Below are 57,671 nucleotides of genomic sequence, written 5' to 3' on the forward strand. Positions count from 1 at the left end.
GCAGCTTTTACATGGTATAAAGTTACAATCCCGGATGTTAAAGCCGGTATCCGTTCCGAATACTTTTTTTATTCAAAAGGTATAATTATAAGCCGTTTTTTAACATTTTAAGGTGTTGTATGTCCAGATGAAGGCGCAGAGCAGTCTTTTTAAGGACCGAGGGGGCGGTTTTTAAATAAACCCCATTTCTTTTGCCTTGCGTACCAGTTCACGATCATTTCTGCCTTTCACGTTGAAGTATGTCCGCAACTTGGACTTACGGTTCAATAAAGTGAAATTGTTTGGGGGAGCTTGTTTTTATAGGGGTAAAATTAATATAGAATTTTCAATAATCGTTTACATAAAACGATACTATTGTTATCAAAAACGATCTTTTTAGTGTAAAAAGTAGCAATCAAAGCTCTTTTTAAACATTCTATGTCGACTTACTGCCCTTTTAGAGCCTTTTTATGATACATATCGGCAAACTGTATTTCCAGGTATGTTTGGATATCTTCCCTGCTTTTTCCGTTTTCGAGCATGGTGAATACTTTGGAGATGTGCTTGTCCTTAAATTCCTTAAATGGCGGGTCGGCATTTAAAATATTATCAAAATGGATGGTATGCAGTTGTTCCATCATATAGGTATGGGCCACATATCGTTTTTCCCTCACTTTCAGTTCTGTTATATCCTTTGCGTTTTTGGTTTTGGCACTGTTTACCTTTGCCTGCAGGGCAAAATATTCTTTTTCTACCACATAGTTCATTTCCACTGCTTCTTCATAGAGTTTTTTAAGCCCTTTAAATGCCAGTTCGTTATAGGTGTCCAGAAAGTCTTTATGATCGTATAAATACTTCAAGTAATCCATGGCAGCTTCCTTGTATCTCTTGTCGCTATCGTCTTCTGTTTGATAAATAATCCCTTCTAAAAATTTCAAATTGGACTTTATACCTTTGATATTTAAAATGGCCCTGAATTTTTCTTCTTTTGAAACTGCCGACACCTGCGGGCTTATGCTATCGTGTGCCCCTTCAAAATAATATTCGCGATAGGTAAAATTAAATATTTTATCCTTTTTCTTCTTTTTGAATTTCGGGGGCAAATTAAAGGAATAGTTGTAACCCAAAGTGGCCGTAAACTCACTTAAACCTCCTGTGCTTTTCTGATAATTGTTATCCCTGAAAAGCTGTATCAAACTCAAATTGATGTTATGCCGCTCCAACAGCCTGTACCCGGCATTGGCCCGTATGTTGACCATTGATGTTTTCCCGGACGTGTTGTCCGTTGTATTGTATGAAGAAGACAGGCCCGTGTTCAATGTGTTCTTCAAAAAGCTTTTATTTACGCTCAATGTGGGGCCAAAGGTCGTGGCATCTTCCCTTCCTATCGTGTTCAACGTGGCGTTCAGGGCCCCGGTAACGTTCAGTTGTTGTTTTGGGAAACCCATGGTGTAGGCCGTATTGAAATTATGAAAAATAGAAGCGTCGCCTATCCTGACCACTCCGTTCTGTTCATTGGCCACATCGTTTACATTGTAGTTGAAGTTGATGCTTTGCTGCAGGTTCTCTTTTCGGGATATTACATAGTTTATCCCCAGCATGGCCGTTTGCGAGAGCTGTTTGTAATCAAGGGTATCCAGGTTGTTATCCAACAAACTATCGTCGTTGATATTGTCAAACTGGTTCACCTTTACATTGGTAAAGGTCCTGAAGTTGGAGTACGATCCGGTAATGCTCAATCGCTCGTTCACATTGGCCGTTGCGTTCACCGACCCCACCATTCGGCTGGTGGCATTGTCTTTTTTGTTGTTTAAATCGTCCCTTTGGTACCCAACGTTAAACGTAAGGTTCAAAAGGTTGTCCAAGAGCGCCGTTGCCCCGTTGAGGGTGATATTTTCAAAATCGTTGTTGAAATAATAAGACCCTAAAGTTTCGTACCCGGGGTCGATACGCTCGTAGGCGACCCCTACGGAGGATTGGTCGAACGTATAGTTCATACCGGCCCGTAATGCCGTATGATATTCGGTAGACGTTTTACCGTTGAACAACAAACCTGCAAGGCCGCCTTTGCCACCGCTCCCATCCTGAGCCCGTAAATCCTGTGTAAGGGCACTTGAGGCATATTCGGCGAACACGTCAAGATTATTGCTGATCTTATAGGTCCCTTCCACGCTCAACACTAAATTTTCCTTTGGCAGCACTTTTTTCTGTTCCGGGACCGAATCGATGGAATTAATGGCGTCCTTGGCGTAAAAACCAATAACACCTACCGAATATTTCTCGGTTTCGTACTCGGTTTTTAGCCCGTACCCCATTCGCTTGTACGCAGGTACCGTTCGCGGATCCTCATTGTCCGGGGTGGCTTTTAGGAGCCGTCCCGCCATGGCGCTTACCTTAAAATTCCCCTCGGGTGTAAGGTCTACGCCACCTCCGGTAAACTGGTGCCCGTTTAGGGTATAGGGCGAAAAGGCCATGTTTACATCGCCAATATGGGCCGTGATCCATTTGTATTTGGGGTGCAGGCTGAGCCTGTTGAAATTAAAGGGTACCTGATAATCCAGCTTTTTTCCCTGATTGGTAAAACTATAGCTTATCGGGATGGTAAAACTATATAACTGCACATTTAAGCTGCCCTGTAAAAAGTAGGTGAACGGTTCCCGGGCATTGTTTTGGTTGGAGTTGTAGTACACGCTGTTGGCGGATATGTTGCCGGTTACTTTTAGTGGTTTTTCCTGGCCAAATTGTTCCAGATCGACACTTTGGCCCATAGAAATACCAGCCATAAAAAAAAGCAGTATGCAGAGTAGTTGTTGCTTCAAGATAATCTTTACATTATGGTATTATTATTTATTCTGTTTAGGGTTGGTTTATCTTTACAGCTTTTATATTGGTTTATTGATGTTTTATCATATTTTCCTTTTTTCTTCTTATTTGGCACGAGCAAGACGATCGCGCTAGCGGGGGCGGCTCATCTTTTAAACTGTTTTAATTCAATTCCATTTTTCGTTACGTTTTTTGCTCTGCCCCACACTATGCAATCCTGCGGTATTTCACAATTAACCATAATATTCAAATTTTGTAATATTTTCCAACAGCCCTTTTTCTCCTGCGTAATCAATAGCACTGCTATACACATAATCTTCAGCTTTAAAAACAAGACCAGCTTCTACCGGGTTGTTATGTACATAAACGATCTTCTCATTTATAACCTTATTGCTCCACAGTTCAATGGGTTTATTGTCGTGCCTCCAAAACTGGTAATGTTTTACGTTTGAACTTCCATGAGCTGCTTTTTTAAAATTATTCAGTAAGAATTCCCTTCTGCTTTCCCTTGGGTTTTCTTGTATGGCCCGTACCAAAGCCTTGCTCGTAAAACGTTTGAAATCCCCAAGCAACAATTCAGGCTTTTCCCCCTTCCCGTCCCTAAAAACTAAATGTACATGATTGGTCATAATGCACCAGGCTATTATCTCCATGCCTTTTTGTGTTTGGCAAAATTTTAAACTATCAAGCACTATGTCCTTATAATTGTTCCTTGTGAAAACATCCAACCAATAAACTACTGCAAAACTCACAAAATAAAGCCCTTCAGGATTATGGAATTTGTAATTACGGCTCATATTCAATGTTTCTTACTTTAAAATTTTGTTTCCGTTTCATCTTCCCTTCCACACGATGCAATCGTGCGGTAGTGGGGGTATTATTTCATTTTTACCTTTTTATTAGTACTTATCATAATTGTTTATTGATGACGCCTTTTCAACAATTCCAGCCCTAACAGTTAAATTTTATATACTGTCTCTTTGCAACTCATTATGCTTTTTGGTTATTGCATATAAAAAATCTGCTCTTTTCCTATCAAGCATTGTAGTGATTTCATATTTAGGATAAAAATTAGTCATGGCATCTGTTCTTAGAGCAGGTACTCCATAAAAAAGATTATTCTTATCTTCCAGTTCAACTCTCCATTTTGCAGTCGGAACATTTCTCCTGTAACAAGTCCCAACATAACTAGCAATACAATCCCATAACTCTTGTTCATTTTTAAGATTACTCACCGTTTGTATTTTTTCAATAATATAGTTTCCAAGAATATTAAGTGACTGTAATGAATAATCTAATTGAGAAAAAATACTGGGTGGTATTAATTCTTCCAAACGCTCTATTTTATCTGGGATACAAGTTATCCACCATTCAAAATCATTTTCCAATTCCTTTTTATTTTTCATATTATTAGTTAATTAACTTAATTGAGATTTGTGCTTCCTCTAACAATTCTTTTAACGGTTTACTTGGCTCACATCCTTTAAAAATCCATTCTATTTGCCAAAAATCATTATCAATTAAATATTTATCTGCATTTAATTCTCCTTTTATAACTTGGGTGGCATAAACTTTACCTGTCTCATACGATTTAACTTCAACTCCCTTTTTTAAATTAACATCTGCAATGTCCATTCTTCTACTATAACTTCCAGCTTGAACCGTTACTTCTCTTTTTCACCATCCAATAGAGGCCATTACTTCATCCGCCACTTCGTGTGCTTTCGTTGCTTTGGCCATATTTGCATTATACAAGTTGTTCCAATTCTGATAATCTTTAGCTTCAGCACCTCTTTCTATTTTATACTGAGCCCACCTATCCGCTTTATGTTCTATGGTATTTGGAATATATTTATAAGGAGATTCATTTTGAAGATTAGCAAAAACTTCATCAAGCTGTTTTTCAGTAGCATTTGTGACATCAATTATTTTATTTCCGCCCTTTTTAGCCAGAATCAAACTCTTAATATACTCATCATTTTGTTGTTTTTGTATTTCAGTCAGGGCCTCTTCTGTTACATTTTTCTGCCGTACATAACTGCTTGTTAATTGTAGTTCGTCTTCGGCTATCTCTCCTTTTATATTCTTTGCTGCGTAGCTAAGGTTACCGGCATCATCCAATTTGGCTACTACCCCAAAAACATCCCCGCCTGCTTTGAAATATAAAGCACCTGCCCCTGTTATGGCACTGGCAAAGGAATATGCCATAACATTTTCGGTATTGTTCCTGTACCCTGCATATAACATCCCTGTTGGGTCGGCAAAATTGTCAACAATCGGAATCAAGCCTGCTACATCAATTATACCATAAACTATAGGGTCTATCACAGAGAAGTTATCTATATTATAGAAATGTTCCCTGGACAGTGTTCCATTATTAAAGACAATACTAAATTTAACACCATAGGCCCAGCTTTTTGAGGATTTCTCTATAAATTGGTTTACCAAGTCCGCATCGGTCATATAAGGTTCCCTAAACAAACCTACATTTTCAGAGGCTACCGCTTTTTCCTGAACCCAGATGTTGCTATTAACATCTAAACCAGCCTGATTTTCTGCAATTATTCCATCTTCGACTACCTGCTTTATCCTATTTTGGGTCTCAATAATATTTTCTGTATCTAATTCTCTGGTACCGGTTCCCGCTATTGAGAATATTAAATCTGTTTCTAAATTATTCTTATCAATGGCATATTGAGAACGAAAATATTGGATGTTATTAATATAATTTAATCCTTTTACATCAGTATTTGATCTATATTCTAAGGATACCAATTCTCCTGTTACCGATTCAAAATAACGAACCAAATACACCGGTTTCTCGATTTCTTTAAACGCCCCAAGCACATAATTGAACAAATCGGTTGCTTCTTTAAAGCTCTGCGAGGCTATTAAAGATGAAGAACTTTGTACAAACCCCGGTTGGACACAACTAAGAGTTGTCAGACTTGCCGTAGGTGATACATCTAAAAAAGGAACGGTTATAAGTACTGTACGACCGCTTCCTTTTAAATCACTTCCTTCCAGTACTTGTTTCGCAAATTCCTCCCGAGCTTGCAAATTCATTTTTGCGGCCACAGGTTGGAACACCACATAAAAGTCAACTCCTGTTTTTTGTTTTAACAGGTACAGTTTATCTTCTATAACTTCTGCTTTCCCGCTTAAATCTCCTTCTGAAACATTTACCAGGTGATAAAAACTGCCTTTACTCCGTGGAGTTTCAATATCAGTTATGGCATTACGCTTCCCATGTGCAGTATTTAATTTTTTGATTGCCTCTTTTACCCCATATTCATCTACTGTACTGTGTTCCGGAAGATAATCACATATAGTTGATTCAAATGGTTTTTTTATTGAGGTCTCATTAACAATTGCCTCGCCATTTGGCAGTTCCCCATACACTAATTTGTAGAAATTGGTACTGTATTTAAGCAGCTTGTTTATAGAATTATCGGCATGATATGTTTTATTATCTATTTTTAAAATTTCAGTTAGCGCTTCCTTATCAATTGGATTTTTGCCTTTATTGGTGTAGGAAAACAACGACGATACCTTCCACTTAACATCTGCTTTGTTCTTCAATAACGACAACGACTCTACCAATAAAATTTTATAGCCCTTTTCGCTGGATAGTTTATTCTCATAATTGGTTAATAGTGAGTTATCGTGTTGAAACCGGTTTTCTATTTGTTGTTTAATAACCTGAGCATCATACCCTTCTGCAGAAGCTGTGGGTGTACTATCCAAGAATTTTTGATAATAATCTTTTAAATCTTCTTCGGTGTATTTCCCGCTTGCTAGTGTAATGGGCACTACTATGGGGTTTCCGTCTTCAAGTGCTACATACAGCTCAAGTAAATTTTTTGCGTTAATGGTTGTTAAATAGTCATTAATGGTTTTGGCCTGGATTTCATCTATAGCAAGTAATCCCGATTTTATCCGTAAACGTTCGTAATTAACATCGATATCGTTAATCAACGCTTTTAGGTCGGACAGGTTTCCGTCCTTCAAGATAATGTACCATGGCTTTTTTGTTCCTTCTATCGAATTTTCTATGGAAGCGTTTCGCGCTGTCAAATAATTGTATTGTGCCTCAATATTTGCAGGAATATCTTTAGCACATAACAATGTACTATATAGAAAAACCAGTATGTATAATAATTTCTTAACCATTGTAACCTGTTATTTTCGAGGTTACTTTTATAATTTCTTCCTTTATGAATAACCTCGTCTCCATTTTTAAAATTTATTTGCTATTAATCTATTTTGTGCATTTGTTAGAGTTCTATTCACATGGCTGCACTTTTACCTTTGGGTAGTTTTTGTGATTAATCAGTTTATATTGTTGTGCGTATCCTCATAAATATGTAGTGTCTTGCCAGTATCTAACAAGTATAGTTTTCCATCATGATAAACAGGAGTTTCAAACTGTTCATCATTTTCTAATGGGGCATCTTGTACAAAATCAATTTCGGAGGTTGCAATATTTAAAGCTCCAAATTTTGCGTTTTCGCCTCGACCACTTACAAACCATAACTTATTATTGAATATGGCATTTCGGTACACATTGGGGGCTATTCCTTTTGCGTAATATTCTGACATGTCTTTTTCAAAGACAATTACTCCAGTTAAAGGATTAAAAATCTGGTATTGAGACTCTCCATAACCATAACATAAGTTGTTCTCAGGATTAATTAAAGAAGTAATATTATTTTCATGATATGGAATCTGATAACTTTGCTCCCATTTGACCTCGCCAGTTTTAATATTTAGCCCAATTACTTTTTTATATCTATTTACTTCCTTCGTTGCTTTAAAAAACAATACATCTTCTATTACTTGTGGAGGTCCGAATATGGTAAAATCTTCAGGTAGTTTATAATGCCATAGGGGGGCGTTTATGCTGTCGATAGAAAAAACTTCAATCTTATTTTTTTTTGTATAAGATATGCCACTTGTAGAGATCAACATATCATCGTAAAATATAGATATTCCCTTATTAAAGTCAAAAGAAAACTTGTTTTTAAAATCAACTACCTTATGCAAGGTATTACTGGTTTTTTCAACAAGTAAAAACTCTTTTGAGTTTTTTAAAGAGCCTATTATTTGATTAGAGTTTTCAAAATACTTATCAAAGCTATTTGTATTTATGTTGAAGACCTCTAATTCCTCATCTTTATATCTATATATGAAATAGGTAGATTTAAAAAGCTGAAATTCATTTTTAACAAAAATAATATTAGAAGCTAAAATCTCATTCTCGCCTCTTATAAATACAACCTTATTATTTGTAAATATGCTTTCAGCACCTTTAATTTGATTAATCTTTTTCATTAGTTGCTATATAGGTTAAAAATTTCTTCAAGTTGAGAGATTATCTCCTCTCTAAGTTTCATTGGAGTTGGGTTTAACTCTCCTGGCAGGAACTTTCTTGCTAATTGATCTGTCAATGGTAATTCATCAATTGCTTTAAGCATATTCTCTTTAAAATTAGGCGGTGCTTTTCGTCCGTCAAACAGCCATTTTATTTGGTCTAAGTTTTTTGCAATCTCCAAATCTTTTATAAATTGTTCTTTAAAATGACCTGGAGGTACATCCTTTACCGATTTGAATTCGTAGAAAATGAAATTGTCAACATCTGAAAGGTCTATAACATCGACCCTACGTATGTTTTCACTCGTCTTTAGTATTTCCTCAAATTTTATACTTTTACCGGTAAAATCAGTAGCATTATCTCCAAGATATCTTGTGATCCATTCAGCACCCTCACTAAAACTTTCTCCTCTTTTTAAATCGGAAAGCACATATCTAAAATTCTCAATTTTAATTGATTTAGAAGATACCTCATTTCCGAACTTCTGTAGTGAATTAATAATATCGATATATGCTAAATTTTGAGAACCTTTAATAAATGTAAGAATTTCATCATTTAACCCTAGTGCTTTAAATGCTGTACTTTTTCTTAATTCAGCTATGGATGTAAGCGCTTTTATGTCCTTTCGTAATCCTGTTCTCCTTGCATTGTTGAGCAATTTCCACGCCTCTAACAATTCAGGATTATTTTTTATAGCCGTTGCAAAAGCCTTGTCGGTTAAATCCTTGTTTAACAGTTTTAAAGCATCCGTATCTAAGTTAAGGTCTTTTAAAGTTTTTATCAAGCCTTCGGCTTCTTTAGACGAGAATTTTAGTACTTGGTAGGTGCCATCTGCCAACTTTACGGCATAACCTATGTTTTTAACGGTAGTTGCATATACCAACGGTATGGTAGAGGCAAACGAGATGGCCGCATTGCCATATTCTTCGTCTATGGTATACCAGATCCCGTTAGCGGCATCAAAAACCTCACCCAATCCGGGAACCATACCAGCTGCATCTAATGCTATGTGCCCTGCGTCTTTACTAAAGATAGCCCCAAACAGAAAATACAGGTCGCAGGACAGGCAACCACGCGGCGGTTCATTAAAGATGTACCATTGTTTACTTTCGGTATAATACTGCCAACCTACCATGCTCCCGTTTTCGCCTTCGGGAACGGCATATAAATAGGTTAACTCCCCGTTTTCAGCTTGGGTAAAGCGCAAGAAGCCGCCCCTGCCATAAAAATTGTAATACCCCCATAAATATTCATCATAGGCAAGCCTACTTATATCGGGCAGACATTCATTATAAAGGGCTAGTTTCTCATCTTTAACCAACTCCAGTTCGCCGGTAAATGATAATTTAGTTATTAAATCACCTTCTCCTGTTGTATTTATTGATGTTGCTTGATATGTTCCTTTTACTACAAAATAATTACAGTCAAGATAAGGGATACGTTGAATAATGGTAGCTACAACTGTAGTCGATGTTGGTTTTGAAAATTGATAAGGAGCCTTTCCTTTAGAGGTTTTATAACCTGTAAACTTTCCTTCTTTATGGTAGCCTTTGTATAATACCGTATCATTTTTAATAGTAAAGCCACTTAATACCCCATAAGGTACATTTAGATTATTCTCCTTTAAAAAATGTGGGGTAGCATCTTTTGGTAAAATAACGGGGACCCCTGCCGGGGACATATAGGTGATTGTTGATTGATCTGTTGGTATTGGATCATCAAAAGTTTCAAAATCTTCAAAGGCAATTTCTATGTTGGTATCCTCAGCAGTCCTCTCATCAACAGCACTTGCAATTTCATTGAGCCGTTCACTTACAGCTTTTTGATTTGCCAGTTCTTTGTCAACATCCGTATCTTTTGATACAAGATCTTGGGAAAGTTCCAAATCTTTGGCTTCTTTCTTTTCTTCTTCGGTTGCAACAGGGCTGTTAATGATTTTATCGGCTACTGTGCCGTTTATCTGCTCATCAATGGCCTTTACATTGACCCCTATCTGTTCGGCTCCCTCGTCAAATTCTTCTTGGGTAATGGTGCCGTTGGTCAAGTCATCCTGCAATTGTTGCAGGTTTTTTAATTCCTCCTCTCGTTTTTTAAATAAATCTGCTATTACATCCGCCAACTCCCCGATGGCATTGGGTATCTCGGCAACAGCATCAAGTTCATCGCTCACATCGTCCACATTGCCCCAATCGGGGTCATAAGTGGTGTAAAGCGTCCCAGCATACAACTGGTAATCGCTATTGATACGGATGTTACTGAACTCCACCGCTATCTTGGTATCCGCCAAATAAGGCACTACAATATAACCTGCCCCGCTATAAGTTCCGTTTTGCCCTTCCACTTGTTTTACCGTTACCGGGAAGTCGCCGGCGGTGAACACCTCGTTGGCAGCAAGGCTTGGTAGCGGGGTTTTGTTGCTGATACGTATTTCGGGGGCTATGCCACAATTATAGTAACTGTCTGCCGTTTTTATCGGTGTGGTAAATTCCTGTACCGCCGAGTAGGTATACCTCGGTTCCTGATTGGCAACGGGTAGCATACACTGCCCGCCCACACGGAACTCATAGGTGGTGCCCGGCTCCAGATTATAGATGCGTGCCTGCGGGTTGATGGCGTTGACATCGAACCAAACCGCACCGCGCACCCCTTTCTTTTTGTACTGTACCTTATACGCCTGGTGGTCCAGGTTGGGCTGCCAGGTGATTTCCTCGCTGTCGCTGCTGAGCGATTTTGCCAATATAAATTGAGGTGGCTTACAATCAGCAGTATACGTAAAATAAAAGATTTCGCTGTACCCATTGTTCCTGAACACCGAGGTCTCGCTGATACCATCGCTGACCAAGGCGCGTACCCGCCACGCATAGGTCTTGTTTTCCAAAAGGGGCGTTTCCCCAGGGCCGTACAACAAGGTATTGTTACGGGTGGTGGTCCGGTAGAGGTTCGGGCTCGCCAAGAAAGCGGCCTGTGGGCCTATCTGTGTGTCCCATAGTTCCCGGAGCTCAAACTCGTACTGTACATTGGTGGCGTTCAGGTGCCTTGGCGTCCAGTTGAAAACAATGTTCTGCGGGTTCTTTGCCTCTACCAAATCCCCTTTCCTGGGCAGGTTCAAAAACGGTGGGTCGTTGACAATAAGGTATACATTGGCACACCCCAATTGTGGGTTCGACAGCCGTTGACCCGATACCCAATCGAAGACTTCCAAACAGAAACTGTAATTGCCGTCGGGTAACGGATTGTTGTACTGCTGCGGGGTGATGCCCTGCAGGTTCTGCAGTTCGAAATAGGGGCGCAGGTCGATATTGGTGAGCCTGAGCGGTACGCCCCCATCGGCAAAGACGGGATTGGCACCGATGACAAAATCATTGGAACGGATATTGAGCCCGTTCCCTTTGATGGTCAGCCGGAACCGGAGCTGCCTGTTGTATTCGTTCACGTCGGTCATGAGCACGTTGGCGATGAACTTGTCGCTCTGTGCGGTCACGTAATCGGACAGTTTTAAGCTGTAGGGCGGGATAAGCTGCGTGTGTACCTGTACGGGATAGACCTGGGCCAATCCACTTTTTGAAAACAATACGCATAGCAGGACCATTAAAAAGAAATTTCCCTTTTTGATCTTAAAGCCTTGATATTTGAAATTTGTGTTCATAGGTGGATCAGGTTCGTACTGTTAGTTTATGATTATTCTGTTATCGTGATAGAATATTCATTAGTTTCATAAAATTCATCTCCTTGTTCAAAGACTACCCGAATTGAAAATTCTCCGGGATGAAATTCATACTCTGATTCAAGCCCTCTAATTACAAGGTGATCCATTCTATGGTATACATTTAAACCAAAAGGATTTTCATAAGGCCTGTCTCCTAACCTTGAGAAAAATGAACACTTTTGTAAATCAGTTAAATGTTCAACAAAAAAGAAATCATCTGTATCCTTATCCGTAACAAATACTCTTACTTTATTTGATTCGATAAAACCTTGCCCTTCATCACCAGTATTGTCGACATTCATAAATGCTCCGCTTAATGCAATATTGTACGATGGTACATTGCCACATGCATAGTCCACTGCTTCAAGCTTCGTTATTACCGATTCTAAAATTTGCGGTTTTTTATTATAAACAACCATCACGATATTATGTGCCCTGGAATCATCACTGTTTTTTAAGTTGAGCGATTGTTCATTGCCCACTGTATACTCGATATTATATGTCCGATATATCTCATAGGGGTCATCCGGTATCATATTTTCTGGGATTGTAAAATAAAGACTGTCGTTTTCTATCCTAACATTTTCCAACAGCACCGGTTTGGTTGTTACTTCTTCCGGGATAAGCTTCGCATTGATGGCATTGACCTTTGGAGATATGTTTTTCAACTTAATCGCATGTTCAAAGCCTTCATGTGAAGCCACATTGTATTCAGAAAAATTAGAATTTTGTTCTTCAAAAACCACATCAAAGGGTAATGTTGTAAATGCCACTTTTTTATCGGATACCTCTCCTGTTTCTGTATCATAAGCAAAGAACTCATAATCAGTATATGGTTCTAACCCTACTTCTCTGTTCTCATCGTCATAAACCTGATTTATTTTAGTATCATTTTTCTTTCTGTATGCAATAGCAATACTTGATAATCCGTTAAAGTTTCCTTCCTCATAATCCACTGTTGTGGCCGAAACATTTGTAACAGTTATGTCCCAAATCGTTTTATCGACTTCTTTAACATCAGGTGTTTCATCATCCTTTGAGCAAGAAAGTAATAATGTAAACATCAACAGAAATAATAATTTGTTTCTCATCTTTAATTTTTAATTAGATTCTTTTTGCGTTTTTATATCGATCAATATATAGGAATCACTTCCCTCTTTTATAAATGCTGTTATTTTGATAGCCCCTTTACGTCCATCGGCTGTTTCAAATAAAACAATCCTTGGCATCACTTCATCCGTAAAATGTTGGGAGCCCCCATTGGTCTCTTCTATCTCTATATTTTGCAACAAACTGTCATCTTCCATACTATCAAATTCCTGCTCCGATAATGAAGCACTGCAATTGCAACTTTCTTGGGTGTTGATAAACTTGGTATGGGTGGCATTCGGGATTGCCGAAAAAGTAGTTTCTTCGGTGACCTTGTCGGGTGCTATAAATTTGTTAAAGCTAAATGTGCCGTCCAGTCCAAAGAATACGATATCTATTTCTTTTCCTGTTTCGGTCGATACCCCATTTTTTGTATATACTTCGCGAGTCGTTGTGGAGAAAAATGCTCCGATATTGTTATTGTTGTGCGCCGTATTGATGCCCAGTTTTACGTTTTTATGTGTACTCAAATTGGTGTCCGGGAAAACCTCGAATGTTTTGGTAACCTCCTTGGTTTCCTTTCCGTTGGTTACTTTTAAGGTGATGGAATGCACTCCGGGAGTATCAAATGTTGCGGTAGGGGCTTCTTCTGTTGATGTCTGCGGCAAGCCCCTGTCAAAAGTCCATTGATATTCGGTGGCACTGATACTGTTATTGGTCATTGTCAAGGTTACCGGGGCCTGATAGTCGTCATCCTGAAAGGCCACTTCCCAGCCGAAATCGGCTTCCAAATATGGTTTTACGCTAATGGTGCGCTGTTGCGAATAACTTTCAAAGTCGGTACTTGCCTTTAATATAATTATATGTTCTCCGGGCGCTGTAAAAACTACATTTTGAGGATGCTGTGCTGTTGATGTTTCGGGAATCCCTCCTTCAAATGTCCACTCATAAGTACTCGCCCCAGTAGTTTTATTAGTGATATTTACTTCCACGGGAGAAAAATCGTCTTTTACGATCGCCACATCAAAATCGAGGTCAATTCCATCAAAAACGGTTATCGGAAAAGATTTTTCCCCTGCTTCCCCATCTTGATTGCTGGCCTTTAATTTGATAAGGTAATCGCCCCCTTCTTCATAAACAATGGTTCCTGGGTTCCGGCTCGTGTTCATGGTGTTCGATATGCTCCCTTCCAAAGTCCACTGATAGGCATCTGCACCTGTGGTCCTGTTATTGATTTTTACCTGCACGGGAGCCGAAAAATCATCGTTTACCACGACAATATCATAATCCACCTGCACCGGAACCGCCTGTTCTTTGGTGCAAGAGAAAACAATAAGCAATAATATGCCCATGAAATATCTTAGTTTTAATATGATTTTGCTATTAATCACCATTCTATTTTACTGTTTCTTCTAACGAATATGAGATTTCTCCCTCCGGTCGAAATGACTTTTTTTCTTTTCCCTTTAATCCTTCAACATTTAACTTTCCGACTTTACTTTATAATCACCCTTCGTACTTCGTTTCCTTTCGGGGTTTCCAATAACAGGATATAGGTGCCCGAGGCCAATGCCATACTGTAGGGTTCTGAATAAGAATTGCTGTTTATCATATTTCTGGTATCCGATACATCGGCAGTCAATAAACTGATAAGCCGCAGTGCCACATCGGCGGTTTCCGACAGTTCAACCTTTACGGTAAAGTTCCCGTCATTGGGATTCGGATATACCAAAAACTTCTTTAAAAACGGTTGTTCAGCCTCTCCTATATCGTACAGTTCGGTAGGCTCTTCCACCACGATCTGTTTGGTATAATCCTGATAACAGTCGCCTTCAAGTGTCCGCAAACGGACTTCATAGGATCCGGTTTCCTTGAATTTTAATATGATGGCCTCGTTGCTTTCCGAAACAACCGTAACCCCATCGGGTACGTGCCATTCGGTGCCTTCGCCCAACGGACTGCTTACGTTCACCAACACCACTTCTTGACCAACAAAGGCCTGTGAGGTAATCAAAAAGTCGGCATCTATTACAGCGCTACTGGCTTTCACTTCTATTTGATCCTGGCCAACACAACCTAAAGCCGTTGTAATGATGGCGGTGTATATTCCGGCTTCACTTAAGGTTACCTGCGGATCGGCACTTGTAAATCCGTTATCGGATTCCCAATAATAACCCGCCCCTGCATCGTCAATGGCGATATCCAATGAAAATTCTTGATCGTCGCATAAGGTCCTGTCTTTACCTAAATCGATATAAACGGGCTCGGGGTCTTCCAAAACAATTTCTTTGTAGGCAATACAATCTTGGCTGTCGATTACCCGTAACGTGTACTTTCCTTTTGATAGGTTTGAAATAGAATTGGTTGATCCACCTGTATTCCACTGATATTCATACGGCGGGATCCCCCCGGTGATATTCATGCGTATTGCTCCATCATTGCCTTCAAAACAGGTCGGGTCCTTTTGCACGACTACGTCAAACCGTATCCCTCCCGGTTGTGCCACCTCCACATTGCCGCTTACTTCGCAGCCACGGCTATCGGTCACAAAAACGAAATAGTTACCGCCAATCAGTTTTTTGATCTCTTGTGTGGTTTGTCCGTTCGACCATTTAATGGTGTACGGCGGTGCCCCCCCTGTGATGTGTACAGTGGCCGAGCCGTCGTTTCCTGCATCGCAGTTTACCTCAGTCGTTGTAAAACTTACTTCTAACAGATCGGGTTCTTTAAAATAAAAAGTGCTATCGATGGCCTTTGTTAAATTATCGCTGGAGTACCTCCCCATTACCGTTCCCTTGGAATCTTCCACGTTTAGGGCATAATTCCCATCGTTTAAATTAAGGGCAATGCTGTCCAATTGATCTGTTAAATCTTCCCATTGCCCGGCTTCGTTCTGTTTTCTCCAATGATAAATGTACGGGAGTCCGCTCTCGAAAGGAACACCCCCTGTTATGTGTGCTATCAGGGCTCCATCGCTAAACGGATCTTGATATTCATTTGCCGTGTTACACGATATGGGTGTCTCTATTTCGATAACCGCTTCAATGGGCTCATCAATAACAAACTCGCTATTGGCATGGGTACAACCCAGTTTTGTGGTCGCTATCCCATAATTTTTATCCTGGACGGTTAAATAATACGTTCCCGCGGGAATGTTTTTTAACCGGATGACATATGATCCGTCTACCATTTCTGGCGAGGTCTGGGCATTTAACAATGTACCTTCTTCGTCTTCCCAGAAATAGGTATAGGTGTCATCATCAAAAGAAGTCCCCCCGGTAACCACGGCTTCGATCCAGGCATCATTGGCGTCTATGCTTGTTGGCCTGTTATACTGCGGGTAACTTATAGAAACCGGGGCCTCCGGTTCGGTAATCGTTACTTGTGCAATCGCTTCGCAGCCCCTGTCATCGGTGACATGGACTTCATAGGTCTTGGCGCTTAATTCGGTTGCCCGTGCAGTTGTATCCCCATTGGACCATTCAATGTCATAGGGAGCTGTCCCCCCGGTAATGGAAACTTCGGCCCAGGCGTCGCTACCAGCATAACAATATACATTTTGTTGGGTCGTGCTTATTTCCAAAAGTGGTGGTTCCTCCAATGTATAAAGCGTGTCAATGGCTTCTTCCAATTCGTTGTCACTGCCATAATTTCCTAAAACCACCCCGTTGGCATCTTTGATGTTTACGGCATATTCGCCTGCATCCAGATTAACGGCGATACTATCGGTCTGGCTGGTCAACACCCGCCATGTCCCATTGGCATTTTTCTTTTTCCAGGTATAATAGTAACGAAGTCCATCGTTAATCTCGGACTGTAACCACACCCCTCCTTTGGCGTGGGCCGTCAATGCCCCATCAGAATATGAGTTTCCATATTCGTTCAATGCGTTACAGGAAATCACCCTGGTCTCCTCTATGGTAAGTTCCAGCGGATCTGGTTCGTCCATTTCGAACACGGTGCTTGCCTTACAGGCAACGTTACTGGTGGTCTTGGAATAATTGGCATCGGTGACAGTTAGGCTATAAGTCCCTTTGCCTATGTTGTTAAGCTTGATAAAATACCCATCGCTTGCCAAGGAATCGGTTACTTGGGTATTTAGGTTATTTCCGGCCGAATCTGTCCATTGATAATTATATGTTTTGTTCGGTTTTGGTGTTCCCCCGGTAATTTTGTACTGGATGTAACCATCGGTCAGTCCGGTGGCTTTGGGCTGTTTATAGGCAAACACTTCTACCATCAATGGTTTATCGGGTTCATCAATGACAACTTCCCTAGTGGTATAACAGTCGTTAGAGTCATATACGTACAAAGTATAGGTCCCGGCATAAAGGTTCTCTATCCTATTTGTTGTTTCCCCATTACTCCATTCGTATCTGTAGGTATCCCCGTCTTTTAATGTCCCTCCGGTTATACCCGCTTCAATCCATGCGTTGTTCCCTCCATTACAATACACATCCTCTAGGCTAATACTTATTATTATTGGGTCAGGTTCCTGTAATTCGTGTTCAATATTAGTAGGTCTTTCCAAGGCATTGTCTTTATACTCCCCAATGATAATTCCATTTTCATCTTTGATATTGACCGCATATTCCCCAGCCCCAATACCGTCATACGTTCCTACCGGATAAATGCTCTCTTTTTCCAGTTTCGGACTGGTGTATACTGTTTTCCATGTTCCGTTTTCCTTCTTCTTCCATGTGAAGATATACTTCCCCACGCCCCCGGAAGCTGTTGCTTTTAGTTTTCCGTCCGCTGTTTTTAAACTCCCCGTTTCAATATTGGCACTGTTACAGGAAATAGGAGCCGCCACTGAAATCACGACCTTTAATGGGGCGGGCTGTCCTAAACTATAGTCAACTGAAGTTGTACAGCCTTTGGCATCTGTAATGACAGCTTTGTATCTTCCCGCACCGATGTCTAAAAGCCGTTCCGTATAGGTAAATGTATCATCTTTTCCTGAGGTGGAAGAAGATGTAACAGGGTTGTTTATGATTGATCCATCTTTGTACCAAGTATACGTATAACCGATGTTGTTATGGTTCCCCCCACTTGCCTTAATGGAAACGACTCCATCGGTAAACCCATGGGCCGTAGGTTCCTTGGTTTCCCCATTGTATACTATAGAAGCGGTCAACGGAAGGGGTTCGGTGATGGGGATTTCTTGAGAATCTACATCCGTAGTGATATTACCTTCATTGCCCCTTTGTAAAGCATTGCATCCATTGGAGTCCCTTACAAAGATTTTATATGTATCCTCTTTTGCGATTGCAATGGTATGATTCGCTCCACTAGAGAAATTTGTCCAATCTTTTACCAAACGACCTCCTGCGCCATACATTTTATATTGATAGCTTCCGGTAAGCCCTCCTTTGGCTGAAAGCCTTATTTTGCCATTGGCAGCACCATTACAAGTAATGTCTTGTATTTTAGAAGCTGTAAACTCAACCGCTGGTGTCTCTGGAATAACAATGTTGATGTTGTAAGTCCCATCACCTGTATAGAGAACGGCCCCTTCATAACCGGAGTTGGTCACATTACCATCTTCGGGCTTAAATTCTTCGCTATTACTATTTCCATATCTGTTGTAGCCAATTATTTCAAATTTGTAGTTTTTACTTGGAGGAATCCCAACAATATCCAAATAATATTTGCCTCCTGAAGTTTTGAATGCAGTTATATTGTTTTTATTTACTGTAGGGACATAATAAGTTTTACCATTATCAGTAAATGCTCCTTTATCCGTATCGTATAACACATAACTGATAGATTCTCCGGGGCCTATTTGCCGTTCAAAGAACACACGTACATAAGCATCACTATTTTCATAACATGTAGATTGATACACAACATTATTTGTAATGGAGGGTGCTGATTTTCGAATGGTATAGCTTATGGCATCGGTATCATTGTTATCACAAGTATTTATCCGAAATGATATTTCTTTATTGATAACATCTTTAGGTAAAAAAGTTCCTTCCAAAAAATCCTTGGGGGTTATATTAAAACTCTTTTTCCCATTTGTCCATGAAGGCATATTTTTCCAAACGTTCGACGTTCCAATCGAATATTGCCAATTATAAATGCGTGATGCATATACATCAGATCCTGACAATACAGAAATATTGAACTCTTTGTCATAACCAATGTTAGTTTCTCCAGATCGTTTTAAATTTACAATTGGTTTATAGTTAACTGTTAGATCTCCATAAAAAAACTTTGAAAATAAAATTCCTGCATCTTCTTTTGTATATTGTTCCCATATATACACTCCACAATCACCATATATTATCTGATTGATATCAGATTCCCCACTTTCCTTTTTACAATTTCCCCAACTATTCTTAATAATCCTTGTTGCTTTAATCCGTATATGACTAACCTTATCATAAACTATTTTTGGTTCAAATAAATAAGATTCATACTTGTTTTCAGGAGTATCTGTCCTACCCATATATATCTCATCCCCATTCTCTAAATAAACATAAAAATCTATATAGGTTTCTTTACAAGAGTCTTTGTTTTTCATCGCTTTTCCCGACAGTTTAATTTCGTATTGTTGGGAAAAAACTGTCAATACATTTAAAAATGCCAATAAAAGTAATACTCTCTTCATACCATCAATATTTTATATTTACAATTTCCAGTCCAGTTCTATAAAATGTAGTTGTACCGGTTATAATGTGGCTTTCTCTTATTTGTTTTTTCATAGTTTTTGGCTTTTCGTTCATAAGTTCCACAAAGTCAGAAGGCCTGCCTGCAAGGCTTTACGGAGTGGGATTACATTCACTTTTTCGGGAACGGTATGACGCTGCCCGTATCTTTTTATATACACATTTATCAAAGAAGCCATATATATTGGTTTTTTTGCCACTCTAGAAGCTTACCTATTACCCAGTGTAGTATCACTCTGGTCTTGTTGAAACCTTGCCATAAGCTGAATGGAAGCTTCCTGTTTATTATCGGTTTGATAGTAGCCAAACAAATTACCTTATAAGCATAAGAGTATAGTTAAGTAATAGTTTATAATTCATTTGTTTTTTGTTTGGACTTCTTCATTTAAATTTTGGCACGAATAATTATTATCCGTGCCTTATATACTTGTTTCTTTTTATTGTTTTTCATACGTGTTTGTATAAACTTCCTTATAAAGAACTCCTTCATATTCCTCTTTCTCTTCACCAGAAATACTAAGGGTGTTCCCATTGATAGAAAAGGAAACTGTGTCTATTATGTTTTGCTGGTCCTCTGTATAATATATCTTTATCGTGTTACCTTCTATTAGGTAAGTTCCCTCAAAAGGAGTCTCCTCAGCTACTCCATCTATATATTCAGTAGTTGTAACCGAACCATTAACCCTAAAAACTATTTGGTAATAATTATTTTCATCATAGGTTACATTATATTCAGATGTTTTCTCTCCATCTTCATAATAATCTGTATTACTTTGAAGGCTTATCCAAGTCCCTTCTATAGGATATGGATCTTCACCATCATCACTGCTACAGGCCACAAAAGGCATTAAAGCCACCATTAGGCATAAGTACATTACTTTTTTCATCATTTTTAAAATTTTTAAATGTTAAATATTTGTTTATGTGTATTTGTTTAATATTTCTCCCCTAAGGCTGCACTTTTACCTTAAAGGAGGGTTATTGTTGTGTTTTTTTGTTTCTTTTATTTTTTGCTTCGTTATTCTTTTTTTATTGTTATTATTTGTTTACTTTTTTATCTTATTCATGACCGGTACGAGCGTGACGCTCGCGCTAGCGGAGGGGGAAGAAATAGTTGGGTTGCTTGTATTGTCGCTGACAACAAACCAAGGAAGAAAAGTAAATAATATAGTGGTTTCAATAATCTCATTTATTCTTTTTCAAAGATGTGGAGGGTATTATCTTGTGTATGTACAAATATCCGAGCATCATTAATCTGGATACTACCGATAGCTCCATTTTCAGGTTTAAACTCATATTTATACACCAACTCTTTCGTTTCAAAATCTAACACTCCAAGTTTCGCTTTGTTATCTCCAAGAGATTGGGTGAAACAAAACTTACCGTTCATAACATCACAACGGTGGTCGTGAATGCTATGGAAGCCATTTTCTGTAACCAAAGCATCACAGTCCCACTCTTCAAGCTTTAAACTTTTCGTATTAATTCGGCATAGCACATTTTGAAATTTAGTAGTGTAAATAAAATCTCCGTCCTTGAAAATTTCATAGCTTTCTGTGTCAAACTTCTTTAATAGCTCTCCTGTCTCTATATCTAATACAAAAACCCCTCTATTTTCATTTCCATCTATTCCAAAAAACAACTTGTCATCACTGTACAAAATTTGGCTATGTAAATTCGCCTTGTCTGACCCTAAAAGCTCTAAATAGGCTTGTTTCCATTCTTTTCCATCATTAAGATTAGTTACTATTATGGAATTATCTGTTGTTGAAACTAAAGAATTGCTTTTAATGATTATTCTTGGTTTTGAACCGTAAACCTGATTTAGCCAATCTATTTGTTTAGTTGGAAAATGATAGATCCCATATCTGATTTCTTCCTTTTCAAAGTCAAGTGACTTAATTAACAATTCATCATTACTAATTATCAATACTTTGTATGTATCCTTATCAAAAAGAGGTATAGCTTTATTACCTGTTTTAAAATATAGGCTTTCGTTGATTATATATCCTTCCCTCCACTTTTCGACAATTTCACATTTAATATCATCTAACTCAAATTCAACGGAATCATGCCGACAAACAGATAGATACTTGTCTTTATTTAAAAAGTATATCTCGGAGCTTTGTTCTTGGTGAATAAATTTCCATACACCAGATATTTCTGAAACCTTATGTATCATTTAAAAATAGAATTAAAAATGGATTCATTATTGAACTTAGAAATGAATCTATCTGCAAAATTACTTGAGGTCATAAACTCATCATTTGGATAAAAACTTTTTACTTTCTCATATCCTAAATTTTCGATACTTGTTTTATGTTCTGTCATCCAACCAATAAATTTTTCTTTTGATAAACCGGTATCCTCCATTCGCCATTGGATTTCATCCAAACTATTAGCGTTAAATAAATCTCGTTCAATAAACTGTTCCTTGATAGTACTTGATGATATACTTCCAGGTCCTGATTTATACTCGATTTTCAAATTGTTTGGTATACAGTCTTCGCAAAAAACATCTATTCTCGAAGTAGTACCGCGTGCATTATCAATACCAAATTCAAGAGTAAGATTCTTACCCGCTAAATTATCAACGTCATCAGTTACATCTCTAATCATCCAATACATTCCCTTTTTTGCATTATCAGCTTGGGCAGTTCGCTTCATTGTGTTAATTACACTCTCAAAGCCATTTAATGTACTACTATGGTTATCTAGTAGTCGAGTGATTTGATTGGTAACTTCTTCAAAGCTTGCCCCTGAAAAACCTTGGATACTGGCGAGGTCTATATCAGTTATATTACCAGCCTGTTTGAGAGTTGTCATTTTCGGATGAGATCGTAAATTCTGTAATGCTTCTAATGCATTCACATTGGTTTTTAGCCCTGTTCTTCCTGCATCATTTAAGAGTTTCCAGCCCTCGACCAATTTAGGGTTTTTCTGAATTGCTTCCGCAAAAGCCTTATTGTTTAAATCTTTATTAAGAACCTTTAAAGCATCCGCATCTAAGTTAAACCTTTTCAACTGGGCTATAAACCCTTCGGTTTCTTTGGCTGAGAACTTTACCACTTGGTAGGTGCCATCAGCCAGTTTTACAACCTTGCCTATATTTTTCACAGTGGTTGCATATACCAAGGGTATGGTGGAAGCAAACGAGATTGCTGCATTACCATATTCCCCCTCTACAGTGTACCAAATACCGTTGGCGGCATCAAAGGCTTCCCCCACTACCGGGACCATCCCCAAGCCGTCCAGTGCCAAATGCCCTGCGTCTTTACTAAAGATAGCCCCAAACAGAAAATACAGGTCGCAGGACAGGCAACCACGCGGCGGTTCATTAAAGATATACCATTTCCCGCTCTTGACGTGGTACTGCCAGCCCACCATACTACCGTTTTCCCCTTCACCTACGATATATACATAGACCAAGCTGCCATTTTCTGCCTGTGTAAAACGTAAGAAACCGCCCCTACCATATGTATTATACTGACCCCACAAATGTTCATCGTAAGCAATACGGCTTATATCGGGCAAACACTCATTGTAAGTTGCCAAATCATTTTTTACAAGCTCCAACTCTCCTGTAAACGAAAGTTTGGTGATTAGGTCGCCTTCCCCCGTTTTGTTTAAGGCAGGAGCTTGGTATGTACCCTCTACCACAAAATATTGGCAGTCCAAGTAGGCTATCCGTTGGATGATTGTAGCTTTGACAATATTAGATATAGGTTCTGAAAAAGTATATGGGGCTTTCCCTTTGGCTATTTTATATCCTGTGAATTTGCCCTCTTTGTGATAACCGTTATAGATAGAGTCGTTTAAAGTAAACCCGCATAATACCCCATAAGCTACATTTAAACTATTCTTTTTTAGAAAATGAGGCTTAGCTTCCTTTGGTAAAATTACAGGAACTCCTGCCGGGGATATATAGGTAATTGTTGGTTGTTCGCTTTGTAGCTTTTGTAAAACTTCAAAATCTTCAAAAGCAATCTCTTTGTTGGCTTCTACGTCTTCAGGTATATCAGTCGGCGATGGGGCAAAACCAGAAACTAAGTTTTGTTTGATAATTTTATCATTCTTATTTTCGGCGATATCTTGTTTTGCCTTTCTAATAGCCTCCTTTACCTTATCCTTATCACCTATAAATTTTTTAAGGTTTTCCTGTTCGCCAATGCTCAGTCCATTGTTTGGATTGTCCAAGGCTTCCTGCATCAACTCTATAAATATGTTTGCCTGTTGATTGATGTTAATATTTTCCTTGATTCTTGCAATTATCTTATCTAAGGTTTCATCAAGGGCTTGCACAATTTCCTGTACTGCCTCCGGTATCTCGGCAACAGCATCAAGTTCATCTCTCACATCGTCCACATTGCCCCAATTGGGATCATAGGTGGTGTAAAGCGTCCCAGCATACAGCTGGTAATCGGTATTGATGCGGATGTTATTGAATTCTACGGCTATTTTCGTATCGGCCAGGTAGGGTACTACAATATAACCTGCCCCGCTATAGGTCCCGTTTTGCCCCTCCACTTCTTTTACCGTTACCGGGAAGTCGCCGGCGGTGAACACCTCATTGGCAGCAAGGCTTGGCAGCGGGGTTTTGTTGCTGATACGTATTTCGGGGGCTATGCCACAATTATAGTAACTGTCTGCCGTTTTTATCGGCGTGGTAAATTCCTGTACGGCACTATAGCTATACCTTGGTTCCTGATTGGCTATGGGCAACATGCACTGCCCGCCCACACGGAACTCATAGGTGGTGCCCGGCTCCAGGTTGTAGATGCGTGCCTGCGGGTTGATGGCGTTGACATCGAACCAAACCGCACCGCGCACCCCTTTCTTTTTGTACTGTACCTTATACGCCTGGTGGTCCAGGTTGGGCTGCCATGTAATCTCCTCGCTGTCGCTGCTGAGCGATTTTGCCAAAATATACCCGGGGGCACTGCAATCGGCCGTATAGGTAAAGTAGAATATCTCGCTATGACCGTTGTTCCTGAACACCGAGGTCTCGCTGATACCATCGCTGACCAAGGCGCGTACCCGCCACGCATAGGTCTTGTTTTCCAAAAGCGGCGTCTTCCCCGGGCCGTACAACAAGGTATTGTTCCGGGTGGTGGTCTGGTACAAGTTGGGACTTGCCAAAAAGGCTGCCTGTGGGCCTATCTGTGTGTCCCATAGTTCCCGGAGCTCAAACTCGTACTGTACGTTGATGGCGTTCAGGTGCCTTGGCGTCCAGTTGAAAACAATGTTCTGCGGGTTCTCTGCCTCTACCAAATCCCCTTTTCTCGGCAGGTTCAAAAACGGTGGGTCGTTGACAATAAGGTATGCATTGGCGCACCCCAATTGTGGGTTCGACAGCCGTTGACCCGATACCCAATCGAAGACTTCCAAACAGAAACTGTAATTGCCGTCCGGTAGCGGATTGTTGTACTGCTGCGGGGTGATGCCCTGCAGGTTCTGCAGTTCGAAATACGGGCGCAGGTCGATATTGGTGAGCCTTAGCGGAACGCCCCCATCGGCAAAGACGGGATTGGCACCGATGACAAAATCATTGGAACGGATATTGAGCCCGTTCCCTTTGATGGTCAGCCGGAACCGGAGCTGCCTGTTGTATTCGTTCACGTCGGTCATGAGCACGTTGGCGATGAACTTGTCGCTCTGTGCGGTCACGTAATCGGACAGTTTTAAGCTGTAGGGCGGGATAAGCTGCGTGTGTACCTGTACGGGGTAGACCTGGGCGGTCAGCTGGTGGCAGAACAGCAGTAGGTAGATTGCGGTGAACAGTTTGCGGTGGGCAGCCTGTAGTAAATGATCGAAAAGTTGTTGTAACCCTCCCTTCATACCTCTTAATATTTTATATCCACAGTTTCCAATTGTGAAAGCTCCCCTGTTTTTAGGGTTGCCCGTATATGGTAACTATAGGTATTGTTGGGGTTAATGTTTTTATCCTTAAGCTCAGTAATCTTTGCCGGTAACACCTTAAAGGTTACGGGAGGTTGTCCGCTTGCATTCTTATAGATGGTCACCTCGGCAACCGTTTCTTCATTTTGCAGCTTCCAGTGGAGTTCTATTACATGATTTTCCCTATCGGCATAGCCCGACAAGGATTTTATAGATGCTTTGGGTTCTATACTGGTAACCGTAACTGTAATAGGGGTAGAAGGTTCTGATTCCAACCCGTTTTTATCGGTCGCCATTATGGCATAGCGATAGGTTTTGTTTCTGGCTACTGCTTTATCGGTGTATCTTTTTACGGTATCGTTGGTTGAGTAAACAACTTCCCAAGCCGTATCATCACTTATGTTTTTTTTGTATAAGTTGTGGGTAGCACGTTCTTCGGTGCTTGGTTCCCATTGTAGCTGAACCGTGCCATCTACCACTTTGTAATCGGTAAAAATAGGCGATGACGGAGGTACCACATCCGGCTTTTCCAACATTAAGGTCTCTGAAAAACCGGATTGGTTGTAACGTTTATCCACCGCAATAATGTTGTAGTATACTTTACCGTTGAGGGATTTTAACTGCACCGTATCCTTAAAGTTCATGGTTTCAATGGGTGTCACGGTCAACTGTACTGGTTCTTCTTTTTCAATATTTTTTCTGAACACCCGATAACCCAATATATCTTTTTCAGTATTGGCCTGCCACGATACCGTTACCACGCCCAGACTGTCTATGGTGCCTTTCAGTTCTATCGGAGGTGATGGCGGAATGGAATCCACCGGCTGTATCAGGGTGGAAAAAGATTCCTTTATTTGGTTGTTTTCTCCTACTGCTTGTATTTTTATATAATTGGATGGATTCAATTCTGAATACACTATTTCCCTTTTGTGTTTGGGAATGCTATCGAAAATGAGTTCGTATGGTCCTTCGTCCTTATCGGCGCGGGTCATGGTGAACTTTTTGATAAGGGCTTCACCTTCTTTGGGGTATTCCCATTGGATGAGCGCTTCATTTTCATTGTCTGTCCATTCAAAGTTTGCTATTTTGGGGGTGAACACCAAAGTCGGGCTTGCTTCCCCCGATATCACTTCCGAATAGGGCCCTTTTTCCCCAAATGGAGAGATACCGTAAACCCTGTAGTAATATTTTTTGTGGTTTTGTGCCAAGGTATCCACATAGTACATGCGCTTGGCAGGGGCATTGGGCTTGTCGTTCAGGTTGACGATTGGGGTTGGGCTCAGTTCCTTAAAGTTGGTGCCATCCTCAGAACGTTCTACGTTATAAGAGGTATACACGGTTTTAAAAAGTGCGTATTCCCAAGTAAGCATCACATTTTTATCGCCCCAAACCCCATGTAGCCCCATAGGTTTTGGAAGTTCTTCATATTCATCAATTCCTGCCAGCACCGATGCACTTTTAACTATAGCCACTTCTGGCGGAATGGCTGTTTTTATTTGATATACATACTCTTCGCCGGATTTCACCTCGTAATCCACATAGCCCCATCCGGCCTTTACTGCGGCTTTAAAGTTCATGTCGGCGGCATAAAGCCCGAAGGAAAAGCGCTGCTCTATTTCCTGAACGGTATTGACAATTTCTGCCAGTTGCCCTTGGTTTTGTGTGCCTTCCACCTCAAAACCTTCTCCATATAAAGCTTGGGCAATAATGGCTGCATAATCGTTTTCTCCTACTATTTGTTGCCACTCCGCTACGGGATCGGCCTTGATGAAAATAGGGGCCGGGTTGACCTTTTCCAAGGGGTCGACCCGAACCCCGTTTCTTTTGAACACATACTTATCCAAATAAAAACCATAGGTATTGGCCCGTTGCCATTCCAAAGGCCTGTCCACTGCCCAACGCAACAATATTTTGTCCTGTTGGGCACGGGCATGTAGTTGAACTGCAGCCGTATCACTCACTGTAGGGTTGTATTGTGCTTGTGTTATAGACACAAACAGCAATGCTAACAATGTAAGAACTGTTTTTTTATATGGATAAGTAAGGCTTAAATACATTAGGATATTTAATCAATTTTTGTATAGGTGTCAACATTTGTATAAGTATTTTCACCATCTACATATGTTTCTTCCGATGTAAAAGTGTTTTTATTAAAAGTAATTTTTGCAGTGTATTTATCTCCATTTTCATATCTTGTTTCATATACACCTTCTCCTTTGTTTTCCCATTGAAGGTTATCAACTCCTTGTGAGACACAGTCTGTACCATCTTCATCGAAAAACTCTGAAATTAGCGTCCCATCTACTCTAAATTCAATGATTGACTGTTTTTCACATTCCGATAATTCTGATGATTGTTGTTCTCCATTCATATACTCGATTGCTTCGGTATATTGCCATTTCCCAATAACTGGATCTTCTTGCTGCACGCCCTCATCATCCCCACTTTCATCAGGTGTCATTGAATAAACGTGAATATCTTGCACACTAGAATCCCCTGAAGTATATGTATACGTCTCTATTAAGGTTTCTCCTTCCAGCTTCACTTCAGTTGTATATCCATCGTCTTCTATGTATGTAAAAGTATATACTCCTTCAGCAGAAATCATCCAATCTATATTTTGACTCCCATCTTTTTGACATTCATCATTTGCATCTCTGTAATGAAATGTGGAAAGAATAGTTCCGTCTTCTTTAATATCAAAATTGTCCATTTTTTCACAGGCATTCATCAGAAAAGTTGTTTCTTCCCCATTTACTATCTGTCGTTCCTCTATTTGATACCACTTGCCAACTATTGGATCAATGGTTGGCTCTTGTGAATTATCATCATCACTACTACAGGCTACAAAAGACATTACTGTCACCATTACTATAAACATTGTTTTTTTCATTCCTTTAAAAATTTATTTTACTATTAATCAATTTTCTTCACTTGCTCTTCTATTTTCCAAGGCTGTACTTATACCTTGAAATTTCTTAACACTACATAAATACTGGTACTAATGTACTAATTCAGATAAAGTAATTTTATTTTTAGTCTATTGACTTAAACGTCTCAGTATATGAATATTCTATTCCTGCATCTTCATAAGATTGACTTATCATTAAAGTTTTTCCATGTACAACAACTGAATACTCTTCCTCTGCTTGCTTATTTACAGAAATTGCATAAATTCCATTTCCTATATTTCTCCACGTTAAACCATATCCATCACCTACACATTCTCCATCTTCAATATAACTACGGCTAGATGAGCCTCCTCCATCAACTCTATATTCTATCAATGATTCTTTTTCACACTCAGACAATTGCTCATTCTGTATCTGTTCACCATCTTTATATTCTACCGATGCTGATAGTAGCCATTTTCCAACAATTGGATCCTGTCCGCCATTATCATCATCACTGCTACAGGCCACAAAAGGTATTACTGCCACCATTAAGACATACATTACTTTTTTCATTCTTTTAAAAATTTTAAATTACTGTTAATCAATTCTGTGCATTTGTTCTTTTATTTACTAAGACTGCACTTCACCTGGATTTTTTTATCTAAACCTGTTGTTGTTCTTAAAACCGTATCGGTAACCGGTCCCTTTTCCACCTCCCGGCAATACATACTGCATATCGATGGTGTATTTCCCATAGCGCATAAAGTAAAAGTCCTTGTCCAAAAATGCCGCCGCCGAACTTCCCTTTGGTACCAGGCCATCTACATAATCATTTAGTATTTGCGAACGTAAATCCACCCAATCCTTCTTGTAAATAAGCGGCAGGTTATAGAAATACGGGAAGTTGGTCTGCATCCATGCATGCTCGACATTGTTTTGGGCACTGCTCAAATAGTACGCCAACACCGGTACCGCTTTTCTGGGCGGCATCCCGTATCCATCTTCTTCACGGTTTTCAACCCTATATGTTCCCCCAAGCGGATATTGCCCGTATATGGGCGGTTTCATATCCTTTTGGTAATAATCATCGGTCAAGGTTGCCGTTACACTTACCAAAGGTTTGTTTTCGGTATAATCATTTCCGGTTAGCTCTGCGACATCAAAGGTTTCGTCGCTTTGTATCCGGTTTGCCAAAAAGATGACATCGGAATAGATCTTGCCCCAGTTCCGGCTCACCGTTTTTATGGCCCTTGCCTTTTCTGTAAAGGTATTGTACTTGCTGGTCGAAAAATCATAGCTCAAGCGGTCTATCTCTCCTTCTTTGATAATGCTTTCTGCCTGCGTTTGACGGATTTGGGCAGTGTTCCCATCCCCAACATTTTTGTTCTCATAAGTTGCTTTGCTGCCCGATGTACTTTTCTTTTTGGTCGTACTTACAATGGCCATTTTATATTTGGCGGTATTTTTCAGTTCCGGCAGGTTGTAGTACACTTTATTGTCTGTTGTTTGATAATTAAACGCTGCCATGGTTTCCTTTCCGGTCTGGTCCACCATTTTGACATCGGTTTTCCAATCGGCCAGATCGAACAGGTAATCCTGTCCGCGTTCCAACTGGATATATCCTTGACCGTGTTCTTCCTGCAAGAAATATTTTTGATCGATTACCGGATAGGCATACACAATGTTATGCAAGGGGATATGGTCGGGGGCTTCCCCCGTGGTGAAATTACGGACTTCGGTTTCCACTGCTTTTTTACCATCCACCATCAGGGTCCGGTAGTTTCCGTTTACGTATTCCTGAAAGCTCACTTCCACCTCAACCTTCATTGGCTGATGCGGGGGTAAGATATCGGTAGAAATAAACGTTCCCCGATCACCGTTCATACCCCATTTTATTTTCCCGGGGATTTCTTTTCCATTATGGACAATCCTGAATTTATCTACAAGAATTTTATAGGTTTTATCCCCCTGGTCTTCCGGAATTACAATCGGCTGATTGACTTTCATGGAGAACGTGGCCTGAGGCGCGGCAAATACATCAATGTCTTTGGTACCGTCCTTGGGGGTAACATCAGCAATTATTTTCATGCCACCCAAAGGTGAAGCATTCATCAGCTCACATTCTTCCCCAATGGTCAGTTTTAACCGGAAATTTCCTTTTACAAGTCCTCCAAGAAGGTTAAATTCACCAGCCACATAGCCCTTCATCCAAACGGGATTCGGGGCTTTTGCCTGCAATAAAACTGCTGCCGCACCCTTAATAATGGGTATCTTCTTTCGTACAAAGAAAAGTTTGATATTGATTCCCAATTCTCCTTGCAAATACGCATACGCCTGCCCGTTGGCATACCAACCGTCGATTCCGATTTGTTTCCCGCCCCTGTTTGAACAGGCCGCTTCACCATAATCCTTCAGCATGATATCAAATCCGGCACCTGCCTGGAACCTCGCATAGAGGATCAAGAAGTTGATGTCGCCCGTATCCACGGATATATCGGCACCAAAAGCAAAGCCACGGCCTTCACCAAGCGCATTCAGGTCCCGCATATAATCAAGGTTTTGCACATCTTCCTTTAAAATTTCCGCTACGATAGGTGGTGGAGGTGGACTTCCCGGGATTTTATCTCCTATCATAAAATAGCCTCCTGATTTTACAGAGACAGGGCCGACACCGATTTTTAAACCCAGGCGGTCGGTAGGGGTTCCCATATGGAGATACCATTCATTTGGTGATGCATGATATACGGCCCATCCGGCCCTTCCGCCACTGGCCCGTCCTTCAACAACCCCTCCGGCAACATTTACAAAAACATCCAATTCCCCGTGAAGGGTAGAATTCTCAAAATCGAATTCAATACCCAGACTGGCCTCTACCCCCATTTGCGTATTGATTTCAGGAAAGCTCATTTCTGCTTTCTGCAAAAAGGGCTTTCCAACTTTGGCAAGTGATGAACTGGGGTCAACATTGATATAATCGTCCAAGGCAGGGGCATTTTCCTTTACTTTGCCCATCAAGGCATTTATATCATCTCCCAAGGGGAGGTCTGCCATAAATTTTGCCTGTCCAAAAAAGCCCATTCGGGACACCCCTCCATTTTTATTGAAAAGGATTTCAAAACCTGCTCCCGCGTCAACCACTCCGTTGGCCCCTATGGAGCACATCATCATAGCTTTTACACCCAAACCTTGCTCTTTATCAGGTACATATGACAACCCGGAAGGTGAGAATTCAGAACCAAAGCCCCTTCGCTTCATTTTATAATAAGCACCTCCGGCAAACCCTTTAGGTGTTATAAATCCTGTAGTCGTTCCTGGCGGCACCAAATTGTTCACACTGGCATCAAAGTACCAGTACCGATAACCGTCGACCCTTCCAAAGATCCCTTTGGCACTGACCTCAACCCCCTTTAATCCATTGAACGTTGCACTTAATTCCCCGGCAAAGCCATCCCCATATTCAGGATCGTCATCCATGATGGTCAAGGAACCATAGAAAGCAAAGGCCCCCATGTTCGCGGAGACCGAAATCATTCCCATATCAAGCCCGTCATACCCCCAACGTTGCCTGTAATCCCGCTCCTCATTTAATGCCTGGACCCCCAATCGGGTGGAACCCCCAAATCCTGCCCCGTCCATTAAATTGATGTTCAGGTCAAACCATAAGGATGCATAATTTGCTTGTGCAGTTAATTCTATATTGGCAATGGACACAGGGAAGTTGCCAAATTTCACTTCATCCCTATATCCCAAGTAGCCTATGGAAAGTGCTGGACTTTCTGTTTGCAGCACAAATTGTTGGAACTCGATCCCCTTGAACTGGACCAGTGCCGTAGAATCTTGCCCTGTGGGTGCCGGTTGCCCTTCGTTTGCCAATGTTTTCTTCTGACTGGCATTGATTGCCAACCGTCCGTTTAAAATGGCCTTTGGCCTGAACTTCCCCTCAACTACCCGCAATTCGATACCGCTATTAGGGAACAACTGCCCTTTGGCTTTCCATAAATTAAAGTCGACTATGGAATCGGTGGCCACTTGGAGCATATACTCTTCCTGGGTAATGAGCCCGAGATAACGCAGGCCTATTTTTCCGCTTTCATTGGTTTGTTTGGATACCGGCATCAGGATGCGACCATCCAATTCAGCTCCGATAAATTGATTGGCTGCCAAACTCACCTCAATATGATCTAAAGAATAGGCCCAGGCACTTTGCTCATTGGTTCTTCCCTGATCCATCTGAAATAAATTATCGGCATAAAAAGTTCCCGATAATCCATAGGAATCAATTATCATATGATGCGCCCCGAAACCGACCCTTCTTTTTTGGTCAATTGATTCTTTGGTTTTAAATTCTTTAGGAAGCCGAACATCAATGGTTTCTATATACACTCCCCGCCAGGTATTCGGGTTGGGCATTAACAGTCCTTTATCGGCATAATATTCCGGAAACCACACATTTGGATCGTTGCGCAAATCGCTAAAATCCAATACGGCTTGATTTACATAGAAAAGAAAGTTTCCGTCGTAATTGTTATTGTTTCGCTTTTGAGCACGGGTAAAGGGCTGTATAGATACGCCTACCAACAGGTCATTCCAATCTTCAACCGTTACATTAAAATCTGCTCTTACCCTGTTCCCTGAGGCCTGGTCCACCTCACCGTTTGGTGTTACCGGAAGAATGTATTTTCTGGAAAACTCCACAGAGCCGTCTAAGGAAAGGTTTTTTATCCCGTCACAATCTATTGTGGCATAGGTTAGATTGGGCGTGAAGCCCGTGCTGTAGTCAAAGCCCCCATGAAGCGTTACCAGCCAGTTCCCTCCGTTAAAAGGAATGGGAATATCCCCGAGCAAGACCAATTTAGCATCGCCCACTATACCTCCCTGATGTGAAAGTTTTACGTTATCGGCCCCAAAAAATAATTCCAATGGCTCCCCTTTTTCATTGCTCTGGGGTATCCTGATGCGGGCAAAAACGGTCAGCTCGGTATATTGGGGGTTAATCTCTGCCTTTACCACACCTATGGCATATTCTACATTTCCAATGGTATTTTTTACCCCAACGGGCAAAGCCACAATGTCTTCATTCCCGAAACGGTCTACCCAGAGCCCGCTTTCTTCTATTTTCTTAAGTGAAGCAGCTGCCTCGTTTTGAAGGGTATTTACAGAATCGGGAAGTTTATACCTTTCCTTTAAATACTGCCAGTTGAATTCGGGGGATGCTGTTTTTTCTGCCTTTAAGCTTTCTTCTGCCTTTGGAAATTTGGCCTCCAACTTGTCTAAAAAAGAAATGGAAATTTGTTTCTTCAACGATACGGGCTGTCCTTTTTTATCAAGTGAGAGCGTATCGGTATCGGATAGCCCATAACCTCCAGAGATGGAGGGGTACATTGACAGGGAACTAAAAAAACATATACAGAGTAGTAGTTTTTTCATAGGCATCGTTTAGGTATCGAAATAGGGCACAACTTAACAGAAATCTCCTTATTATATTTAGAAACAGATAACTGCAAAAAGTCACTACAAATATACTTTTTTCTATAACAAATCAAAGACCGGGAAAATGAAAGAATTTGTTTCTTAGAAAATATCCTTTGTAGCCGAGAAGAATCCGGTAGGACAATTACTTCCTTAATTTTACGCTTTGATGATTGAATAATTCCCTGTCCCTTGAAAGAAATAAAGAACAAAAAGCTGCCGAAAACATCTATTTTACTACTTATGGCAATATATAATATTGGATTATTATGTTGTATAATACGCAGGTACTTAAGGGATGTTCCTTGTTAAGGCCGTAAAAATCTTCAATGTACATCATTTAAAATTTAACATATTATCGATAAGGGGATTTTTCCCCTTTTCAAAAGTCGTTTCACTATTTTGGGACTATCCCATAATATATATTTCCATGGAAACATTCTCTTCACTTCGATGCAAGTTTGTTTAAAACTGCTTCCGGTTGTGTTTTTATAGGTTTAGGGAAGACAAGGAACAGGTCATCGATTTGCTTATACTTGCTTTTCGATTTTCCCTCTACACACTAAGCATCTTTTTAATGATAGCGCTTCGTTTACCGACGAATTCATATGGATAGCGTTTTGAATTTAATCGAGTAGTCGGAGGTAGGTTTTACATGGTATAAAGTTCCAACCAGAATGTTAAAGCCGATAGACGTTCCGACTACTTTTTTTATTCAAAAGGTATCATTACAAGCCGTTTTTTAACATTTTAAAATGTTGTATGCTCAGATAAAGGCCCAGAGTTGTTAAAACAACATTGCTTTTCTGAAACCTATAAAAGAATTACGGCATATTTGTTGCGTGCTTTTAGAGCGAAATAATAAGTAGAAATGGAGGGTGTAGCCATTCCGGAAAATACCCTTATCAACTTTATTGGTCCGGATGATAATTAAAGTGTTATCAATCTTATCTTTAGAAGATATAAAACTTGTAATATTCCCATTATAATTCCCGAGGGGTAAGCAATAATAAAAGCCTTCTATTAGTCAGCAACCTTTCCGGGCTTTCGATTTTCTTTTCCTTCGACCTTAGTCAGGGCATCTCCGAGCTCAGCACGTTTCTTATCGGCTAATTCCATCATTTTCCTAACCACTTCCGGATGCTGTTCAATTACATTTTTTCTTTCAATGGAATCGGTTGCCAAATTGTAGAGTTCCATGTCCATATCTATATATCTGTATTCACCCGGCAACCCATCTTTTCCTGGCTCCTGACCGTCCATCGTTCGGTAACGGTGCGGAAAATACAGCTTCCAGTTTTTGTAGCGGATGCCATGTAGCTCATTCACCCGGTAATAAAAATAAAATGCCTCATGGGGTGATTCATTGGTTTTTCCGGTAAGAATGCTCCATATATTCTTCCCGTCTATTTTGTTTTTTGGAATCGGACTTTTGGTAACCGCCGCTATGGTCGGCAATACATCAATGGCCATAACGGGTGTTCCTATCACCTTGTTTTTAGGCAACCTCCCTGGAAAACGGGCAATAAATGGTTCCCGTTGCCCGCCTTCCCAAGCGGTTCCTTTTCCTTCCCTAAAGGGTTCGGCAGAACCGGCATGATTTCCATACGAAAGCCATGGGCCGTTATCCGATGTGAAAATAACCAGCGTATTTTTATCAATTCCTTCGTTTTTAAGCGTTTTTAGTATTTCGCCAACGCTCCAGTCGATTTCCATAATAACATCGCCGTAAAGTCCTCTTTTCGATTTCCCCCTGAATTTATCAGAAACGAATAAAGGAACATGGGGCTGCGGATGTGCAACATATAAAAAGAAAGGTTTTTCTTTGTTTTTCTCAATGAATCCTACTGCCCGTTCCGTAATTTGCGTGGTTAATTGCGATTGGTCATCGAGTGTATCAATAATTTTTTCATTGTGGTATAGCGGAAGCGGGTCGAAATTAAAAACAGTCCCCTGCTGTGGATGGTGTGGCCACATATCGTTGGAATACGGAATACCGAAATATTCATCAAAGCCTTGCTTGTTTGGCATAAACTGCGGCGCATCGCCCAAATGCCATTTGCCAAAAATAGCCGTGTGGTATCCCTGCGCTTTTAACATTTCTGCCATGGTGGTTTCTTCTGGATTCAATCCAATTTTTGAATTGGGCATCAGTGCTTGGTGGATTCCAATCCTGTTGGAATAGCACCCGGTTAGCAAACTGGCCCTGGAAGCCGAACAAACCGCCTGTGTGGCATAAAAACTGGTGAGCTTTACGCCTTCTTTTGCCATTTGGTCCAAATGGGGCGTTTCTATGTCCGGGGAACCAAATGCCCCAACATCTTCATACCCTTGGTCATCAGTAAAAATAATCACGACATTGGGCTGCGTTGGGGTTTCGATTTTTTCTTTTTCTTCTGATTTTTTTGGTTGGCAGGAAACTATCAAAAAAAATGACAGCACAAACCATAAGTTGGAGGTGTTTTGGAGTGTTTTCATATACCAAATATAATGAATTGCTGGATTGTGGAATTTTAATGTCTTTATCGAATTACGACGATACGAATTTATTGAAAGGGAAGGATTCCGATAAAGGTTAAAGGGATTAGCGGGCAGGGGTCAGTTGAAACTTTTAACAAACCTTTTGCCCTTGGCTTATTGATTTATCCTTTAACTATGTAGCTGTAAACTGAATGCCAAAAATTACCGCATCATACAGCGGCAATTGCTGATTCCCTGAAAGATATCGATTCCAACGGTTACCATGTGCGTTCCCGTGCTGTATGCCTGGATTTCGTTTAGGATGAGCTGGTATGAATACGCAAAGTAAAAACTTCCCTTTTTCATCCCCACCATGGGACCAACATTTAACGGGTCGAAGAATTGATCATTTAAGAAGCGGTAGCTAATCCCTGCCCAGTAATAATCTTCAAAATCCCAAAAACGAACTTTCATGTTCACATCGGTACTGGAACGGCCATCGCTTTCAAAGATTTGGTAAAAAACCGAAGGCTCCCATTCAAAATCCGACCGAATATTTTTCTTGTAGCGATATCCGGTATAAACGTAATAGTTCCTTAAAGTATTGGGCTCGTTTATCGCGAAAACATTTAAGTCTTTATTTAAAATATTAGATGCATTAAAACTGGCATAAAACCCACCGCTTCGGAACAATACTCCAACATCGAAGTTGTGATTTGTTGTTGAGCGGTTGTCTGTAATGCTTGGATCTCCCGTGTCTGGAACACCATCGCCGTCGGTGTCGAAATTGTTAATGTCCAGTCGGAATGAATTAACATTATACGAGATTCCGAAGGAAAGGAAACGGTCTTTTGCATCGTCCAGGGTAAGGTGGTGTGCAAAAGACAACCTAGCCCCAATTTGACGTGTGTTCCCATTTCTATCGTTATAAAACAAAGCCCCCACGCCTGATTTCTGACCCAAACGCACATCGCCAACCAATGTTTGGGTATCGGGTGCATCTTCGATACCCACCCATTGCGTGAGTGCATTTGCGCGTATTTTTACATAATCTCCAATACCGGCGTATACGGGGGAAATTACAAACTCGTTATCTGCCAGGTATTGTGTAAATGTTGGAAGTGTTAATTCCTGGGCCTTGGCAGAAAGCCCAACCGTTATTGCAATTATAAAAAGATACTTTCTCATCATTGTTTCTTTATCTATAAAGTGTAAAGTGACCTACAAATTCCCTATCGTCCTCATCCCCGTTCAGTTTTATAACATACCAGTAATCTCCTGTTGGCAATTGGGTTCCGTTGTAACGGCCATCCCATTCATCGCCTAAACGCAATTCGGCAACAACCCTACCATAGCGATCGTAAATCTTGGTAATTATATTTGGATACTGAATGGTGTTTTTTGGTGTCCAGGTATCGTTATTATTATCGCCGTCAGGCGTAAAGACATTGGGCACATCTACATCTACAAATTCCATTTCTATTTGTGCAATGCGTTCGCAACCATTGGCATCTATTACTTTAACTTCATAAACACCGCTCTGCCTGATTACATAAGTTGGATCGGTTCCGTTGGAAACGCCATCCACATAATATTCATAAGGCGGTGTCCCACCAGATGCTTCCATGGTAAACTCATTGATATTGCTCTGTCCAACGGCCATATTTAATGGCTCAATGGTGTCAACTGTAAAATCGACCGTGCGTTGACATCCGTAGTAAGAAACCGTAACAGTATGACTTCCGGGAGGAATGTTTGTGAATTTATTTTCAAACTGATCCGGGCCTCCGTCCATGCTATAAATTACATCGGTAAGTCCGTCTTGCGCCAAGATGATTTCCACCTCATTGGACGCCAAGTTGTCAATACATGTATAGGCTACCTGTGCTTGCGGGTCTAGGTTTACGGGAGCGTCCATAGTTACAATAACATTGGTTTGACAACCATTGGCATCCCTAACAAATACCACATAGGTTTCTCCGCCGGCTAGCCCGTCAAATGTTATTCTGTCCTGAACAAAAGCATTGTCATCCTGAGTGTTTATAGCGGTTGAATATGGTGCTGTTCCCCCTTCTATATTCAATTCAAAGCTTCCGGTTCCATCGCCAACGCAATACTCTTGATTTAAAATATCTGCTTTGGCAGCAATTGGGTTTGGTGCTACAATTTCCCTTTTGTATACATATGGATTACATCCTTTGGAATCCTGGGCGATAATGGTATAGGTTCCAGGCTCAAGATCTTCAAAAACATTTTTGCTCTGGAACTGATCCAGATTTGGAGAAATGGCATATTGATACTCGCCTGTCCCCCCTTCAAGCTCCAGTTCGATTCGGCCCAGGTCGTCTGAACACATTGGGTTGAACACAACAGGTTCTTTAGAGGTTAATGGCTGACCTTGCAGAATTTCAACTCGCAATTGTTCCATACAATCCTCACTATCTACTTGTACATAGTATACCCCTGCAGGGAGGCTGTCAAAGGTGTTTTCTTCTTGTTGCGGACGTACCACTACATTTCCTGAAACATCCATTAAAGTATATAGGTAATTTCCTAATCCTCCGGTAACATCTACTTTAATATATCCGGTTGCTTCGTTATAACAGCTCACATCTGCAACAACAGTTGGAGTAATCTCAAGTGGACGAACCGGAGAGATTGTAACGCTATTTGAGGCCCTTGAAATACATAAGTTTGCATCCCTAACATAAAACTGGAAACTTTGCTCGGCAGTAATTGGACCAGGGATATCAATTTGCGTTGTGTTATCATTGGTATTAGCACCAAAAGGTGTCCAAGGACCACTTGGTGACGTACTATACTCGTAATCGGTACCTGTTCCCCCGCTAGCAACTAATTCAAGTATTGCCCCGGTTGTACAGGTATTACCTTTGTCTAAGCCCAAAGAAGCTTTAACCTCTTCTGGTTGAGTAATCGTTACCGGATTGGTTACAACATCACAACCGTAATTGTCCATTACCGTTACGCTGTAACTTCCCGCCGGAAGCCCGGTAAATATAGCATCGGTTTGTGGCGAACCGCTTGAAACGATGTTCCCGCTAGCGTCCAATCTATTTAAAATAAACAGATAATCAACGGATGGGTCTACCGCAGGTCTACCGCCAGAAACATTAATTACAGAAATAGTAGCTGTCATCTCACCATCACATTCAATTATATCTCCTTGAATGGCACTGGCCACTATCGGTTCTGGTTGCGTTAAGGCCAATGTTTCATATACTTCATCACAGCCTTTTTCATCGCGCACATATATATCATAAGTTCCTTCGATAACATCAGTAAACACCGTTGTATCAGAGAAATCGGCATCTGAAGGTATTGTTCCTTGCGGAACCATGGCAAACTCATAGAAACCATACCCTCCTGAAGCCGAAACCGTAATTTCGCCATTTTCCAAACATGATATCTTTTTAGAAATATCGGCATCTATAGCTAAAGGATTTTCCGGTTGTTTTATATTAAAGAAACTTCTGTTAGTACAGAAAGGCGTGTTAATTTGAGTAACCTCCACATAATACGTTCCGGCAAATAAAGTTATTCCCTCGTTGTCTCCGTCTGTTCCAGATTTAACAACCGTATCGTCTTGTGCATTGTAAATAGTCCAGCTAAAGGGAACTGTATACGTATCGTCTATTAAATTAACGTCCACAATTCCTGTTTCAGAGCCAAAACATTCTACATCCTGGATTTTGGTTACTTCCACATCAAACGTATTTGGGTTGGTTAAAACTGCGGTTGTTTTGAGTTCGCAACCCGTACTAAGGTTGGTAACCGTAATGATGTAGCTTCCTATATCTAAGTTGTCGAACTGATAATCTAATGGAGAAGCATCGGTAGCATCTAAAATTGTTGAATTGGTAGAACCATCAGTACTGGCAATATGATATTGTATCTGGTCATTATCTATACCTAAAGCCGAATTAACCAAGGTTGTTTCTACCAAAACACTTCCATCGGCACCATTACACGTTGGTTGTATGGGCGTGGCCGTGATTTCATCAAACGCTACAAAAGGATCGATGGTGACATTTTCACTTGCCGGAGTACAACCATTATCATCGTAAACATTTATTTCTACATTTCCGCCCAAGGTATTGCTTACAATAAATTCTGTCGCCGTGGAACGTTGTGTAATTGTTTCTGCCGGATTTCCGTTGGTATAAATAAACTCAAAAACATAGTCGCCTGTTCCACCAGTAATCTTACCATTTATACTTACTCTTGCAATATTATTGGTATTGGTCCCTGCACTGCAAACAAATTGCGTAACAGTAGCATTAAGCCCTGTAATTGCTAGCGGTTCGCCAACAGTTACAGGCTCTGTAGCTGTACAACTATTTGTTCCTTGAGCCGTAATGGTATAAGGGCCGGCAGGCACATTCTCAAACGTATTGGTTGCTCCATTAAAAGTTATAATCCCTCCAGGATTAGGTGAGATTGAATATGTTAATGGCGTTAACCCGTTTTGTATGGCATTTACCCGTATTTTACCTGTGTTTGTTGCATTACATAAGGCGTCGATGGCGGTAGCAGTAAACTTAGGAAGTTTAGTTTCCGGTACATTTACCGTTTTATCAATGGTACAACCTACAGCATCATCGGTAATGGTAAACACATAATCACCCGCCTCCGCAGCACCATCCCATGTAGTTGAAGGTAGGGTAATATCTCCACTTCCAGTAATTCCATTGGGTCCGACAACCGTAAAGCTATAATCACCGGAACCTTGGAAAGCGCTCAATGTTATTACGGCATTACTTGCTGGTGCAGGCTCACAATCCAACAACGTAGTTACGTCTGGTTTAAAGTCTAATGGTGTAATGGTAATATCACTGTTGATAACAAAATTACATCCGTTATCATCGATAATTTCGATGGAATAGTCGCCGGCATTTAAACCGGTTATTTTATATTGATTGGCTGTGAATGTAATATCTCGCAATGCTCCATTTACTCTTAATTGATAAGGTGCAGTTCCTATATTTCCTAAATTATCAGGGTCTAAAGTAACCGTTACCGCATACGTACCTTCGTTTCCACAAGAATTGGATGCGGCGGCGGCAATTTCGAGGAGTTCTGGCTCATCAATTTCAATGTCCTGATATAGTTCACATCCTTTATCAGAAGTAACTCTAACACGATAGAACCCTGCACCATGACCCCTAAACACATTGTCGGTTCCCGATTTGGTGTCAAGAACAGATCCTTGAATGGCTCCCCCAATAGCATCAATTTGATATAAATCATAACTATAAGGCGGATTATCATTTGCTGGGTCGAGTTCTACGGTTATGGAACCATCGGTTCCACCGTTACATTTCACGTCTATTGCCGACAAGGTAAACGCTACAGGTGTTGGGGCTTCCAAACTTACCGGAACGTCTTTTGAACAATTGGTTGTTATATCTCCATCATTTAAATTATCTGTAACTCTAACAATAAAATCTCCATAAGGAACATTTGTGATAACATTCCCAAAGAATATAGCTCCGGTTACAGCAGTAGTAGGATTACCTCCCGCATCAACGTTATATATTTCATAACCATAATCACCAGTACCTCCACTTGCATTAATAGTAATTTCTCCGTTGTTCCCGGCACCATTCGTTCCCGGAGTACAAACGGGTTGTGCTGTTACCGTTAAAGAAGGCACTAATGGTGGGTAAATATCAAAATCATACCGATCAATACAGCCGTTTACGTCTTTTATACGGATGTTCTGCCCGCTGCCTGAATGTAAATCGGCTACCTGAAGTTCATCAGAAGCATCAAAAGCTGTATTTTGGAACGGTTGCCCGTTTATGCTTATTTGGTATGGAGACATTCTTGCCGAATCTAAAGAAATGGTAACACTGTATTTTCCTTCTTCGGCACATAAATCGTCTATTGTTCCTGAAATTTCCGGGGATGGGTCAAGTATAATAGATACATCAACCATATTTGTACAACCATTATTATCCATTACATATACATCCCATTCAGTATTGATAACCGGATCTAATTCAGCGCTTGCAGCAGCGGTATAATCTCCAACAGTAGGCACAATGCCATTTTCTACAAATGCAAAGGTATATGGTCCGGTTCCTCCAGAACCTCTAACAGTAACTTGTGACCCAATATTACAATTTGCATTTATATTGCTTACTGACTCTATTTTTACTTGTGAAGGCTCTCTAATAAAAAACTCTTCCGTCAATGAACATTCTGTTCCACCAATCTCTTCGAACAATACAACATATGTTCCGGGTGGAATATTTGGAATAATTCCACTTACTGTAGTTTGTGTAGCACTTAGTGCAATGGTGCCATTAGCGCCTATAATTGGAGTACTTGTTACTTTATCAAGCACTGTATATGTTAATTCTGTAGCAGCAGGGTCTATTCCACTTATAGCGTATGATACCTCTCCATCAGCAGAACCATTACATGAAACATCCTCAAAATCAAACAAATCAAACGCTAAACTAGATATAGCCGTAGTTTTTGCCTCGTGGTAAGCAACACAATTGGAAACATTATCGGTTACTTCAAAAATATATGTTTGACCAGGGTTGAGCCCCGAAAAAGTAGCCGTTTGTTCATTAACTCCCGGTCCATTCACCTTAGAATCTGGAGCCGTACCCGGTCCAAATATTTCAAAACTATAATCGCCATTTCCACCAGAAGCCGTAATATCCATTGTGGCTCCAGCAGAACAAGTTATTGCGACCGTTTCAGATTCTACACTTAAAAATGGTGTTGAAGGCATCCTTACTGGGTTTTCAATAAACTCGCATCCATTGGAATCAGTAACCCTGATAATATAATCTGCATATATATTTATGCCTACAAATGTGTGCGATGTATTTGGAGTATCATATGAACTGCCGTTGGGGTCTGTAAAAGATGTGGGGTTTCCAGAGCTATCAAATAATTCATAGGTAAAGGGTGCAACTCCTCCTTGAGTTATATTTACTTCAAAACTACCTGCATTTACATCACCAGTTGTGTCATTTACATCACATGTCATCGGATTAATAACAATTGAAGCATCTATGGCAACAGGAGACCCAACAGTAGCTGTTCCCGGGAATTCACATCCATTGCCATCTCTTACCACAAAATTGTATGGGCCAGGGCTAAGATTTGAGTATACTGATTTTGAAGTGAATAAACTACCATCAAAACTAATTGTATATGGTGATGCTCCTTTTGTTTCATCGATATCAATTTCTACTATTCCATCTGTATTACCACTACAACTTACGTCTGTTATAATTGGAGTTGCTTCAGGAGAAGTTATAGGTTGAATTGTAATTGTTCCTGTTTCAGCTATACATCCTTCATTATCAGTAATTCTAAATTTATAAGTTGTTTCAGTAGCTGGGTTGCTATAGGAATATGTAAAAGAAGTACTTCCCATAGGTAAGTTTGTACTTCCTGTATATGCTGCTCCATCAATGCTAACTTCATAACTATAATCTGGATAGCCTCCATTAATAGTTACTGTAATTTCACCATCTGGAGATATACTACAATCCAATCCTTTGCTAACAATCGAACTCGCTGTTAACTCCGGTTCAATGGTTAGGGCATCGCTGGTGTCTGGACAACCATTGGCATCGGTTACGGTTACGGTGTAGATTCCCGGTGTAACATTATTAAATATATTAGTAGTCTGAGAAGGTCTTGAAACTCCAGTGCCTGTGTTAGTAAGTACGTAGCTAAAATTTGGTGTCCCGGTATTTGCGGCTACTGTAGCTGTTAGGCTAACACCCCCGGTACTTGAGTCGTAACAAAGGTCTGTGCCTGATAAAGTTACATCTGGTAGAGCAATTTCATCCAATGTAAACGTATCGGTTACTTCGCAACCTCCGGCATCTTTAACTGTAACAGTATAGTTTCCAGAAGTATCGGTTAAACCTGTAAATTCATTACTGGCTTGGAATAGGGTCTCTGTATCATCTGGACGGGTTAATTTATACTCATAATCTCCCCAACCGTCTTCAGCGGTTATGGTTACACTTCCATCGGTATTACAGGTAATATCCTTTACCTCCATATCGGTTATTGTTAATGCCGCTGTTGGTTGGCTAATGGTAAATTCTACTTCAACAGAACAGGATTCAGCATCTGTAATTTCAATGATGTAATCGCCGGGGGCTAAATCGCTAACTGTAAAGGTATTGGATGAAATTCCAGAATCTCCCCCTTTTCCATCACCTGTATAGCTATAATCGCCTTGTGCATTGTTGACCGTAATTACTGCTTGTCCATCTGCTTCACCAAGACAAGTTATATCTGTTTGAGACTCAACAGAGGCTGTTAATCTAGGCTCAATACTTATTGGTTTATCATCGCCACAACCGTAACCGTCCCGAACATATACTGTATAATTATCTGGGGTTCTGTTTTTAAACACATATTGATTTGGAGTAGAAGGATCGGCTGGCAACCAATTTGTGCCGTCTAGACTAAACTCATAATTATCGTTACCAGCGTTAACAGTAACGGTTATATCGCCATTCTTGCCATCGTAGCATGCTTCTGCACTAACACTAAAATCTATTACTTCGGGCGCCGTAACTTCTATGCTTGCCGTTGCCGGGCTTACACATTCTTTTTCGTCTTTAACACGAATTACATAATCGCCTGCATTGGAAGCACCAGTTACCGTAAACTCATTTTCTGTTTGATATGGCGCAATAATACCTCCTGCATTGTCTTCTAATTGGTATTCAAAGTTGCCATTCCCTCCTCCAGCTGACGCTTCAATAATAGCTGTGTAACTATTATCGCATGTCATTTGTTGAATTACATCCGCAGAAACGGTTATGGCAGTTGGCTCTGGAACTGTAGCTTTAAAATCTATTTTACAAGCAGTATTGTTAACATCCCTTGCATCTCTTACATAAATGGTATAATCGTCAGCCTCTAAGCCTGAAATTGTTACAGGTGACGTTGTTTGTATTGCCGACCAATTTATATTATCGGTGGAGTATTGAAAACCATCGGAGGTATTAAAATTTTCTGCTGTAAATACAATCGTACCGTCGTCGTAGCCATTACAAGTTGTAGAAGTAGCGTCTAAAAGTTCGGCTTTAAATGCTTCTCCATTGATAGCTATTGGAACTTCTATAGTTAAATCGCATTTTTCGGGGGTTTGATATACTTTTAGACCATCTATTGCAATGTCGTTTCCTGAAGTTTGCGTTGAATAACTTTTGATTCTAAATGTAAGGTTTTCACCTACACTAATCGCAGGTAATTTTACTTCTAAATGGTGCCACTGTTCATCGTTATCAATGGGACCCGTATTATTGCTGCTTACAATAGTTCCTGCTGCATTTACCAATTCCAGGGCGATATCGGGGTCATACTGACCAGATGAAGCATATAGCAAGTTATAGACACTAATATTTACTATTATTTCCTTGCCGGTAATAACATCTTCTATTTCTTTCTCATATATAATCCCGCCTGCACCTGCCGTTTCTCCAATATTTATCGCCAAATACCTTCCATGGGGTTCCCCTTGCCCATCTGAAGGACTTCTCCATTGTTGCCCACCAAGTACTTTTAAATCACTCGTCACAACATATTCCCCATCGTCCAACATATTATCAGCATCCCCATTGGGGTCATCATTCCCATTTTGCGATTCGTATATATATGCACTATTTACATTTAGACTTTTTGTATTGATGCCCTTCCCGAAATCATCAAACAATAATTCGGAAAAACTCACATAATTCGGATTATTGTAGTGAATGGTTACTTTATGTTCTCCCGGACTTAAATTATCATAGGTAAACTCATCTCCAAAATCGCCCGTAATTGGGTTTCCGTCAACATCATAGGTGTATTCGTATTCAGGGATATCGGGTGTTACGGTAATGTTCCCGCTTCCATCACAATTGTAGGTATAATCTACTTCTGCTTCTGGTGCTTCGGGAAGGTCCGGGATTTCAACTTCCATAGCGTACGTACATCCCTTGCTGTCCCTCACATAAAGTGTATGTGTATCGGCTGCTAAATAACCTACTGGTGAAATACTATAATTAGAATCGATATCGCCATTAAAGCTATATTCGTATGGAGGTGTTCCTCCTAACGGATTTGTAATACGTACTTCTGCTAAATCTTCATCGAAAGCATCGCAACCCGGGAGCTTAGAAACCCCGGCCGATGCCGTTAACCGATCCGGTTCGGTAAGAGTGATAACATCATCGGAAGTACAACTTTGGTTTCCATAGGTCTGTGTAACGGTAACTTTATAGTTTCTTCCGGCCGGTAAATTATTAAATTCTCCCGTTGATGAATTTACGGTAGAACCATCTGGTTTTTCAAGTGAATAAGTAAGGTTGTAGCCATTGGTGGCGCCATGATTTACAGTAATTTTTCCATCGCCTGATTGGAAACAGCTTAAATCTGTCTTTGCCAATTCCCAATCGATCAGTGGTTTGTACTCTACGGTTACTGTGTTAGAAAGTGAGTTACAATTATTATCGTCGGATACCAAAAACACATAGGTTCCTTCTGCACCCGGAGCTACTGCATATACATTGGTATTATCGAAATACGCTTCTGGTGCAATTTGGTCGATATCTCCATAACTTATTGCTGGAGCTGTAGCTCCGGTTGCCGGCACATAGCTCCATACCGCATACGAATATTCCGGGGTTCCGCCTTCAACGGTTAGGGTTACCGTTCCATCATCGCAGGCAATATCCTGTTCAACAGCTGTAAGCTTCATTTCTTCGGGAGCTACAATTGTTACAGGTTTGCTGTCGGTACAGCCGTCTTCAGTTAAAACCTCAACTAGATACGTTCCAGGTGCTTTATCCGAAAATATATGATGATTATCTTCTTGATTTAACGACTTTTCTATTGTTATTGATCCGGTTTCATCCATCAACCAATAAGAATAATCTGCCCTAGCTCCATCAATTTTTACAGAAATAGATCCGTTACCGTCGTAACATAATGGATTATTGGCTATAACAGATAAAGAAAATTCCCTGTCTTCTATTTCTATATTATCAAATTTAAATAAGCAAGGGTTTCTATCTCCTTCTTCAACATCTACATTTGCTTGTCTGATATAAACGGTATAAACTCCTGCTTCGTCTATTAAAATTTCATTATCGGTTTGCCATATGGCCGTATTCGGGTCAAACGCTTGAGATGATCGTGCATAAGAAAACTCATAACCAGTACCAACTCCCGAAATATCTATTTTACCATTTGTATCACAAATAATATCTTCAGGCGTTATAATTGGATCAAGTGAGTTTTGATATGCTTTAAAAGGATATCTAGTGAAACATTTTTCATCATATGTTACTACAAGACGATACTCTCCAGCCTCTCTTAATGTGAAGTTTTGATTTGTGCTAACAGTTGTCCACGTACAACTATTGCTTCTGGTAGGACAAGTTTCTTCAGTTGTTTCATCTGCGCATCCTTCATCAAGTTTTTGCCATTCAAAAGAAGATGCTCCATTAAAATCACTTGCAGACAATGCTCTTTCGTCACCTACCCCACATAAAAAGAACAACGGGAGTAATGATCCATCATTCGAACAAATTTCTGTTTTATCAGCTTGATCCGCAAAAGGATTTTCCGGATTACTACTTCTAGGTTCTATAGTGAAGAATTCATCAAAAGCTAAACAGTTTACTATTTCCCCATTTACATATCTAGTTTCTGTCGTGGTTTTGACCACTTTATATTCCCCAAAAGTACTTGCGGTATATATTTGATTTGTTTCCCCAGAGATTTCTATCCAGTTTCCACCTGCATCTTGTCGATACCATTGATAGGTTTCAAAATTATCTCCCGCAACCAAATCTGTTGTTCCTCCACATAATGTAACCTTACTTGTTGGCTTGCAACCATCTATATCTGCTAAAAAGTTAGTAGATCCCGGAATTGCAATATCACAAGCATCATAATCGGCAACACTTGGATCATCTGAAATAATAGCTTTGTTTATTTCTCCGGTATAGGATGCATATGCTAAATTTTGGATGATATTTGAACAAGCATCCCTTAATTCATAGCAATTATCAACTACTTTTACCTTAAGTTTTATTTCATATTCAGGATCCTGAATTTCTACGTGGTTATCAGGTACATTAAAACTTACTGAATGCGTGTTTTCATCATAAGTAAAAGACACTCGTTCTCCATTTATAGAGGCTGGGAGTTCAATTCCTTCTGCTAACGGATCCACATTAATCGGCAATGCATCCCTAATTACTACATCTTCTGCATTATCATTTCCTACATTTTGGAATTTTATAACATAGTACATCTCTTGGCCTAAATCAACAACATCCCCTGTTATATCATTTCCATTGTTATCCTCAACAATTTTCGTGAGTTTTATTGTAGGTTGAATAATATCTATGGACATGGTATTGAGAAATACCCCAAAACCATCCCCGGAGGTAGAAACCCTGACGGTTAATCCTGTTTCGTTATTATCGATAACCGAATTGTTATTGTTGCTCAATTGAAAAATATCGGCATCAAAACCCAATGTATTTTCACTCTTGGTGTTTCTTGTGGTTACATTGTAACCATCTACCGTAATGTTACTGTTGAAAAAGTTGTTTTGTGGGTTTCCCGCATTTGAAAGGTTCGTGAAACTCGATTTTCCATCGGCCTTAATAGACATTTTATCTCCGGTAAGCCCTATGTCGCCTTCTAAAGTTCCAACTCCAAGCCTTGCCCGTACCGGACCGGTTGGAATGGTTTTAAACCCATTATAGCTAAACTCTTGATTAACGGTTCCGGATACTGCAACATAACCATCAAAGGTAGATATGTATTTACCTGGCATATTAGGGTCTTCATATATAATTACCAAAACCCAGCCCCCTCCGGACCCCCCTTCTTTTCTACCTTGCGAAGCCCGTACATTCCCCACAAAATAATCTCCGTTTGGATCTGCTAAAGGTGTGATCAGGTCAGTAACATCGGCATAGCACACATAACTGGTTTCCCAAAATTTTCCAGTTGGTGCCCCGTAATAGATCTCGTCATCCGCCGGAACGTCTATATAATTTGCCCCGGGAACGGCCAATTTTACTGTTTTATAATCTTTTATAGGGGTTCCTGTTTTATCGCCCCCGTTTTCACCCCTGTCGAAAGGATAAATAGCAGACCAATAAAGACCTGCATACCTGACAACTGCACATTCCTGAAGAGATAGCCTCGAACTGGACGAACTAAAAGTATCATCGCTTGAATCGATATCTATATACTCTACGTTTACATTGTTGTTGTTTTCATTACCATTGTAATCATCGTTTGAAGAAATGGAATTATCGTCTTTACTCACAACATTATTGGCAAGCATTATTAACTCTCCACGGATATTAGTTGTATGCCGTTGCGAGAATGCTTGGCCAACCTGCGCCGATAACGCAAAAATGCCTGCAAAGAATATGCATGCAATTAGTAAGTACGATTTTAGGGTAAAGTAGTTTTGTTTCATAGCTTTAAGTTTTGGGGACTTGTTACTATATATATTTTTTGTATGTCTAATATGCTTTATAAGTGCTTGCTAAGTGCTCTTCATGGGCATTATCCAAATATCCCTTTTGTAATTAATGTTTTCCCGGTAAGAGACCATGGCCTTTTGCCAACTTTCATATTTACTTATGTATACATATTTATAATTGTTTTTTGGGTTTATAAAGAATTTGGCATTGTAGCCTTCGCCTTTTAATTTTTTAATATACCGATCGGCATTTTCGTCTTCAGCAAATACATTGGCAATAATGTAATAGCCCTTTTTGGGCGCTGTCGTTTCATGGGGAATTTCTTGGGTGAGGGCTTCAGAATATCCATATTTATCAGACGCTAATATTCTTGCCACATACCTATCGGTACAATATGATACGCCGTTATTGCCATACGTGGCGTTGTTATTGTATGACGTACTGCTATGGGCAAATGCCTCTTGCTTAGTATCTCCATTATCTTTATGCACATTCTTGTTTGCATAAGCGGTATCTGTGTTTGAATAAGAAGCTGGGTTGTTGTTCCTAACATTTAGTAACCAGACATCGCCGTTATAGGTTTGGGCAAGGTCGTCGTTGTAGGATTGCCTTGCCTGTTTTACACTGTCGTACCTTTTAATGTAAACGTACTTGAGGCCGTTCTTTTCGAAATACCCGGCATCGATTCCCTGAGCATCCAATTGGTCTAAAAACTTATTTAAATAATCGTCTGTCTTGTATACGTTAGCAATCACGTAAGCCCCGTCTTCTACATTGGCTATGGTTGTTGTAGTCATTGATGCAGTTAATACTTTGCCGGAACTTACGCTTTGCTTGCCAACTGGTTTTGGGGAAACCCTATTGCTGTTGTTTCTCTTGTTATTGTTATTAGTAGCGTATGAATATTTGCTAGCGGGATTTAATTTGTTGTACTCATTGGTATATTTTTTATCGGCTTCTTTATAGGCATCTTCATCCATTTCTTTCATCATTGCCACCACATTCTCCTTTACTTGTTGTTGGTTGGGCGCCCCTTTGTTATCGTTAATGTATTTTAGAATATAGGCAAACCTTTTATTAATGTCGTTCTTTCTGGCTTCTTCCATAGAATCCTGCTTAAACATCATTTCATCAATAATCATGTTGTTTTCGGCTACCAGTTTTCTTAGCCGGGCAATTTCTGCATCTTTATCCGTTATGGTATCTTGTGCTTCTTCATTTTCTACCATCAACAGGTTTTCGTCTTCTTCCAAATCTTCGAACACACGGTTTTCACTAAGCGTTGGTTGGAAGGAATAGGCAAAATTAATTTCGTGGGTTACCCCAAAGTTGGCCACGTCGTCTTCTATGCCTTTCTCAAAGGTATAGCCCAACGAAAGCCGTTTGGTAATGTTAAAACCAATACCAGCGGCAATGCCATAATAATCGTCGTACCCGGTTTGTAACCACCCAAGTTTGGGCAAATCTAAAATCAAGCTCCCGGACAGGTTTACATAGTCGTCGCCAACACGGCGTGCCCTTGTTAAAGCGCTGAGCCTGGCATCTTCCATAATGCCCTGCCCATTTTGAAACCGTTTGGTATACATTAAGTGCCCGGTAAAGGTTTTATCGCCAAAATCGGTTAGTGACTCTCCATTGGTTATGTTGTAATCAAATGCGTTTTCGGCATACACACCAATGTCGAAATTTCCCAAAGAAAGGTTTATTCCCGGCTGAAAGGTCAACAAAGAACCGTCCTGAAGGTCGGCAATCAACGGGTCGTCTGGCTGTCCCGTATTTATATTGCCTTTATCAATGCCACTATTGTAATACGATAAATTGAAACCGAATGTAAGATTGCTTCGTTCTGCCAGCCTGATTCCATATGCGTAATTGGCGATAACACCAAAATTGGAAATGGTCCCGAATTTTTGATGGTAAATACTAAGCCCAAGCCCAGACCTATCGCTTATCCTTCCGGAATAGCTTGCCAAATAGGTTTGGTAATTGTCTTCAAAGCTTACCCATTGGTTTCTGTGATAAAAATTCAAATAAGAAAAATCTTCGTTTACCGTTGAAAAAGTCGGGTTGATCAAAAAACGGTCGAACTTCAAAAGGTTTTGTGCAGGGATCTCAATGGATACAACGGCCTCGTCTTCCTGCCCGAAAAGGGAGCAAGTACACAGCAGTAGGACTAGGATTGAGAATAACCTGAGCTTCATTAGTTTATTTGATCACGGTAATGGTACCTTGTTTTAATGTTTCTTTTCCTTTGGTAATTTTGTAATAATATATGGGCGGCCTTCCTCCGGTATACATAATGCTGGACGACTCTGGCCAATTGTTTTGATAGGCCGATGCTTGGTATATTGGTGCTCCGGACTGCTCGTAAATGTTTACTGTAACGTCTTTTTGGTATGCATACGAGTTTGGTATGATCCACAAGTCGTTAAAGCCATCTCCATTGGGTGTTATAACGTTTGGAACTACGTAGCTCACTAAATTGGTAAACTTAACGGTTTTTGTAGCTTGGCACTCCCCAACGGAAGCCAATAATGTATATTCGCCTTCTTCGGATAAAGTTACCGATGGCCCGTTGCTTATCAATTCGTTCTTGGTGTTAAACCACTGGTAAGCATCTCCTCCCGAAGCTGTAACCGTTTTTGTTTCCCCCTCGGGAACGGCTATGGTTTCTGGGGCATCAATGGTAACCAGGGAAGCATCGAATGGGTTAATCACAAATTCGTTTGATGCTACCGAACAGCCGTAGGCACTTACTTTTAATTGATATGTTCCTGAAAGGTTGGTAGCGAAATTCGGAGTATTCTCAGTAAGTTCAACATTGTTCCTATACCATGTGTATGTATATTTTTTGTCTGTAACGGTAGAAGTAATTTCAATCGTGTTACCGCTATCGCAAGCAACATTTCCGTTGCCTGTAATCTGCGGGGAAATATGCAAGCCTAATTTTACGTTAAACGCTTCAGAAGTAACCCTCTTGCCGTTTTCCATGGTAACAACCAAGGCATATTTGCCGTTGTTTTCCGGGCTTGAAACTTCAATGCTTTTGGATGCTTCTCCTGTTAAGGGATTTCCGTTATATACCCATTGGTATGAAAACCCGTTCCATGCAGACTGCGGAATGTTGTATACTTCTTCTGAAGTTGCATTGGCTTCTATTTTATCAAGAGATATGGTAACCGAGCTATTGTTGCAATCGCTATAATTTGAAGACGAAACATACGCCACATAATCTGAAGGCTCTACAATTGTAATGGCATCCGAAGTTTTACTGGCAATACATCCGTCGGTCTGCGAAACTTTTACGTAGTAGTCGCCGGGAACGCCCACAACAAGCTTGTCGGCACTTTCATCGGCCAACAGTTGGCCATTTCTATACCATTGGTAACTGGCCGAAACCGCCGTTGTTGAAGTTTGAAGTGTAAGCGTTTGCTGTGGCAAAAGCACCGTGCCGCCAAGCGCCTCAAGACTTAAATCAAAGCCTCCCGCCTCTATTTTCACCGTCGATGTTTTTTCTTTACAGCCACCGGGCTGTTCCAGTTCCACGTAGTAATCGCCGGCAAAACCGGGGTCGCTGCCATTTACCACCAGCGTGTTGCTGTGGTTTTTTTCAAGTAGCTCGCCGTCTTTGTACCAGCCATATGTCATGGATGGATCATCCAGATCCGTGGTCAAGGTATATGTTTGGTCTTGGCAAAGCGATACTTTCTTAGCGCCTATCAATTCTACGCCTAAGGAATTTTCAATATAAACCTCTACCAAGTTGGAAGCCGTTGATGTTGAGCAATAGCTTCCATAATCAATTTCGGCAAAGTAAATCCCAGGCTCGGTAACTTCAATGGAAGATTCGTGTTTTCCCGGTATCATTGCCATGTCTTTGTACCAATTGTACGAAGCTTCATTTGGGTAGTTGTCTACTTCCAGATAAACGGTAGCGGCCTCGCAAACCGAAGCTTCTTCAAAATTGTTAACCACCAATGGCTCGGTTACATTGAGGTAGTAAGCGCCAAAGGGGTCACTGGCCGGGCTTGTCTTGGCTGGATTTGTGCTCCTTATACGTACTTTGTAGTTTTCACCACGCACGTCTTGGGGCATGTTGAACTCAACGTCAAAGTCGAATACCGTATTTTTGTCAGAAATGGTTGCAAGTGTTGTAGGGGAAGAAAAACTGCCGTTGGCATTGGAAAGTTCAAGCACGAATTTATTATCGGATTCCACAATTGGGTTGGGATCCCATTTAAATTCAACGGTAAAGCTATTGTAGTCTTTGGAAGCGCAAGCATCTGAAAATCCCAAGATGGGCTTTTTTAAATCTTGCGAATACACTGTAGCAGCTCCTATGAGCATAGACAGTAGGCAAAGACGAATAGATTTTTGGTGTAAAGTTCTATTCATAGTTCATGGTTTATTTTGGGCAAACACAAAGTAACAACTTTCTGAAATAGAAAACCAAAGTTATTAGATTTTTTCAACAATTCTTACAAATTGTGGTGAAACGCCCGTTTTTATATGCCAAGAAGGTATTTCGTAAAGTTATTCACATTTTTAAGACAAAACATACTCATCGGTTTGTAAAAAAATAACCCAAAAACCTATGTTTTTATAGGATTTTAAAAATTTTACCTTCTGGAAAATCTCATAAAAAATTCTGTTAATAACTTAACCAAACCCCACTTTTTCCATTTTGGGGCATCCACATCCATAAAACCCTAAAATTTACGTAATTTTGCAGCTTATAAGTTTTAAAAAATGGCAGAAGAAGCAAAATCATTAAATTTTATAGAACATATCATTGAAGACGACCTAAAGGAAGGCTTTAACAAAGAGGGCCTTCGTTTTCGTTTTCCGCCTGAGCCTAACGGTTACCTGCATATTGGGCACGCAAGTTCCATTTGTTTAAATTTTGGGCTGGGCGAAAAATACAGTGCCCCGGTAAATTTAAGGTTCGACGATACCAACCCCGTAAAGGAAGAGCAAGCGTTTGTCGATGCCATTAAACGCGACGTTGAGTGGCTCGGGTATAAATGGGACGAAGTGCGGTATGCATCCGATTATTTCCAGCAATTATACGATTGGGCTCTGGTACTGATAAAAAAAGGGAAGGCTTATGTAGACAGTCAGCCATCCGAAAAAATAGCCGAACAAAAAGGCACACCCAACACACCTGGAACAGAAAGCCCCTATAGAAATAGAAGCGTTGAGGAAAACTTATCGCTTTTTCAACAGATGAAAAACGGGGACTTTAAAGAAGGGGAGCATGTTTTGCGTGCAAAAATAGACATGGCTTCTTCTAATATGCTCATGCGCGACCCCATAATGTACCGCATTTTGCACAAAGCGCACCACCGAACAAATACCGATTGGTGTATTTACCCCATGTACGACTGGACACATGGTGAAAGCGATTATATCGAGCAAGTGTCGCATTCGTTTTGTACGCTTGAGTTTGCCATGCACCGCGATTTGTACAATTGGTTTTTGGAACAGGTTTATGACCCAAACAAGGTAAAACCAAAACAACGCGAATTTGCCAGGAGGAACTTAAGCCATACCGTGGTAAGTAAGCGCAAATTGCTCCGCTTGGTGGAGGAAGGTGTTGTAAAAGGTTGGGATGATCCCCGCATGCCAACAATTTCCGGATTGAGAAGGCGCGGTTATACCCCCGATTCCATAAAGAATTTTGCCAAAACCATTGGTATTGCCAAGCGCGACAACCTTATTGATGTCTCTCTATTGGAATTTCATGCACGGGAAGACCTCAACAAAAAGGCTCCACGGATTATGGCGGTTTTAAACCCACTTAAGGTGGTAATTACCAATTATCCAGAAAATACCGATGAGTATTTGGAAGCCGAAAACAATCCCGAAGAAGACGTGCTTACCTACAGAAAAGTGCCTTTTTCTAGAGAAATTTACATTGAACAAGAAGATTTCAGGGAAGAAGCCAATAGAAAGTTCTTCCGATTAAAACTCGGGGGCGAGGTACGCTTAAAAAATGCATACATTATCAAAGCTGAAAAAGCTGTTAAAGATGATCAAGGGAATATTGTTGAAGTACATTGCACATACGACCCATTGAGCAAAAGTGGAAGCGGGACGCCCGAAAGCCAACGAAAAGTAAAAGGGACCTTACATTGGGTTTCCATTCCACATGCTAAAGAAGTTGAAGTTCGGGAATACGACCGCCTTTTTACCGAAGCAGAGCCAGATAGGCACGAAGGAAAAGATTTTTTGGAATTTGTAAACCCAGATTCGCTTCGCATTGTAAAAGGTTATGTAGAACCCAGTGTTGAAACCGCCAAAGAAGGCGATCATTTCCAGTTTCAGCGTATCGGGTACTTTAACGTAGATCGTGATACAACCCATGAAAAACTGGTGTTCAACAAAACTGTTGGCCTGCGCGATACTTGGGCAAAAATAGACAGTAAGTAATATTCTTAATAAAAATATTTCGCTATAAAGGCACGCTGATTCAGGGTGCTTTTTTATTTCTTTAACATAGTGTGTTAATAATAGGCTAATTAGGCGCTTTTATTCGTAAAATTCTTTCAATTTACGTATCTTAGGTTACATAGAATTTAGTATTTATATTAATCAGAAAAAAAATAAAACTATGTCAAGCAACACAGGAAATACATTATTAGCATTACTTACCGGCGCAGCCATTGGGGCTGGTGTTGGAATTTTGTATGCTCCCGATAAAGGAGATGTGACCCGAAAAAAAATTAAAAAGAATGCAAAGAAAACTCAAAAAGAGTTGGAAAAGCAACTTAAAAAAACAACAAATCAACTTTCGGCCAAAGCAAATCATGCCCGAACAGAATTTGAACACAAACTGGAAGACACGTTGTCCAGCATGAGCTATAAGGCCGATGATATTTTGGTGGCCCTGGAAGAAAAGTTAGAAGAACTAAGGGCCAAAAACGCCAAACTACAAAAAGAAGGCGTTGTAAATAAAATAGAAAGCAAAGTTGCAAAAGCAACCAAATAGATAGCTTAATATGGCATTTAACGATTTGTCTGAAAATTTTGAAGGACTTAATAAGAGTACACAGGAGTTTGTTGAAAAAAATTACGAGTACTATAAGTTAAGCATCTTTAAAACACTTACCAAAGGAACCTCTTCAATGGTCTTGTTTATGTCCATTGGAGCTGTTCTTTTTGGAGCAATGCTATTACTAACCTTTGCAATGGCATTATTTATAGGTGCTTGGCTGGATAATTTAGGGCTCGGATTTTTAATACTGGGCGGTATATACCTTATAATTGCGCTTGTTGCATATTATGGGTTTAGAAAAACCATTGAAAGGAAAATATTAATTAAAGCCTCAAAAGATTTTTTTGATTTTGACGACTAGTCCTCTTGTATCAGCTAAATTAGCGTGGGAATAACGGTTGAAGATAAAAAAAGATCAAAAAAATTGATGGAATAATGGCTTTTTAGCACGAAGCATGGATTCCCTCTTTTAAAAAAACTGAACGAATGAAAAGGATTTATACCTCATTTGAAGAAATTGACAAAGACCTAAAAGTTCTTAAACTTCAAAAAGAAATTCATAAAGAAGAAATAAAACTGAATTATAACGGCTTAAAAGACGATTTGGGGTTTTTGAACGTAATAGGCAAAACCACGGGCTATATTGTCAAGCGTGCGTTAGCACTTAAGGTAATGCGCAAAATATTTGGTTAAAAAATCCTCCCCAAACTTTGGTTATGTTGTTTGGTATATGTCGGGGAAAAAGGGCTGTTAAAATTCAGTTGGAATTTTAACAGCCCTTTTTAAGCTTTTTT

The 57,671-nt window shown here is 40.2% G+C and carries 27 protein-coding genes (1 of these 27 running past the window's edge); 4 read left to right on the top strand and 23 right to left on the bottom strand.

Translation table 11 applies throughout. From position 1 onward, the window contains the following. Positions 1-425: 425 nt before the first annotated feature. The 22 genes from UXI14_RS15015 to UXI14_RS15120 form a co-directional block, all read right to left on the bottom strand. Positions 426-2,762 (bottom strand): hypothetical protein, encoded by a 2,337-nt coding sequence (locus tag UXI14_RS15015; RefSeq protein WP_335966817.1) that lies wholly within the window; start codon positions 2,760-2,762, stop codon positions 426-428. Between the two features lie 273 nt (positions 2,763-3,035). Then, positions 3,036-3,599, bottom strand: coding sequence for a transposase (locus UXI14_RS15020; protein ID WP_335966818.1), 564 nt, complete (start codon positions 3,597-3,599; stop codon positions 3,036-3,038). A 168-nt stretch (positions 3,600-3,767) separates the two neighbouring features. Then, the gene (locus tag UXI14_RS15025) at positions 3,768-4,208 is read right to left on the bottom strand and encodes a hypothetical protein (RefSeq protein WP_335966819.1); all 441 of its coding nucleotides are present in this window, start codon (positions 4,206-4,208) and stop codon (positions 3,768-3,770) included. 4 nt (positions 4,209-4,212) lie between these two features. Further along, complete coding sequence (locus tag UXI14_RS15030) at positions 4,213-4,437, bottom strand: hypothetical protein (RefSeq protein ID WP_335966821.1); 225 nt, start codon at positions 4,435-4,437, stop codon at positions 4,213-4,215. Between the two features lie 42 nt (positions 4,438-4,479). Further along, the gene (locus UXI14_RS15035; protein ID WP_335966822.1) at positions 4,480-6,975 is read right to left on the bottom strand and encodes a hypothetical protein; all 2,496 of its coding nucleotides are present in this window, start codon (positions 6,973-6,975) and stop codon (positions 4,480-4,482) included. A 159-nt stretch (positions 6,976-7,134) separates the two neighbouring features. Next, positions 7,135-8,136, bottom strand: a complete 1,002-nt coding sequence (locus UXI14_RS15040) for a hypothetical protein (RefSeq protein WP_335966823.1) — start codon at positions 8,134-8,136, stop codon at positions 7,135-7,137. After that, positions 8,136-11,822, bottom strand: coding sequence for a fibronectin type III domain-containing protein (locus UXI14_RS15045; protein ID WP_335966824.1), 3,687 nt, complete (start codon positions 11,820-11,822; stop codon positions 8,136-8,138). The genes UXI14_RS15040 and UXI14_RS15045 overlap by 1 nt, the downstream gene beginning before the upstream one ends. A gap of 32 nt (positions 11,823-11,854) precedes the next feature. Continuing rightward, on the bottom strand, positions 11,855-12,973 hold the full coding sequence (locus UXI14_RS15050) for a hypothetical protein (protein WP_335966825.1): 1,119 nt from the start codon (positions 12,971-12,973) through the stop codon (positions 11,855-11,857). A 9-nt stretch (positions 12,974-12,982) separates the two neighbouring features. Beyond that, on the bottom strand, positions 12,983-14,323 hold the full coding sequence (locus UXI14_RS15055; RefSeq protein ID WP_335966826.1) for a PKD domain-containing protein: 1,341 nt from the start codon (positions 14,321-14,323) through the stop codon (positions 12,983-12,985). 143 nt (positions 14,324-14,466) lie between these two features. Continuing rightward, positions 14,467-19,587 carry a T9SS type A sorting domain-containing protein gene (locus tag UXI14_RS15060; RefSeq protein ID WP_335966827.1) on the bottom strand — a complete coding sequence of 1,707 codons (5,121 nt, stop codon included), beginning with the start codon at positions 19,585-19,587 and terminating at the stop codon, positions 14,467-14,469. Positions 19,588-20,082: 495 nt separating this feature from the next. Further along, entirely contained in the window at positions 20,083-20,520 is a 438-nt protein-coding gene (locus tag UXI14_RS15065) for a lipocalin family protein (protein WP_335966828.1), read from the bottom strand. Between the two features lie 314 nt (positions 20,521-20,834). Continuing rightward, a complete protein-coding gene (locus tag UXI14_RS15070) occupies positions 20,835-21,827 on the bottom strand; it encodes a hypothetical protein (RefSeq protein WP_335966829.1) in 993 nt (330 codons plus the stop codon). Then, the gene (locus UXI14_RS15075) at positions 21,824-25,483 is read right to left on the bottom strand and encodes a fibronectin type III domain-containing protein (RefSeq protein WP_335966830.1); all 3,660 of its coding nucleotides are present in this window, start codon (positions 25,481-25,483) and stop codon (positions 21,824-21,826) included. Before UXI14_RS15075 ends, UXI14_RS15070 begins: the two co-directional genes overlap by 4 nt. 5 nt (positions 25,484-25,488) lie before the next feature. Then, positions 25,489-27,600, bottom strand: coding sequence for a hypothetical protein (locus UXI14_RS15080; RefSeq protein ID WP_335966831.1), 2,112 nt, complete (start codon positions 27,598-27,600; stop codon positions 25,489-25,491). Between the two features lie 8 nt (positions 27,601-27,608). Further along, positions 27,609-28,436: a lipocalin family protein gene (locus UXI14_RS15085; RefSeq protein ID WP_335966832.1), complete on the bottom strand. Its 828-nt coding sequence runs from the start codon at positions 28,434-28,436 to the stop codon at positions 27,609-27,611. Positions 28,437-28,578: 142 nt separating this feature from the next. Next, on the bottom strand, positions 28,579-29,010 hold the full coding sequence (locus UXI14_RS15090; RefSeq protein WP_335966833.1) for a lipocalin family protein: 432 nt from the start codon (positions 29,008-29,010) through the stop codon (positions 28,579-28,581). An 84-nt stretch (positions 29,011-29,094) separates the two neighbouring features. Next, entirely contained in the window at positions 29,095-33,864 is a 4,770-nt protein-coding gene (locus tag UXI14_RS15095) for a hypothetical protein (RefSeq protein WP_335966834.1), read from the bottom strand. A gap of 1,065 nt (positions 33,865-34,929) precedes the next feature. Continuing rightward, on the bottom strand, positions 34,930-36,384 hold the full coding sequence (locus UXI14_RS15100; protein ID WP_335966835.1) for a sulfatase: 1,455 nt from the start codon (positions 36,382-36,384) through the stop codon (positions 34,930-34,932). Between the two features lie 204 nt (positions 36,385-36,588). Beyond that, on the bottom strand, positions 36,589-37,554 hold the full coding sequence (locus UXI14_RS15105; RefSeq protein WP_277901379.1) for a type IX secretion system membrane protein PorP/SprF: 966 nt from the start codon (positions 37,552-37,554) through the stop codon (positions 36,589-36,591). Positions 37,555-37,564: 10 nt separating this feature from the next. Then, positions 37,565-49,873 carry a T9SS type B sorting domain-containing protein gene (locus UXI14_RS15110; RefSeq protein ID WP_335966836.1) on the bottom strand — a complete coding sequence of 4,103 codons (12,309 nt, stop codon included), beginning with the start codon at positions 49,871-49,873 and terminating at the stop codon, positions 37,565-37,567. Positions 49,874-49,942: 69 nt separating this feature from the next. Then, on the bottom strand, positions 49,943-52,081 hold the full coding sequence (locus tag UXI14_RS15115; protein ID WP_335966837.1) for a PorP/SprF family type IX secretion system membrane protein: 2,139 nt from the start codon (positions 52,079-52,081) through the stop codon (positions 49,943-49,945). 4 nt (positions 52,082-52,085) lie between these two features. Beyond that, the gene (locus UXI14_RS15120; protein ID WP_335966839.1) at positions 52,086-54,275 is read right to left on the bottom strand and encodes a gliding motility-associated C-terminal domain-containing protein; all 2,190 of its coding nucleotides are present in this window, start codon (positions 54,273-54,275) and stop codon (positions 52,086-52,088) included. 354 nt (positions 54,276-54,629) lie between these two features. Between UXI14_RS15120 and UXI14_RS15125 the strand changes: the two genes are divergently transcribed. The 4 genes from UXI14_RS15125 to UXI14_RS15140 all read left to right on the top strand — a co-directional run bounded on the left by UXI14_RS15125 (position 54,630) and on the right by UXI14_RS15140 (position 57,570). Then, entirely contained in the window at positions 54,630-56,312 is a 1,683-nt protein-coding gene (locus UXI14_RS15125) for a glutamine--tRNA ligase/YqeY domain fusion protein (protein ID WP_335966840.1), read from the top strand. Between the two features lie 181 nt (positions 56,313-56,493). Continuing rightward, a complete protein-coding gene (locus UXI14_RS15130; protein ID WP_277901384.1) occupies positions 56,494-56,871 on the top strand; it encodes a YtxH domain-containing protein in 378 nt (125 codons plus the stop codon). Positions 56,872-56,881: 10 nt separating this feature from the next. Next, positions 56,882-57,238 carry a phage holin family protein gene (locus UXI14_RS15135; RefSeq protein ID WP_277901385.1) on the top strand — a complete coding sequence of 119 codons (357 nt, stop codon included), beginning with the start codon at positions 56,882-56,884 and terminating at the stop codon, positions 57,236-57,238. A gap of 125 nt (positions 57,239-57,363) precedes the next feature. Continuing rightward, the gene (locus UXI14_RS15140; RefSeq protein ID WP_277901386.1) at positions 57,364-57,570 is read left to right on the top strand and encodes a DUF6327 family protein; all 207 of its coding nucleotides are present in this window, start codon (positions 57,364-57,366) and stop codon (positions 57,568-57,570) included. Between the two features lie 89 nt (positions 57,571-57,659). Here the strand turns inward: UXI14_RS15140 and UXI14_RS15145 are convergent, their stop codons facing one another. After that, positions 57,660-57,671: the 3' portion of a hypothetical protein gene (locus UXI14_RS15145; protein ID WP_335966841.1), read on the bottom strand. 222 nt of this gene lie beyond the right edge of the window; the window shows 12 of its 234 coding nt (coding positions 223-234); the start codon falls outside the window, past its right edge; the stop codon is at positions 57,660-57,662.

The organism is Galbibacter sp. PAP.153, from assembly GCF_037029175.1.
GTDB classification, from domain to species: domain Bacteria; phylum Bacteroidota; class Bacteroidia; order Flavobacteriales; family Flavobacteriaceae; genus Galbibacter; species Galbibacter pacificus.

Bases quoted from the DNA above. Each gene is read 5' to 3' on its own strand.
- UXI14_RS15080 (WP_335966831.1), bottom strand. From the start codon at position 27,600: ATGTATTTAAGCCTTACTTATCCATATAAAAAAACAGTTCTTACATTG.
- UXI14_RS15070 (WP_335966829.1), bottom strand. From the start codon at position 21,827: ATGATACATAAGGTTTCAGAAATATCTGGTGTATGGAAATTTATTCAC.
- UXI14_RS15065 (WP_335966828.1), bottom strand. From the start codon at position 20,520: ATGTACTTATGCCTAATGGTGGCTTTAATGCCTTTTGTGGCCTGTAGC.
- UXI14_RS15015 (WP_335966817.1), bottom strand. From the start codon at position 2,762: ATGGCTGGTATTTCTATGGGCCAAAGTGTCGATCTGGAACAATTTGGC.
- UXI14_RS15130 (WP_277901384.1), top strand. From the start codon at position 56,494: ATGTCAAGCAACACAGGAAATACATTATTAGCATTACTTACCGGCGCA.
- UXI14_RS15140 (WP_277901386.1), top strand. From the start codon at position 57,364: ATGAAAAGGATTTATACCTCATTTGAAGAAATTGACAAAGACCTAAAA.
- UXI14_RS15120 (WP_335966839.1), bottom strand. From the start codon at position 54,275: ATGAATAGAACTTTACACCAAAAATCTATTCGTCTTTGCCTACTGTCT.
- UXI14_RS15020 (WP_335966818.1), bottom strand. From the start codon at position 3,599: ATGAGCCGTAATTACAAATTCCATAATCCTGAAGGGCTTTATTTTGTG.
- UXI14_RS15050 (WP_335966825.1), bottom strand. From the start codon at position 12,973: ATGAGAAACAAATTATTATTTCTGTTGATGTTTACATTATTACTTTCT.
- UXI14_RS15090 (WP_335966833.1), bottom strand. From the start codon at position 29,010: ATGAAAAAAGTAATGTATGTCTTAATGGTGGCAGTAATACCTTTTGTG.
- UXI14_RS15040 (WP_335966823.1), bottom strand. From the start codon at position 8,136: ATGAAAAAGATTAATCAAATTAAAGGTGCTGAAAGCATATTTACAAAT.
- UXI14_RS15030 (WP_335966821.1), bottom strand. From the start codon at position 4,437: ATGGACATTGCAGATGTTAATTTAAAAAAGGGAGTTGAAGTTAAATCG.
- UXI14_RS15060 (WP_335966827.1), bottom strand. From the start codon at position 19,587: ATGAAGAGAGTATTACTTTTATTGGCATTTTTAAATGTATTGACAGTT.
- UXI14_RS15110 (WP_335966836.1), bottom strand. From the start codon at position 49,873: ATGAAACAAAACTACTTTACCCTAAAATCGTACTTACTAATTGCATGC.
- UXI14_RS15115 (WP_335966837.1), bottom strand. From the start codon at position 52,081: ATGAAGCTCAGGTTATTCTCAATCCTAGTCCTACTGCTGTGTACTTGC.
- UXI14_RS15075 (WP_335966830.1), bottom strand. From the start codon at position 25,483: ATGAAGGGAGGGTTACAACAACTTTTCGATCATTTACTACAGGCTGCC.
- UXI14_RS15055 (WP_335966826.1), bottom strand. From the start codon at position 14,323: ATGGGCATATTATTGCTTATTGTTTTCTCTTGCACCAAAGAACAGGCG.
- UXI14_RS15095 (WP_335966834.1), bottom strand. From the start codon at position 33,864: ATGAAAAAACTACTACTCTGTATATGTTTTTTTAGTTCCCTGTCAATG.
- UXI14_RS15045 (WP_335966824.1), bottom strand. From the start codon at position 11,822: ATGAACACAAATTTCAAATATCAAGGCTTTAAGATCAAAAAGGGAAAT.
- UXI14_RS15025 (WP_335966819.1), bottom strand. From the start codon at position 4,208: ATGAAAAATAAAAAGGAATTGGAAAATGATTTTGAATGGTGGATAACT.
- UXI14_RS15105 (WP_277901379.1), bottom strand. From the start codon at position 37,554: ATGAGAAAGTATCTTTTTATAATTGCAATAACGGTTGGGCTTTCTGCC.
- UXI14_RS15135 (WP_277901385.1), top strand. From the start codon at position 56,882: ATGGCATTTAACGATTTGTCTGAAAATTTTGAAGGACTTAATAAGAGT.
- UXI14_RS15125 (WP_335966840.1), top strand. From the start codon at position 54,630: ATGGCAGAAGAAGCAAAATCATTAAATTTTATAGAACATATCATTGAA.
- UXI14_RS15085 (WP_335966832.1), bottom strand. From the start codon at position 28,436: ATGAAAAAAACAATGTTTATAGTAATGGTGACAGTAATGTCTTTTGTA.
- UXI14_RS15100 (WP_335966835.1), bottom strand. From the start codon at position 36,384: ATGAAAACACTCCAAAACACCTCCAACTTATGGTTTGTGCTGTCATTT.
- UXI14_RS15035 (WP_335966822.1), bottom strand. From the start codon at position 6,975: ATGGTTAAGAAATTATTATACATACTGGTTTTTCTATATAGTACATTG.